The 57,368-nt window shown below is 69.1% G+C and carries 48 protein-coding genes (2 of these 48 only partly in view); 16 read left to right on the top strand and 32 right to left on the bottom strand.

From position 1 onward, the window contains the following. The 7 genes from malQ to H1Q64_RS10085 all read right to left on the bottom strand — a co-directional run. Positions 1-1,974, bottom strand: the 5' portion of a protein-coding gene (malQ, locus tag H1Q64_RS10115; RefSeq protein WP_237903386.1) for a 4-alpha-glucanotransferase. Its footprint begins 216 nt before the window's first position; 1,974 of the gene's 2,190 nt are visible here — the first part of the coding sequence; the start codon lies at positions 1,972-1,974; its stop codon lies off the left edge, out of view. Positions 1,975-2,196: 222 nt separating this feature from the next. Next, entirely contained in the window at positions 2,197-3,234 is a 1,038-nt protein-coding gene (locus H1Q64_RS10110; protein ID WP_237903385.1) for a response regulator, read from the bottom strand. Positions 3,235-3,321: 87 nt separating this feature from the next. Further along, complete coding sequence (glgX, locus tag H1Q64_RS10105) at positions 3,322-5,472, bottom strand: glycogen debranching protein GlgX (protein ID WP_237903384.1); 2,151 nt, start codon at positions 5,470-5,472, stop codon at positions 3,322-3,324. A 191-nt stretch (positions 5,473-5,663) separates the two neighbouring features. Next, the gene (gene glgB / locus H1Q64_RS10100) at positions 5,664-7,928 is read right to left on the bottom strand and encodes a 1,4-alpha-glucan branching protein GlgB (protein WP_237903383.1); all 2,265 of its coding nucleotides are present in this window, start codon (positions 7,926-7,928) and stop codon (positions 5,664-5,666) included. A gap of 107 nt (positions 7,929-8,035) precedes the next feature. Beyond that, entirely contained in the window at positions 8,036-11,359 is a 3,324-nt protein-coding gene (gene treS / locus H1Q64_RS10095; RefSeq protein ID WP_237903382.1) for a maltose alpha-D-glucosyltransferase, read from the bottom strand. Positions 11,360-11,538: 179 nt separating this feature from the next. Then, positions 11,539-11,973, bottom strand: coding sequence for a bacteriohemerythrin (locus tag H1Q64_RS10090; RefSeq protein ID WP_237903381.1), 435 nt, complete (start codon positions 11,971-11,973; stop codon positions 11,539-11,541). A 156-nt stretch (positions 11,974-12,129) separates the two neighbouring features. After that, complete coding sequence (locus tag H1Q64_RS10085) at positions 12,130-12,612, bottom strand: GNAT family N-acetyltransferase (protein ID WP_237903380.1); 483 nt, start codon at positions 12,610-12,612, stop codon at positions 12,130-12,132. A 120-nt stretch (positions 12,613-12,732) separates the two neighbouring features. Here H1Q64_RS10085 and cysQ point away from each other — a divergent pair, with 120 nt between their 5' ends. Beyond that, complete coding sequence (gene cysQ / locus H1Q64_RS10080) at positions 12,733-13,506, top strand: 3'(2'),5'-bisphosphate nucleotidase CysQ (protein WP_145626042.1); 774 nt, start codon at positions 12,733-12,735, stop codon at positions 13,504-13,506. Beyond that, positions 13,500-14,297, top strand: a complete 798-nt coding sequence (locus H1Q64_RS10075) for a ferritin-like domain-containing protein (RefSeq protein WP_237903379.1) — start codon at positions 13,500-13,502, stop codon at positions 14,295-14,297. The genes cysQ and H1Q64_RS10075 overlap by 7 nt, the downstream gene beginning before the upstream one ends. Before the next feature lie 207 nt (positions 14,298-14,504). On the opposite strand, the gene H1Q64_RS10070 is transcribed toward H1Q64_RS10075, so the two are convergent. The 5 genes from H1Q64_RS10070 to H1Q64_RS10050 form a co-directional block, all read right to left on the bottom strand. Continuing rightward, entirely contained in the window at positions 14,505-14,894 is a 390-nt protein-coding gene (locus H1Q64_RS10070; RefSeq protein ID WP_237903378.1) for a DUF6285 domain-containing protein, read from the bottom strand. Further along, positions 14,894-15,997, bottom strand: a complete 1,104-nt coding sequence (locus H1Q64_RS10065; RefSeq protein ID WP_237903377.1) for a phosphotransferase family protein — start codon at positions 15,995-15,997, stop codon at positions 14,894-14,896. Before H1Q64_RS10065 ends, H1Q64_RS10070 begins: the two co-directional genes overlap by 1 nt. 4 nt (positions 15,998-16,001) lie before the next feature. Beyond that, on the bottom strand, positions 16,002-17,198 hold the full coding sequence (locus H1Q64_RS10060) for an acyl-CoA dehydrogenase family protein (RefSeq protein ID WP_237903376.1): 1,197 nt from the start codon (positions 17,196-17,198) through the stop codon (positions 16,002-16,004). A gap of 31 nt (positions 17,199-17,229) precedes the next feature. Beyond that, a complete protein-coding gene (locus H1Q64_RS10055; RefSeq protein ID WP_237903375.1) occupies positions 17,230-17,991 on the bottom strand; it encodes an SDR family NAD(P)-dependent oxidoreductase in 762 nt (253 codons plus the stop codon). A gap of 139 nt (positions 17,992-18,130) precedes the next feature. After that, complete coding sequence (locus H1Q64_RS10050; protein ID WP_237903374.1) at positions 18,131-19,765, bottom strand: acyl-CoA synthetase; 1,635 nt, start codon at positions 19,763-19,765, stop codon at positions 18,131-18,133. 239 nt (positions 19,766-20,004) lie between these two features. Between H1Q64_RS10050 and H1Q64_RS10045 the strand changes: the two genes are divergently transcribed. Next, entirely contained in the window at positions 20,005-20,715 is a 711-nt protein-coding gene (locus tag H1Q64_RS10045) for a Crp/Fnr family transcriptional regulator (protein WP_014240588.1), read from the top strand. Between the two features lie 130 nt (positions 20,716-20,845). Here the strand turns inward: H1Q64_RS10045 and H1Q64_RS10040 are convergent, their stop codons facing one another. The 3 genes from H1Q64_RS10040 to H1Q64_RS10030 all read right to left on the bottom strand — a co-directional run bounded on the left by H1Q64_RS10040 (position 20,846) and on the right by H1Q64_RS10030 (position 26,641). After that, positions 20,846-23,437 carry an SUMF1/EgtB/PvdO family nonheme iron enzyme gene (locus tag H1Q64_RS10040; RefSeq protein ID WP_237903373.1) on the bottom strand — a complete coding sequence of 864 codons (2,592 nt, stop codon included), beginning with the start codon at positions 23,435-23,437 and terminating at the stop codon, positions 20,846-20,848. A 145-nt stretch (positions 23,438-23,582) separates the two neighbouring features. After that, on the bottom strand, positions 23,583-25,382 hold the full coding sequence (locus H1Q64_RS10035) for an adenylate/guanylate cyclase domain-containing protein (protein ID WP_237904935.1): 1,800 nt from the start codon (positions 25,380-25,382) through the stop codon (positions 23,583-23,585). An 86-nt stretch (positions 25,383-25,468) separates the two neighbouring features. Further along, entirely contained in the window at positions 25,469-26,641 is a 1,173-nt protein-coding gene (locus tag H1Q64_RS10030; RefSeq protein ID WP_237903372.1) for a DUF4384 domain-containing protein, read from the bottom strand. Positions 26,642-26,997: 356 nt separating this feature from the next. On the opposite strand from H1Q64_RS10030, the gene H1Q64_RS10025 reads away from it, so the two are divergent. Further along, entirely contained in the window at positions 26,998-27,222 is a 225-nt protein-coding gene (locus tag H1Q64_RS10025) for a DUF1150 family protein (protein ID WP_237903371.1), read from the top strand. A gap of 155 nt (positions 27,223-27,377) precedes the next feature. On the opposite strand, the gene H1Q64_RS10020 is transcribed toward H1Q64_RS10025, so the two are convergent. The 5 genes from H1Q64_RS10020 to H1Q64_RS10000 all read right to left on the bottom strand — a co-directional run bounded on the left by H1Q64_RS10020 (position 27,378) and on the right by H1Q64_RS10000 (position 31,428). After that, the gene (locus H1Q64_RS10020; protein ID WP_237903370.1) at positions 27,378-27,704 is read right to left on the bottom strand and encodes a hypothetical protein; all 327 of its coding nucleotides are present in this window, start codon (positions 27,702-27,704) and stop codon (positions 27,378-27,380) included. 24 nt (positions 27,705-27,728) lie between these two features. Next, a complete protein-coding gene (locus H1Q64_RS10015) occupies positions 27,729-28,598 on the bottom strand; it encodes an OmpA family protein (protein WP_237903369.1) in 870 nt (289 codons plus the stop codon). Between the two features lie 102 nt (positions 28,599-28,700). Further along, complete coding sequence (locus H1Q64_RS10010; RefSeq protein WP_237903368.1) at positions 28,701-30,266, bottom strand: DUF4384 domain-containing protein; 1,566 nt, start codon at positions 30,264-30,266, stop codon at positions 28,701-28,703. Positions 30,267-30,341: 75 nt separating this feature from the next. Continuing rightward, positions 30,342-30,920: a DUF4399 domain-containing protein gene (locus tag H1Q64_RS10005; protein ID WP_237903367.1), complete on the bottom strand. Its 579-nt coding sequence runs from the start codon at positions 30,918-30,920 to the stop codon at positions 30,342-30,344. Positions 30,921-30,978: 58 nt separating this feature from the next. Continuing rightward, positions 30,979-31,428 (bottom strand): DUF4399 domain-containing protein, encoded by a 450-nt coding sequence (locus H1Q64_RS10000; protein WP_237903366.1) that lies wholly within the window; start codon positions 31,426-31,428, stop codon positions 30,979-30,981. A gap of 245 nt (positions 31,429-31,673) precedes the next feature. Here H1Q64_RS10000 and H1Q64_RS09995 point away from each other — a divergent pair, with 245 nt between their 5' ends. Then, positions 31,674-33,140: a mechanosensitive ion channel family protein gene (locus H1Q64_RS09995; RefSeq protein ID WP_237903365.1), complete on the top strand. Its 1,467-nt coding sequence runs from the start codon at positions 31,674-31,676 to the stop codon at positions 33,138-33,140. Between the two features lies 1 nt (position 33,141). On the opposite strand, the gene H1Q64_RS09990 is transcribed toward H1Q64_RS09995, so the two are convergent. Together H1Q64_RS09990 and H1Q64_RS09985 are read right to left on the bottom strand one after the other, a co-directional pair. Further along, a complete protein-coding gene (locus tag H1Q64_RS09990; RefSeq protein WP_237903364.1) occupies positions 33,142-34,311 on the bottom strand; it encodes a DUF2336 domain-containing protein in 1,170 nt (389 codons plus the stop codon). Between the two features lie 31 nt (positions 34,312-34,342). Continuing rightward, positions 34,343-34,888, bottom strand: coding sequence for a MarR family winged helix-turn-helix transcriptional regulator (locus tag H1Q64_RS09985; protein ID WP_149163410.1), 546 nt, complete (start codon positions 34,886-34,888; stop codon positions 34,343-34,345). A gap of 283 nt (positions 34,889-35,171) precedes the next feature. On the opposite strand from H1Q64_RS09985, the gene H1Q64_RS09980 reads away from it, so the two are divergent. From H1Q64_RS09980 to pdeM, 7 genes are all read left to right on the top strand, one after another. Then, positions 35,172-36,137 carry an alpha/beta fold hydrolase gene (locus tag H1Q64_RS09980; RefSeq protein WP_237903363.1) on the top strand — a complete coding sequence of 322 codons (966 nt, stop codon included), beginning with the start codon at positions 35,172-35,174 and terminating at the stop codon, positions 36,135-36,137. Positions 36,138-36,293: 156 nt separating this feature from the next. Next, positions 36,294-36,623, top strand: a complete 330-nt coding sequence (locus H1Q64_RS09975; RefSeq protein WP_237903362.1) for a hypothetical protein — start codon at positions 36,294-36,296, stop codon at positions 36,621-36,623. A gap of 170 nt (positions 36,624-36,793) precedes the next feature. Then, positions 36,794-37,120, top strand: coding sequence for a hypothetical protein (locus H1Q64_RS09970; RefSeq protein ID WP_237903361.1), 327 nt, complete (start codon positions 36,794-36,796; stop codon positions 37,118-37,120). 2 nt (positions 37,121-37,122) lie between these two features. Continuing rightward, a complete protein-coding gene (locus H1Q64_RS09965) occupies positions 37,123-37,962 on the top strand; it encodes a class I SAM-dependent methyltransferase (protein ID WP_237903360.1) in 840 nt (279 codons plus the stop codon). A gap of 192 nt (positions 37,963-38,154) precedes the next feature. Next, a complete protein-coding gene (locus H1Q64_RS09960; protein ID WP_237903359.1) occupies positions 38,155-38,298 on the top strand; it encodes a hypothetical protein in 144 nt (47 codons plus the stop codon). Between the two features lie 184 nt (positions 38,299-38,482). Continuing rightward, positions 38,483-40,963 (top strand): ligase-associated DNA damage response DEXH box helicase, encoded by a 2,481-nt coding sequence (locus H1Q64_RS09955; protein ID WP_237903358.1) that lies wholly within the window; start codon positions 38,483-38,485, stop codon positions 40,961-40,963. Then, positions 40,963-41,652, top strand: coding sequence for a ligase-associated DNA damage response endonuclease PdeM (gene pdeM / locus H1Q64_RS09950; RefSeq protein WP_237903357.1), 690 nt, complete (start codon positions 40,963-40,965; stop codon positions 41,650-41,652). The genes H1Q64_RS09955 and pdeM overlap by 1 nt, the downstream gene beginning before the upstream one ends. A 104-nt stretch (positions 41,653-41,756) precedes the next feature. Here pdeM and H1Q64_RS09945 read toward each other — a convergent pair whose 3' ends face one another. Further along, the gene (locus H1Q64_RS09945; RefSeq protein ID WP_137138819.1) at positions 41,757-42,245 is read right to left on the bottom strand and encodes a fasciclin domain-containing protein; all 489 of its coding nucleotides are present in this window, start codon (positions 42,243-42,245) and stop codon (positions 41,757-41,759) included. 269 nt (positions 42,246-42,514) lie between these two features. Here H1Q64_RS09945 and H1Q64_RS09940 point away from each other — a divergent pair, with 269 nt between their 5' ends. The 4 genes from H1Q64_RS09940 to H1Q64_RS09925 all read left to right on the top strand — a co-directional run bounded on the left by H1Q64_RS09940 (position 42,515) and on the right by H1Q64_RS09925 (position 47,916). After that, complete coding sequence (locus tag H1Q64_RS09940) at positions 42,515-43,972, top strand: cryptochrome/photolyase family protein (protein WP_237903356.1); 1,458 nt, start codon at positions 42,515-42,517, stop codon at positions 43,970-43,972. Between the two features lie 137 nt (positions 43,973-44,109). Further along, positions 44,110-46,143: a PhoX family protein gene (locus H1Q64_RS09935; RefSeq protein WP_237903355.1), complete on the top strand. Its 2,034-nt coding sequence runs from the start codon at positions 44,110-44,112 to the stop codon at positions 46,141-46,143. A gap of 118 nt (positions 46,144-46,261) precedes the next feature. Beyond that, positions 46,262-46,768: a Fur family transcriptional regulator gene (locus H1Q64_RS09930; protein ID WP_119509559.1), complete on the top strand. Its 507-nt coding sequence runs from the start codon at positions 46,262-46,264 to the stop codon at positions 46,766-46,768. After that, positions 46,765-47,916, top strand: a complete 1,152-nt coding sequence (locus H1Q64_RS09925) for a CobW family GTP-binding protein (protein WP_419468804.1) — start codon at positions 46,765-46,767, stop codon at positions 47,914-47,916. Before H1Q64_RS09930 ends, H1Q64_RS09925 begins: the two co-directional genes overlap by 4 nt. Positions 47,917-48,026: 110 nt before the next feature. On the opposite strand, the gene H1Q64_RS09920 is transcribed toward H1Q64_RS09925, so the two are convergent. The 9 genes from H1Q64_RS09920 to pdxH form a co-directional block, all read right to left on the bottom strand. Continuing rightward, positions 48,027-49,610 carry a hypothetical protein gene (locus H1Q64_RS09920; protein WP_237903353.1) on the bottom strand — a complete coding sequence of 528 codons (1,584 nt, stop codon included), beginning with the start codon at positions 49,608-49,610 and terminating at the stop codon, positions 48,027-48,029. 10 nt (positions 49,611-49,620) lie between these two features. After that, entirely contained in the window at positions 49,621-50,637 is a 1,017-nt protein-coding gene (locus H1Q64_RS09915; RefSeq protein ID WP_237903352.1) for a glycosyltransferase, read from the bottom strand. A 150-nt stretch (positions 50,638-50,787) separates the two neighbouring features. After that, the gene (locus H1Q64_RS09910; protein ID WP_237904934.1) at positions 50,788-52,029 is read right to left on the bottom strand and encodes an SLC13 family permease; all 1,242 of its coding nucleotides are present in this window, start codon (positions 52,027-52,029) and stop codon (positions 50,788-50,790) included. Between the two features lie 111 nt (positions 52,030-52,140). Further along, a complete protein-coding gene (locus tag H1Q64_RS09905; RefSeq protein WP_237903351.1) occupies positions 52,141-52,965 on the bottom strand; it encodes an MBL fold metallo-hydrolase in 825 nt (274 codons plus the stop codon). A 192-nt stretch (positions 52,966-53,157) separates the two neighbouring features. Continuing rightward, positions 53,158-53,391, bottom strand: a complete 234-nt coding sequence (locus H1Q64_RS09900; protein WP_237903350.1) for a hypothetical protein — start codon at positions 53,389-53,391, stop codon at positions 53,158-53,160. Between the two features lie 99 nt (positions 53,392-53,490). After that, positions 53,491-54,525 carry a methyl-accepting chemotaxis protein gene (locus H1Q64_RS33820; protein WP_269145338.1) on the bottom strand — a complete coding sequence of 345 codons (1,035 nt, stop codon included), beginning with the start codon at positions 54,523-54,525 and terminating at the stop codon, positions 53,491-53,493. 197 nt (positions 54,526-54,722) lie between these two features. Then, positions 54,723-55,838: a methyl-accepting chemotaxis protein gene (locus tag H1Q64_RS09890; RefSeq protein WP_237904933.1), complete on the bottom strand. Its 1,116-nt coding sequence runs from the start codon at positions 55,836-55,838 to the stop codon at positions 54,723-54,725. 438 nt (positions 55,839-56,276) lie between these two features. Next, on the bottom strand, positions 56,277-57,212 hold the full coding sequence (locus H1Q64_RS09885) for a cation diffusion facilitator family transporter (protein ID WP_237903349.1): 936 nt from the start codon (positions 57,210-57,212) through the stop codon (positions 56,277-56,279). A 34-nt stretch (positions 57,213-57,246) separates the two neighbouring features. Then, positions 57,247-57,368, bottom strand: the 3' portion of a protein-coding gene (gene pdxH, locus H1Q64_RS09880; protein WP_237903348.1) for a pyridoxamine 5'-phosphate oxidase. It continues 490 nt past the right edge of the window; only the last 122 of its 612 coding nucleotides appear in the window; the start codon falls outside the window, past its right edge; it ends in the stop codon at positions 57,247-57,249.

The following is a 57,368-nucleotide window of genomic DNA, read 5'->3' as shown; positions in this document are numbered from 1 at the left end:
CAGCTCGCACGAGAAGGGTTGTGAGCCCTCGTTGTTCGGGTAGCTGGCCGGGCGCAACCCTTCCCGCTCCAGCGCCTGAAGCATCCACCAGCGGTCCACGCCACGGTCCCAGACGTCCTTGTTCCGCGCCGCCTCATCGGGATAGAGGTCCAGTTTGGCGCGCCAGTCGAGATCGCGGTTGGTCCAGAAACCCTTGAAGGTGGCGAGGTCGTGGGTGGTCACCGTGACCATGGCCCCCGCGGGATACTCCTGCGGCGCCTTGAACCCGCCGTCGGCGCTGCGCTCGAAATAGAGCACGCGGTAACTGAGGATGCCGGCCCGCTCCAGCGCCGGGCGGAAGCCCTCCGGCACGGTGCCGAGATCCTCGCCGATGACGATGCAGCCATTGCGTCGGCTTTCCAGCGCGATGATCCGCAGCAGGTCCTCGAACGGGTATTCGACATAGGCGCCGTCGCTGCCGTCCGCCGGAATCCAGAACAGGTGCTGCAAGGCCATCACATGGTCGATGCGCAGCGCCCCGGCGTGGCGCATGTTGGCGCGCAGCATGGCGATGAAGCTGCCGTAGGCCGATTCGCGCAGGCCCACCGGCGACAGCGGGGCGAGGCCCCAGTTCTGCCCCTTCATGTTGAACTGGTCCGGCGGCGCGCCGACGTTGGCCCCCTGCACCAGAATGTCCGACTCGCCCCAGGCCGCCGCACCACCGGGATGCGCCGCCACGGCGAGGTCGCGGTAGAAGCCAATGGGCAACCCGGCCCGGCGCCCGCACTCCGCCGCCGTGCCCAGCTGGCGGTCGGCCTCCCATTGCAGATACTCGAAGAACTCCACCCGCTCGGCCTGCTCGGCGGCGAAGGCCTGGACCTCGGGGCTGTCCGGCTTCTGGAAGGCGGGCGGCCAGCTCCGCCACATCCATTGGGACGGGTCCCGACGGTAGAAATGCTCGTGCAGCGCCTCGAACACGGCGTGACGGCGCAGCGGTTCGCCCATCTCGCGCCGGAATGCCTCGAAATCCTGCCGCCGCGCGTCGCTCTCGCCGAGTGCACGGAAGGTGGCGTGCAGCGCCTCCAGAACCGGCATTTTCAGGGCGGATACGGCGGGATAGTCCACCAGCTCCGTCGCCCGTGCGGCGGCCAGCCGCTGCCGGAATTCCTCCGACGCGACGAGGGCCTGCGCCTGCGGCGTGGCCGCCAGCTCGGGCACCCGCTCCACGTCGATGTAGAGGATGTTGAGGAAGGTCCGGCTGCTCGGCGAATAGGGGCCGATGTGGTTGGGGTCGGCCGGGAACAGCGCGTGCAGCGGGTTGAGCCCGACCAGCCCGGCGCCGAGCCCCGCCGCCGTCTCGGCGAAGCGACCGAGGTCGTCGAAGTCGCCGATGCCCCAGTCGTCGCCGCTCTTCAGCGCGTAGAGCTGAAGGCCGATGCCCCAGGTTCGCCCGCCGGGAACCACGTCCTCGACCGTCAGGCAGCGCTGCGGCGCGACGATCAGCACCGTGCCGCCCTCCAAAGTCCCGCCCACGCCCTGGGGACGGATCACCACCGACAGCCGGTGATAGCCAAGCGGCAGGGTCGGCGGCAGGCGTGTCGAGACCGTCCGCCGCTCGTAGGCCACGCCGTCGAGCACGCGCTGTTCGGCCAGCGGCAGGTTGCCGACGCGCAGCGACGCGCGGTGGGCGAGGCCGCCCTCCTCGGTCAACGTCCAGGTCAGCTGCGCGTCCTCCAGACCGGCCGGGACAGCCAGCGCGAGGCTGAGCGGCGCGCCCTCGTCGATCACCAGGACGGGGGGCAGCATGCGCCGCCACGACCGGTCCTCCACCGCATGCAGGCTCGCCGTCAGTTCCTCGCCGGTGCCGGCGGGATAGCCCATGGCGGCGGACAAAGCCCGCTTCGTCGCGTCGGAGGTCTCGCGCCGGTTGCCCCAGATGTCATGGTAGAAGGGCTCGATGCCAAGCCGTTCGGCAAGCCGGTCGAGATCACTCATTCAGGGGTCCCCGCGTTTATCGGTCGTGGCGTCTTGGTGGCGTCATTCTGGCCGCAACGGCCTGCGCGCGAGCATTGCGCGTCGGGCCAATTCCGTCCAGCCCCGAACATTCGAATTTTCACATTGACCGCAACGCTTTCGCGCACGGCGACGGGGCAAGGGTGACAACGCGCCGCAACCCGGGATGATCCGGCCTTCTTCAGCGGCTCACCATTTGCGGGATCACGAGCCGACCGCCTCTTTCGCGGCATCGCCATTCGCCGCGGGCACGACCGTGGCGGCCCGCGCGGCCTCCGCCTTGGCCTGCGCCATCTGCTCCAGGCGGGAGCGGTAGCCGGCCACGGCGACCGACACCTCTGCCATCATCGCATCGAGCGGACGGGCCGCATCCACCGCCTGCATCAGGTCGCGGGCGAGCGCGCGGACGCGCTCCAACTCTTCCGCCGCGACAGCACCCGATTCGGCCTGAAGGCGCAGGCGTTCCGCCATCATCTTCAGGGACTTGGCCACAGACTCCGCCGGCCCCGGCTCACCCAGATCGTCGAGGCGGCGCAGCAGGTCGTCGAGGAAAGCCGGGACGCGGGCCAGATGCTCCACCGCCATGCGCTCCGGCGGGCGGGCGGTCAGGCCGGGCGCGGCGAACTCGATCAGGAAGGCGACCTGCACGCTGATGCGCAGCAGCTTCTGCTCGTTGACGAAGTGGTTGGCTTCAGCCATGAGCTGCCGGGCGTTGATGTGCGCCCAGCGGTTGGTAGCCTTCAGCCGAAGCGTGTTCGGCGCGTCGAGCAGCGGCACCTGGGCGCCCTCGCGCGGCGACTTGCGCCGATCGGGGCCGGTGTAATCGGCGGTCACCACGAACTTCTTGCGCGATTCGATCAGGGCGGCCAGCCGCTCCTGCACCTGCTTGGGCGAAACCGGCTTCACCAGCAGATCGTCGGCCCCGGCGTTGGTGACGCGCATGACCAGAAGGGGCGTCGGCTGCCAGGTCGTGGCGACGATGCAGGCGTAGGGATTGCGGGTGTCCGGCTCGTTGCGCAGGCGGCGGATGAGGCGCAGCGCCTCCGCCTCCTCCCCGTCGATGTCCAGCAGGATCAGGTCGGGGGTGGCCGCCGCGGCCATGTCCGCCGCGTCCCGGACCGAGCCGTAGGTTTCCGCCCGCTTCATCCCCAGCCGCGCCAGAACCTCGCGCAGGACGCGCTGGGTGTTGGACTGCGTGTCGATGATGGCGGCATCAACCAGGGAATAGTCGTATTCGGGCATGCGTCGATTCCGCGGAAACCGGAGGTGGAAGGGCCACCCCAGGCCAGGACGTTAGCACAGGCGGAAAATGCCGCCTATTGACCCGCATCAACGACCGGGCGATTCGACCTGCACGAACACCAGCGCCGTCCGCCCGTCCACCGGCATCGTCCGCCCGGCGAGCTGCATCCGCCCGTCGCCGGCCCCGTCCGCCACGCGGGTGTCGAGCACGCTGCGCCAGCCGCGCGCGTCGGGAACCTCGGGCAGGGTGACATTGACCGTGTCGGTGTGAGCGTTCAGCACGATCAGCAGCACCCCGTCGTCCTGCGGCGCCCCGTCCACCCCGGTGTAGCTTCCGGCATGGCCGTTGAGCAGCAGCATGATGCAGCGCGCGTGGCTGTTGCGCCAATCCTCCGCCGACTTCTCCACCCCTTGCGGCGTGTACCAGACGATGTCCTTCAAACCGTCCGCGGAGGTCCGGCGGCCGTGCAGGAACACCGGACGGCGCAGCACCGGATGGGCCTTGCGCAGCGCGATCAGCCGCTTGACGAAGGCCAGCATCGGCCCGCCCTCGCCCTTCAGCCGCGCCCAGTCGAGCCAGGAGGTCTCGTTGTCCTGGCAATAGGCGTTGTTGTTGCCCTTCTGGCTGTGGCCGATCTCGTCACCGGCCAGCATCATCGGCGTGCCCTGCGACAGGAACAGGGTGGCCAGCAGATTGCGCTTCTGCTTGGCGCGGGCCTCGCGGATCGCCGGGTCGTCGGTCTCGCCCTCCACCCCGTGATTCCAGGAATGGTTGGCGGAATGGCCGTCGCGGTTGTCCTCGCCGTTGGCCCAATTGTGCTTGTCGTTGTAGGAGACGAGGTCGTGCAGGGTGAAGCCGTCGTGCGCCGTGACGAAGTTCACCGACGACCAGGGCCGCCGCCCGCGCTTCTCGAACAGGTCCGACGAGCCGGCGATGCGCCCCGCCAGTTCCGGCAGCATGCCGTCGTCGCCGCGCCAGTAGCGGCGCACTGTGTCGCGATAGCGGTCGTTCCACTCCGCCCAGCCCGGCGGGAAGTTGCCGACCTGATAGCCGCCGGGACCGACGTCCCACGGCTCGGCGATCAGCTTCACGTCGGCCAGCGCCGGGTCCTGCCGCACCGCGTCGAGGAAGCCCGAACCGGGGTCGAACCCATAGGGCTCCCGCGCCAGCACGGTGGCGAGGTCGAAGCGGAAGCCGTCGACATGCATCTCCGTCACCCAGTAGCGCAAGCTGTCCATGACCAGCTGGAGCACGCGCGGGTGGCTGAGATTCAGGGTGTTCCCGGTGCCGGTGTCGTTGATGTAGAAGCGCGGGTTGTCGGGGAGCAGCCGGTAGTAGCTGAGATTGTCGATGCCCTTGAAGGACAGGGTGGGGCCGAGATGGTTGCCCTCGCCCGTGTGGTTGTAGACCACGTCGAGGATGACCTCGATCCCCGCCTCGTGCAGGCGGGCGACCATGGTCTTGAACTCCGACAGCACGCCGGTGGTCATGTAGCGCGGCTCGGGCGCGAAGAAGCCGACGCTGTTGTAGCCCCAGTAGTTGCGCAGCCCCTGCCCGACCAGATGCCGGTCGTCGGCGAAGGACTGCACCGGCAGGAACTCCACCGAAGTGATGCCCAGCGCCTTCAAGTAGTCGATCACCGCGTGGGTGGACATGCCGGCGAAGGTGCCGCGCAGCGGGGCCGGCACCTCCGGATGGCGCATGGTGAAACCGCCGACATGAGTCTCGTAGATCACCGTGTCCGACCAGGGCACCGCCGGGTGGCGGTCGTGGCCCCAGGTAAAGGCGCGGTCGACCACCCGGCATTTCGGCATGCCGCGGGCGTTGTCGCGCCGGTCGAAGGACAGATCCTCGCGCGTCGAGCCGACGCGGTAGCCGTAATGGGCGTCCGACCAGCGGAACGGCCCGAACAGCGCCTTGGCGTAGGGGTCGAGCAGCAGCTTGTTCGGGTTGAAGCGGTGCCCCGCCAACGGCTCGTAAGGGCCATGGACGCGGTAGCCGTAGAGCAGGCCGGGCCGGGCCTCCGGCAGATAGCCGTGCCAGACCTCGTCGGTGTGCTCCGGCAGGACGACCCGCTCGACCTCGCGCTGGCCGGTCTGGTCGAACAGACACAGCTCGACCTTCTCGGCGTGCGCGGAGAACAGGGCGAAGTTGACCCCGAACCCGTCCCAATTCGCTCCGAGGGGATAGGGCTTGCCGGGCCAGACGGCGGTGCGCGTGGCGGTGGAGATGGACATTGGGGCAGACTCTCCACGGACACGAAGGTCGGGCGGAACCGCAAGCGGCTTGCGTCGGGCGCAGCAGGTGACTTGGCCGAAGCGGATAGCCACCTGCTGCAATAAAGGAGCGGCGTACCGGTCGCGTCAAGTGCGGAACGCCGCCGTCCTCTTGTCCCTACGGGGGAAAGCCCTTCGGTGGAAGCCCGCCCTTACCCCGCCTTGCGTTCCAGCACCAGCGTGCCCAGCGGCGGCAGGGTCAGGCTGATGGAGTGCGGGCGGCCATGCCACTCCGTCTCCTCGCTCGCCACGCCGCCGGCGTTGCCGACTCCGCTGCCGCCGTATTCCGGGGCGTCGGTGTTCAGCACCTCCTCGTAGCGGCCCGGCAGGGTGACGCCGACCCGGTAGCCGTCGCGCGGCAGCGGGGTGAAGTTGCAGACCACGACCACATGGTGCTCCGGGTCCTCCCCGCTCTTGCGCAGGAAGGCGAGGACGGAGTTGTCGCTGTCGTTGGCCTCGATCCATTCGAAGCCCGCCGGGTCGCAATCGGTCTGGTGCAGCGGCTTCAGCCCGCGGTACATGCCGTTCAGGTCGCGCACCAGTGCGTGTAGCCCATGGTGCAGCGGCTCCTCCAGCAGATGCCAGTCCAGGCTGCGCGCCTCGCTCCACTCGCGCCACTGGCCGAATTCGCCGCCCATGAACAGCAGCTTCTTGCCGGGATGGGCGAACATGAAGCCGTAATAGGCGCGCAGGTTGGCGAACTTCTGCCAATCGTCGCCCGGCATCTTGTTGATCAGCGAGCCCTTGCCGTGCACCACCTCGTCATGGCTGAGCGGCAGGACGAAGTTTTCCGAGAACTGGTAGATCAGGCCGAAGGTGAGCTGGTGGTGGTGGTAACGGCGGTGGATGGGGTCCTTCGCCATGTACTCCAGCGTGTCGTGCATCCAGCCCATGTTCCACTTGTAGCCGAAGCCCAGCCCGCCGAGATAGACGGGCCGCGACACCGCCGGCCAGGCCGTGGATTCCTCGGCCACCGTCATGATGCCTTGGTGGTGGCCGTAGGTCAGCTCGTTCATCCGCTTCAGGAAGGCGATGGATTCCAGGTTTTCGCGCCCGCCGAAGCGGTTGGGAACCCACTCGCCGGCCTTGCGGCTGTAGTCGAGGTAGAGCATGGAGGCCACGGCATCGACCCGCAGCCCGTCCAGCCGGTAATGCTCCAGCCAGAACAGCGCGTTGCCCAGCAGAAAGTTCTGCACCTCCGTCCGGCCGAAGTTGTAGATCAGCGTGTTCCAGTCCTGGTGGTAGCCCTGGCGCGGGTCGGCGTGCTCGTAGAGGTGCGTGCCGTCGAACCAGCCCAGCCCGTGCGGGTCGGTCGGGAAATGGCCGGGCACCCAATCGAGCAGCAGCCCGATCCCCGCCGCGTGGCAGGCGTCCACGAAATACTTGAAGTCCTCCGGCGTGCCGTGGCGACTGGTCGGCGCGTACATGCCGATCGGCTGGTAGCCCCAGGAGCCGTCGAAGGGATGCTCGGTGATCGGCAGCAATTCGATGTGGGTGAAGCCGAGATCCTTGACGTAGGGCACCAGCCGCTCGGCCAGTTCGCGGTAGGTGAGGAAGCGGTCGCCCTCCTCCGGCACCCGGGCCCAGGAGCCGAGATGGACCTCGTAGATGGAGATCGGCGCGGTCAGGTCGGCGCTGGCGGAGCGGGTCCGCTGCCACTCGGCATCCTGCCAGTCGTAGGACGGCAGGCCGTGCACGACGGAGGCGGTCTGGGGACGGAATTCCGCCTGGAAGGCGTAGGGATCGGACTTCAGCGGCAGCAGATCGCCGCCCGCCCCCTTGATCTCGAACTTGTAGCGCTGGCCGACGGTGGCGTGCGGCACGAAGATCTCCCACACGCCGGCTTCCGTCCGCTTGCGCATGGGCAGGCGCCGGCCGTCCCAGTCGCAGAAGTCGCCGACGACGCTGACCCGCCGGGCGTTGGGCGCCCAGACGGCGAAGGCCACGCCGGCCACCCCGTCGATCTCCCGCGGGTGGGCGCCCAGCCGCTCGAAGCTCTTGAGGTGCGTGCCCTCGGCCAGCAGATGGATGTCCAGCTCGCCCAGGACGGACCAGAAGCGGTATGCGTCCTCGAACTCCACCGTCGCCAGCGGGAACTGGACACGCAGGCGGTAGCGGAAGGGTTCCTTGCGGTCGGGCAGGACGGCGACGAAGAATCCCTCGTCATGGACCTTGTCGGCCTCGCCCGCCGGGTCGCCGGACGCGCTGTCGATCACCCAGAGCTTCTCCGCGCCGGGGATGAAGGCGCGGACCTCGACGGGCTGGTCCTTGCCGGTCTGGTGCATGCCCAGGATCGCGAAGGGATCGCCGTGGTCGGCGCGGACGATGGCCTCGATGCCGCCGCTCAACGGCGACACGGCCTTCGGCGACGCCTCCTGCGCCTTGGCACGGTTTCCCGTTCGGATGTCGTTCGGCATCGGCTGACTTTCCCCTTACCCTTGCTCGTTCCTGGGGTGTGAACATAGCGCCGGGGCGTTTGTCACACCACGCCCGCGGCGTCCTATGTCGCCCATTGGGTTTCGCCTCAGGATTCGCCGTCCAGAAGCCCCAGCACGCCCTTCACCGGAATGCCGATCCAGTTCGGCCGGTTGGCGGCCTCGTAGGCGATTTCGTACAGCGCCTTCTCCATCAGGAAGAGCGCCAGCAGGCGGCGGTCGGCGGCGGCCCCGTCCGGCGCGTCCGGGCAGGCCGCCATGGTGGCGCGGTAGGCCTCCAGGAAGCTCTGCACGCTGCGCCGCTCCCAATCGAGCGCCGCCTCCATCACCGCGCCTGCCTCCTCCAGCGCGCCCGTCTCGTCGATCCGGAACAGCGCCGCCCAGGTGGCGTAGTTGAAGGAGCGCAGCATCCCCGCCACGTCGCGCAGCGGGCTGTGCTTGGCCCGGCGCTCCTCCAGCGACTTCGCCGGCTCGCCCTCGAAATCGATGATGTACCAGTCGTTCTGGGCGCGCAGCACCTGCCCCAGGTGATAGTCGCCGTGGATGCGCGTCTTGTCGCCCTGCGGCGGCGTGTCGGCCAGTTCGGCCAGCCGGTTCATCACGTCAGTGCGGCGGGCGAGCAGGGATTCCGCCTGCTCCCGCACGGCGGGGGCCAGACGGTCCAGCGCGCCGGGCAGCGCGGCGAAGGCGGCCTCGGCCTGACGGCGGGCGGACTCGCCCCAGCCCTTCAGGTCGTCGGCGGTGACCGGTTCCGGATCAAAGGCGGCATCGCCGGTCCGCTTCGCCAGCGCGCAGTGGAGTTCCGCCGTGCGCTGGCCGAGCGTCGCCATCATGGCGGCGTGCATGCCGAAAGGTTCGCCCTCGGTCGGTTCCTCCGGATCGTGGGCGAGGCCGAGACGGATGTCGTCCAGCTCGCGCACCAGCGAATCGACGGTGCTGCTCCAGCCGTCGCCCTGGTTGCGGACATAGCCCTGGAGAACGAACAGCGCGGTCGGCGTGCCGTCCTCCGCCACATGCTCGACGGAGCCGAGCAGAGGCGGCGTGTTCTGGAAGCCCGCGACCTCGGTCAGGAAGCGTCCGACCTCCAGTTCCGGATGGGAACCGGGGGTCAGACGGCGGAACGCCTTCAGCACGGCCTGGCTACCGACCAGGATGGAGCTGTTGCTCTGCTCGACGCCCAGGCGGCGGATCTCCGTGTCGTCGTCCACCACGAGGTCGGCCATGCAGGCCGTGGGCGAGAAGCGCAGGTGCCCGTGCGACGCCGGGATCTCCCGCCCCTCGCGCAGGGCGGTCAGCAGGCTGCGGGTAAAGGCATCGGCCTGCATGGCGTCGTAGATGGCGCCGGTGCGCGGGCCGCGCCGGGCCTTGGCCAGCGTGAAGGGGAGCAGCGGCCAGCCGGTGTTGCCGGCGTTCTCCTCCCAGCTCATGGCCAGCGGCAGGAAGTAGGATTGCGTGCCGCCACCGGAAAGCTCGACCTCGGTGTGGAGCAGCATGAAGCCATCGCCCGGCCCGTTCAGCCGCGCGGACACCGGGACATGCGCGCGTTCGATCCGGCGGTCCTTGGCGGCGAACCAGCGCTGCTGCGGCAGATAGGCCTGCAGGATGTCGCGCGCCAGCTCGGCCTCCGCGCGCCCGCTGATCAGGCTCTTCCAGCCGTCGCGCATGACGATGGTCAGCAGGTCTGGCACCGGCTCCGGCATCGTCTCGTGCCAGGACGGCAGCGCCGCCTCGGCGGCCAGGGCGAACCAGTAGAAGCCGTAGGCGGGGATGGTCAGCAGATAGGGCAGATCACCGACCGGCGGGAACACCGTGCGGCCCAGCATCTCCACCGGCACGCGGCCGCGGAACTGCTTCAGGTCCAGCTCCACCGCCTGGGCGGAGCGGGACAGGTTGGCCACGCAGAGGATGACCTCGTCGCCCTCCTCCGTTGAATGGCAGCGCAGATAGGCCAGGACCTTGCGGTTGCCCGGATAGAGGAGCTGGAAGCTGCCGCGCCCGAACGCCTTGTGCTGCTGGCGGACGGCGATCAGCCGCTTCATCCAGTTCAGGAGCGACGACGGGCTGCGCTGCTGCGCTTCGACGTTGATGGCCTGGAAGCCGTAGATCGGGTCCTGGATCGCCGGCAGGTAGAGCCGGGCCGGATCGGCGCGGGAGAAGCCGCCGTTGCGGTCGGGAGACCACTGCATCGGCGTGCGCACGCCGTCGCGGTCGCCGAGATAGATGTTGTCGCCCATTCCGATCTCGTCGCCGTAATAGAGCACCGGCGTGCCCGGCATGGACAACAACAGGCTCTTCAGCAGCTCGATCTTGCGGCGGTCGTTCTGGAGCAACGGGGCGAGGCGCCGCCGGATGCCCAGGTTGATGCGCATGCGCCGGTCGGCGGCATAGAAGTCCCAAAGATAGTCCCGCTCCCGGTCGGTCACCATCTCCAGCGTCAGCTCGTCATGGTTGCGCAGGAAGATGGCCCACTGGCACTCGTCCGGGATGTCCGGCGTCTGGCGCATGATGTCGGCGATGGGGTGCCGGTCCTCCATGGCGACGGCCATGTAGATTCGCGGCATCAGCGGGAAGTGGAAGGCCATGTGGCATTCGTCGCCGCCCTTCTCCAGGTCGCCGAAATAGGGCAGCACGTCCTCCGGCCACTGGTTCGCTTCGGCCAGCAGCATGCGGTCGCCGTAGCCCTTGTCGATCTCCGTGCGGATCGCCTTCAGGACGTCGTGGGTTTCCGGCAGGTTCTCGTTGTTGGTGCCCTCGCGCTCCTTCAGGTAGGGCACGGCGTCGAGCCGCAGCCCGTCCACCCCCATGTCCAGCCAGAAGCGCATGACGTTCAGCACCTCCTGAAGGACTTTCGGGTTGTCGAAGTTCAGGTCGGGCTGGTGCGAATAGAAGCGGTGCCAGAAATAGGCCTGCGCCTCGGAATCCCAGGTCCAATTGGACTTTTCCGTGTCGCAGAAGATGATGCGGGTGCCCTGGTACTTCTGGTCGGTGTCGGACCAGACGTAGAAATTGCGGTGGTTCGATCCCGGCTTGGCCTGACGGGCGCGCTGGAACCATGGGTGCTGGTCGGAGGTGTGGTTGATGACCAGTTCCGTGATAACGCGCAGGCCGCGGTCATGGCACTCGCGCAGGAACCGCTTGAAGTCCTGGAGATTGCCGTAGGACGGGTTGACCGCCTTGTAATCGGCGATGTCGTAGCCGTCGTCGCGCAGCGGCGAGGGGTAGAAGGGCAGCAGCCACAGCGTGGTGACGCCAAGCTCCTGGATGTAGTCAAGCTTCTGCGTCAGTCCGGCGATGTCGCCGATGCCGTCGTTGTCGGCGTCGAAGAACGCCTTGACGTGAAGCTGATAGATGACCGCGTCCTTGTACCAGAGCGTGTCGTTCCGATCGATCCGGCCATTGTCCGAGTTCTTCATACCGCCCCGTCGCTCCGCTGGTCTGGTGGAGCGGGGCCGCCGCACGGGCGGGGAATCCCGCGCCCATCCGGCAGCCGCGCCACATCATAAACCAGTTAGAGTTGGGTCCGTTCCACGGCAAAGGCAACGTTGGACGCGAAACCTGCGATGGTGGACCACCATTGGAGGCGGTGCCGAACTCAGGCGGAGGCCCGCTTCCGCTTGGTGCCCGGGGTCAGGCTGCGGTAGACGCCCTGATCCTCTTCGATGAAGTGGGCGATCAGGCGGTGCTCGACCCAGTTGGTCAGTTCGTTGGGCGTGCAGAAGACGACGCCGTACGGCCCCTCGAACCGCAGGGCCAGCAGTTCTTCGGTGATCTGCCGGTGCAGCCGCTTGTGCTTCTCGACGCCGGCGCTCTTGGCGTCGATCCAGAACTGTTCCTCGTCGGAGAAATGCTCCTCCGTGTACTTCACCAGGGCGGCGAAGGCGTTCTGGATGATCTTGTAGCCCTGCCCCGCCGCAACCGCCATGTGCAACAGCCCAGCCAGTTCCAGAAGTGTCCGGTGCTGTTCGTCGATGGACTCGTTTCCGACCGTGTATTCGGACTTCCACGGGAAGCGGGCGGATGGCTGCATGGGGGGCCTGCCGGCGAACGGCTGTGCTGAAGGTGCGGGGAACGCCGCAACATAGCACCCCGAACCGCCCGCCGGGGTCGGACAACTTGCCGCAAATCGAGTCTCCGCCCGGCGCGATGGATACAATTTTCGGCAAATTACCACAAAGGCGCCGGATCAGCCTTTCACCGGCTTCGTCATGTAGGTCATGCTGCCGCCGTAGGAGGCCAGCTTGGCCACCAGCCCAGCCCCGCCGTCATGGGGCAGGAATCCTTGCGCGTCCCAGAAGGCCCGCGCGCCGGGGGTGGAGGTCAGGGCCAGCCAGCGAAACCCCTGCCGCGCTGCCAGCGTGTTTACGCGCTCCAGCACCGCCACGCCCAACCCCAGACCCCGCGCCGCGGGCAGCAGGGCGACGTCGTGCAGATAGAGGCAGTCCGGCATCTCCGGCAGCGCGCCGAGCGGCGAGTCGAGCGGCGGCGGAACACCCAGCCGCCCCGGATGCATGACGATGTAGCCGATGCCGAGTCCATCCGCCTCCGCTATGGCGCAGCCCTCAGGGTAGAGGGCCAGACGCTCGGCGAAGACGGCGCGGTCTTCCGGGTAATCGGGGTGCACGATCTCGGCGATGGCCATCACACGGTCCAAGTCCGTCGCTTCCATGGCGCGCCATCCCGCGTTCATCCGCATTCTCCCATCCTTCCCGCCCTTTCAAGCCTTCCAGCCCAGCATCCGGGCGCGCTATGGTGACCGTTCGCACACCAGCCGACCGGAGGACCACCCATGACCGACACCGCCGCGGCGAGCCTGCTGCCCAAGGTGCGGACCATCGCCCACGAAGCGGGTCAGGTGATCCTGCGCTTCTACAACGACGGCATCGACGCCGCCACAAAGGTCGACGGCAGTCCGGTCACCCAGGCCGATCTGGCCGCCGAGCATGTCATCACCCCGGCCCTGCACCACATTGCTCCCGGCATCCCGGTGGTGGCGGAGGAGGCCGTGGCCGCCGGGCACCGGCCGGACATTTCTGGCGGACGCTTCTGGCTGGTCGATCCGCTGGACGGAACCAAGGAATTCATCAGCCGCAACGGCGAGTTCACCGTCAACATCGCCCTGATCGAGGGCGGGCGTCCGGTTCTGGGCGTCGTCTACGCGCCGGCCACGGGCGATCTCTACGCCGCCTGCGGAGCGGGCACCGCCGTCCATTGGGTGGAAGGCCGCCATGACTATCCGATCCAGGTCCGCAAGCCGCCCCCCGACGGCCTGACCGTGGTCGCCAGCCGCTCCCACGGCAGCGGCAGCGAGCTGGAGAGCTTTCTGGCCGGCTATACGGTGAAAAACCGGGTGACCTGTGGCAGTTCCTTGAAGTTCTGCACGGTGGCGTCGGGCAAGGCCGACCTCTACCCCCGCTTCGGCCCGACCAGCGAATGGGACACCGCCGCCGGCCACGCCATCCTCGCCGCCGCCGGTGGGCGGGTGGAGCAGCCTGACGGTTCACCCTTCCTCTACGGCAAGGCCGACATCCTGAACCCCCATTTCGTTGCGTATGGATGGTGACGACTCTGTGTGATGCGGCCGTCGCGGTGCTGACCACCGCGGCGCCGCTGGAGAAGGTGCGCCTGACGCGGGACTACGCCGCGGCGTGGCGCGATGGCCTCATTACCGAGTTCGGCTCTCTGGCCCCGCCGGAGCGCCCCGCCCGTCCGGAGCGTCCGCCGCTGATGCTGCCCCGCGACATGCCCAAGCGCGGGCGCGGCGGCAGCGCGCAGAACCGCGTCGCCCTGCTTCACGCGCTGGCCCACATCGAGCTGAACGCCATCGACCTCGCCTGGGACATCGTGTGCCGCTTCGTCGGGGAAGGGATGCCGAAGGGCTTCACCGACGATTGGGTGCAGGTCGCCGACGACGAGGCCCGGCACTTCCAGATGCTGGAGGAGCGGCTGAACCAGCTCGGTGCCGGCTATGGCGAGTTGCCGGCCCATGACGGGCTGTGGCAGGCCGCGACCACCACCGCCCACGACCTCGCCGCCCGGCTGGCCGTGGTGCCGATGGTGCTGGAGGCGCGCGGGCTCGATGTGACCCCGGAAACCGTCCGCCGCCTGGCCGAGTTCGGCGACGCGGAGAGCGCTGCCCTGCTCCAGGTCATCCACGACGAGGAGATCACCCACGTCGCCGCCGGACGGCGCTGGTTCGGCCATCTCTGCGCCAAGCGCGGCGTGGACCCGGTGGAGACGTGGCAGGATCTGGTGAAGCGGTATTTCCGCGGCGGCCTGAAGAAGCCCTTCAACGTGACCAGCCGCCAAGCCGCCGACTTCGGCCCGGAATTCTACGAGCCGATCGCGGAGTGAAGCCCATATCCTTCGCTCCCCTCTCCCGCCCTGGGAGAGGAAGGGGGCCACGCGTGAGCGTGGGAGGGTGAGGGTGAGGGTGAGGGTGAGGGTGAGGGTGAGGGTGAGGGTGAGGGTACCAGCAAAGATCGGTGGATCAATCCTCGCACAACCCTCACCCGGCCCTTCGGGCCACCTTCTCCCGGGACGGGAGAGGGAATGCCTGATTTACCCCCGCAGCAGCTTCGGGTTGGCGATGCCCAGCCGGGCCTGGACGATCTCCTCCAGGCATTCCATCAGCACGTCCTGGCCGTCGTGATCGAAGTCGCCCGCGGCGATCTCGATGCACAGCCGGTGCTGAAGTGCCTCCACCCGCCGGCGCAGGTCGGCGCCGGACAGGCTGTCGTCGGCGTCCTCGCCGTAGAGCAGGGCCAGCGCCGCCAGCATGGCGTGGCCGGCCTCGTCCGCGCCGGCCAGTTCGCGCTGCACGATGCCGAGCGCGTTGGCGATCATCAGCGCCGTGTAGCGCTGTGCCGGTGGAATGTGGGGAAGCAGGTCGGTGCGGAAGGTCTCCGCGACGATGCTCAGCAATTCCTGGGCGTCGGGGCTGGTGCGCATCAGGCGACCCTTTCTTCGCCGGCATCGCCGGACGGTTCGGCACCGACCGCCGCCGGGGCGGAGGCCGTCAGCCCCAGCCCATGGATGTGGCGCAACAAGTCCAACTCGATCTCCGGCAGCATCCGCCCGGTCAAAGCCAGCTCCAGCGACGGCTCCTCGCCGGAAGTGTGGCGGCGCTCCTGCAGGACCGCGATGGCCGCCCAGCGCATGTAGGCGGCGGTTTCCCAATAGGCGACCGCCTGCGGGTCCACCCGGCGGCCCGACGTCTCCTCATAGCCGGCGTAGAAATCCTCCCGCCCGGCCAGCCCGCCCGCCTCGCGGTCGTGGCGCCCGAACCGCCAGGAGCGGGCGCAGAACCAGCCCAGGTCCTCCATGGGATCGCTGAATCCCGCAAACTCCCAGTCCAGGATGGCGGTCAGCCCGCCGTCCTTCACCAGATAGTTCCCGGTGCGGTAGTCGCGGTGGCACAGCACCAGATCGCCCGGCGGCGGCGCGTGAATCTCCAGCCAGCGCAGGCCCCAGGCCAGAACGGCGTCGCGCAGCGCCAGATCACCCAGCCAGTCTCGGTAGGTGTGGACGCAGTCGAGCGCCGGCGACGCGGCCGGAACCGGCAGGTCCTCCAGCCCCGGCGTGTCCGGCCCGGCCTTGTGCAGGCGGCCCAACTGCCGGCCAAGCTCGCGGGCGAGGCCGCGCTGCGGCTGGTCGGCCTTCACCACCTTGTGCCCGGCGCCGATGCCCTCGGCGCGGCGCATGATGTAGAAGTCGGCGCCGAGAACCGCCGGGTCGCCGCAGGCGGCGATGGGTTCCGGCGCCGCCACCCCGGCGCCGAAGGCAGCGCGCAGCGCGGCGAATTCCTGAGCCTTGGAGATGCTGGCCTTCATGCCGGACGCCACCGCCGCGCCACCCGGCTGGGCGCGCAGCACACAAGCGTGCCGCCCGGCCCGAGGCCCGCCGTCGATGTCCAGAGTCACCGCAAGGTTGAGCGAGATGGCTCCCCCGCCGAGGGTGCCTTCGTCGGCCACCGACACGCGCGTCGCGCCGGTCGCCCCGGCCAGCCACGATTCCAGCCGCGGCCGGCTTTCCCCGTCGATCAGTGCGCCCATCCCATCACCCCCAGGCCCAGAAGCCGTCGCCCTCGTCCATGTAGAATCGCGCCAGGACCATCTTGTGGACTTCCGACGCCCCGTCCACCAGCCGGGCCTGCCGGGCGTAGCGGTACATCCACTCCAGCGCCGTGTCCTTCGAATAGCCCCTGGCCCCGCAGAGCTGGATGGCCGTGTCCACCGCCTTGTGCAGCGTGTCGGCGACATGGACCTTGGCCATCGACACCTCCTTGCGGGCGAAATCGCCGCGGTCGAGCTGCCACGCCGCCTTCATGACCAGCAGCCGCCCGATTTCGATCTGCATGGCGACGTCGCCCATCATCCACTGCACGCCCTCGTGACCGGCGAGCGTGGTGCCGAAGCTCTCGCGCTCGCGCACATAGGCGGCGGCGATTTCCATGGCCCGCTTCGACAGGCCGGTCCAGCGCATGCAATGGGTCAGCCGCGCCGGGCCGAGGCGGATCTGCGTGGCCTTCAACCCGTCGCCGATGTTCATCAGGACGTTCTCGTCGGAGACCTCCAACCCGTCGAAGCGCAGCTCGCAATGGCCGCCATGCTCCTCCGGCCCCATGATCGGGATGCGGCGGACGATCTCCCAGCCGGGCTGGTCCTTGTCGAACAGGAAGGCGGTCAGCCCCTTGCGCGCGTCGTCGGAGGTGCGGGCGATCAGGATGAAATGCTGCGCCTCGCCCGCCCCGGTGATGAACCATTTGTGGCCGGAGATCACCCAGCGGTCGCCCTTCCGCTCCGCCCGCGTCTTCATCATCGAGGGGTCGGAGCCGCCGCCGGGATGCGGCTCGGTCATCACGAAGGCGGAGCGCACCGTCCCGTCGACGATGGGCTGGAGCCAGCGCTCCTTCTGCGCCTCGGTCGCCACCTTGTTGAGAAGCTGCATGTTGCCGTCGTCGGGGGCGGCGCAGTTGAAGCAGACCGGCCCGAAGATGGAGCGGTTCATCTCCTCGTAGGCCGCGGCCATGCCGACGATGCCCAGCCCCTGCCCGCCGCACGCCGTCGGCATCTGCGGCGCCCACAGCCCGGCGGACTTCACCTCCCCGCGCAGGCGCTCCAGCAGGGCGGGCGCGATGTTCTCGTGCGCGTCGTAGGAGGCCGGGTCCGCTTCCAGCGGCAGGATGCGCTCCTCCACGAAGGCGCGCACGCGGCGGCGGAACTCCTCGATCGGCGGGGGCAGGCTGAAATCCATCGGTTCGGGTCCTCTCCGTCGTTTTTCTTGATTACAAGGTGCTGACCAGATGCCCGCCGTCCACCGGCACCACCGCCCCGGTCATGTAGGCCGAGGCCTCGGAGCAGAGCAGCAGCAACGGCCCGTCGAGGTCCGAGAGCCTCCCCAGCCGCCGCTGCGGCACCCGCCGGATCAGCGCCTGCCCGGCGTCGGTCGCCAGGAAATCGCGGTTCAGGTCGGTTTCCATGTAGCCGGGCGCAAGCGCGTTGACGCGGATGCCGTAACGCGCCCATTCCAGGGCCAGCGCCTGGGTCATCTGCACCAGCCCGGCCTTCGACGCGGTGTAGGCCACGACATGGCCGGCCACCCGCAGCCCGAGGATGGAGGCGATGTTGACGATCGACCCGCCCCGCCCCTGCTCCCTCATCACGCGCGCCGTCTCCTGCGCGGTGAGGAAGGCGCCCTTCAGGTTGGTGTCGATGACGCGGTCCCACTCCTCCTCCGCGTAGTCCAGCGCGGGCTTGGCGACGGTGGCCCCAGCGTTGTTGACGAGGATGTCCAGCCCGCCGAGCGCGCTTGCCGCCTCCCGGACGCCGTCGCGGACGGAGGCGGCGTCGGTGACGTCCAGCGGCACGGCGACGGCCTGTCCGCCCGCCGCCTCGATCTCGGCGACGGCGGCGTCCAGGCTCTCGCGCCGCCGCGCGGCCAGAGCGACGCGGGCGCCTGCCGCGGCGAGTACACCCGCGAAGTGACGGCCCAGGCCGGCGGAGGCCCCGGTGACCAGGGCGGTGCGGTTGGTGAGGGAGAGGGTCATAGGGGTCCTGAGTTTATGAAGGTGGGGTTCGTGCGTCGGGCCCCCTCCCTAACCCTCCCCCGCTTCGCAGGGGAGGGAACGGCTCCTCCCCCTGCGCAGCGGGGGGAGGTTGGGAGGGGGGCCCGATGCGACCACTCCCTCACAACCCCCTCGCCTGCTCGCGCAACACGAACTTCTGGATCTTCCCGGTCGACGTCTTCGGCAGGGCTCCGAACACCACCGTCCGTGGCGCCTTGAAATGGGCGAGATGGTCGCGGCACCAGCCGATCACCTCGGCCTCCGTCACCCGTCCTTCCGATCCCGGTTTCAGCGTGACGAAGGCGCAGGGGGTCTCGCCCCATTTCGCATCCGGACGGGCGACGACGGCGGCCTCCATGACGTGGGGGTGCTTGTAGAGAACCTCCTCGACCTCCAGCGAGGCGATGTTCTCGCCGCCGGAGATGATGATGTCCTTGGCGCGGTCCTTGATCTCGACATAGCGGTCGGGGTGCAGCACGGCGAGGTCGCCGGTGTGCAGCCAGCTGTCGCGCAGCGCCTCGTCGGTCGCCGCCGGGTTCTTCAGGTAACCCTTCATCACCGTGTTGCCGCGCAGCGCCAGCTCGCCCAGCGTCTCGCCGTCGGCGGGCACCTCGCGGCCGGTGTCGGGGTCGAGCACGGCCTGCTCGGACATGGTGACGTTGGGCACGCCCTGGCGGGCCATCTTCACCGCCCGTTCCTCCAGCGGCAGGTCCGCCCAGCTCTCCTGCCATGCGCAGCCGGTGGAGGGGCCGTAGCATTCCGTCATGCCATAGAGATGGGTCAGGCGGAAGCCCATCCGTTCCATCCCCGCGATCACCGCGCTGGGCGGCGCCGCCCCGCCGGTCGCCACCTGCACCGGGCCATGGTCGAAGCCGCGCTTCACCGCGTCCGGCGCGTGGATCAGCATGGTCAGCACGACCGGCGCGCCGCAGAGATGGGTGACCTTCTCCTCGGCGATCAGGCGGAAGATCGCCGCCGGGTCGACAGTGCGCAGGCAGACATGGGTCGCCCCGACCGCCGTCACCGCCCAGGGGTAGGTCCAGCCGTTGCAGTGGAACATGGGCAACGTCCACAGATAGACGCTGTCGGGCCGCAGCCCGAAGGTGATGACGTTGCCAAGCGCGTTCAGATGGGCGCCGCGGTGATGGTACAGCACACCTTTGGGGTTGCCGGTGGTGCCGGAGGTGTAGTTGAGCGCGATGGACTCCCACTCGTCCTCGGGCGTGCGCCAGGGCGCCTCGGGATCGCCGGTCTTGAGGAAATCCTCATACTCCAGATCGCCCACCGGGTCGGCGTCCTGCGCCGCCGGGTCGTCAATCCACACCACCCGCGGCAGGGCCGCCATGCGCTCCAGCGCGGCGCGGGCCACCGCGGACAGGCCGCGGTCCACCAGGAACAGGCGGCTTTCCGCGTGCTCCAGGATGAAGGCGACGGCGGGCGCGTCGAGCCGCGTGTTGATGGCGTTCAGCACCGCCCCGGAGCCGGGAATGCCGAAATGCGCTTCCAGCATCGCCGGGGTGTTGAAGGCCAGGACCGACACCACCTCCCCCGGCCGGACGCCGGCCCGGCTCACCGCGGAAGCCAGCGCGCGGGCGCGGCGCTCCACCTCCGCCCAGTTCCGCCGCAAGGGGCCGTAGACCACGGCGGTCTTGTCCGGATAGACCATCGCGGAGCGGCGCAGGAAATCCAGCGGCGTCAGCGGCACATGGTTGGCCGTGCGCCTGGATAGGTCTGCGGACGGAGTGGTGGCGTCCACGCTCGTCTCCTTCCCTGTTCTGCGGTCCCTGAGTCAGGGCCGGCGCCTCATACCGGGCGCCTTGCTGACGATGGTAGTCACGAACCATTGGGCAGAACAAGATTCACCTTTGGTCGGTCCCTTCCCCTATGCCCGCAAGAACGTGGCAGGGACGGGCGAGCGCGTTACCGCCTCTGGCGCTGCGGTTGCAAGCCCTCCGCCCGCTACACTGTCTGGCATCGAGCCGTATGGGGGCGACCATGACGACGGTGCGGATCGCGTTCGACAAGGAACTGGTGCTGTCCGGGCATTTCCTGCTGAAGCATCTGGAGAAGCCGGAGTTGCAACGCCTCGCCGCCAGCGCCCGGCTGGCCTATTTCCGGCCCGGCGCGGTCATCTTCCAGAAGGGCGACCCTGGCGACAGCATGATGGCGGTCATCCGTGGGCGGGTGAAGATCTGCTCCCACTCCACCGACGGCAAGGAGTTGGTGCTGAACATCATCAACAAAGGCGGCCTGTTCGGCGAGATCGCCCTGCTCGACGGCGAGCCGCGGACCGCCGACGCCGTGGCGCTGGAGGAGACCGACCTCCTGGTGCTCGACCGCTCGAAGTTCGTGCCGCTGCTCAACGAGCGTCCGGCGGTCGCGCTCCAGCTCATCACCGTGCTGTGCAAGCGGCTGCGCCAGACCAGTGAGCATCTGGAGGACACGCTGTTCCTGGAGGCGTCGTCGCGCTTCGCCCGCGCGCTGATGCGGCTGGCCGATGTGTTCGGAAAGCCGGCACCGGGCGGGTTGAAGCTGGACATCAAGCTGTCGCAGCAGCAGCTTGGATGTTTGGTGGGCGTCTCGCGGGAGAGCATCAACAAACTGCTCGGCGAATGGCAGCGCAACGGCGTGATCGCCGTGGAATCCGGGCGGATCACCCTGCTCGACCGCGACGCGCTGGAGGAGATCGCCGAGGCGAATGGGTGAAGTATCGCGTCGGGCCCCCACCCCGGCCCTCCCCCGCTTCGCGGGAGAGGGTGCCTTCTGCGAAGCGTCATCCGTCCCCTCCCCTGCGCAGCGGGGGAGGGTTAGGGTGGGGGCCCGGCGCCACCACCCCTCAATTTAACTCCCTCAACACCCTCACCCCGTTGTTCAGGTATCTTACATCGGGATCGTAGAACAGCCGCGCCGTGTCGGTGATGTCAGCCAAGCCGCCCCGCCAGGACCCGCCGCGCAGCACGCGCTCCCGGCAGTTGGTGGACGTCCAGGCGCTGCCGTCCGTCGGCGCGCCCGCATAGTCGGCGTGCCAGCAGTCGGCCACCCACTCCGCCACACCGCCGTTCATGTCGTGCAAGCCGAAGGGGTTCGGCTTGTAGCTGCCGACCGAAGCCGGGGTGAGCCGCTCCTGCGCCCCGCCGCAGTCCTTGCAGTTGGCGAGCGTTCCCGTCTGACCGTCCCACCAATAGCGGCCCGTCGTACCGCCGCGCGCCGCGTATTCCCATTCGGCTTCGGACGGCAGGCGGTAGCGCTGGCCGGTCTTCTGGCTCAACCATTTTGCGTAGGCCTGGGCTTCCAGCCAGGAGACATTGTGGATCGGGGTGCTGTCGGTGGGCTTGGTCATGCGCGGCATGCCGCCGGTGCAGCCGCCACCCTCGACGCAAGCGCGCCACTCGGCCACCGTCACCTCGTAAGCGCCGAGCGCAAAGGGCTTGGCGATGGTGACCTTGTGCACCGGACGCTCCGAGCGGTCGCCCTGGTCGCTGCCCATGCTGAAGCTGCCGGGTGCGATCCGCACCATCACCGGACAGGCCGGGCAGTCCTGGAAGCTGGCCGACCGGCTGTGGTTGCGCACCGCGCTGTTCCCATTGCCATTCGGGGGCGCTGCGGCCACCTGCTCCGGCGCGGGCACGGGCTGCGGCGATGTCGGTGGGGGCGGTGCCGGTAGAGGCGGTGCCGCCGCCTCGACGACTGGAGCCGGGGCCGGGAGCGAAACCGGGGGCGGAGCCGATTGGACCGGTGGCGGCGGCCGAGCCGATGCGACCTCCGGCGGCTTGACGGCGGGGGCGAGCGCGCCCAGCTTTTCCCGCGCCGGCTTGGCGTAGGTGCCGCTCCCGAACAGGCGCAGGAAGGCCTCGAAGTCGGCGGGCTCACGACTGCCCTTGACCATCTGCCACAGCGATTCCTCAAGCGCCGGCGCGGCCGGGGCGGCGCCCGGCGGGGCGATCTCCAGCGTCACGGTGCCGGTGGCCTTGCCGCCCTTGCCGTCCTCCACCTGATAGGTGAAGGCACCGGCGGCCCCCGCCCGCTCCTGCTCCGGGTCGAAGGTCAGCCGGGTCAGCCCCTCGGCCGGCAGGCGGTCGCCGGGGCGGATCAGGGTGGCGCCGTCGCGCACCTTGCCGCGGTCGGGCACGGCGGTGACGGTGATGGTCAGCGGATCGCCGTCGGGGTCCGCCGGCGCCTCGATGGCCAGGCGATTCGGCAGGGCGCGGATGGTGCGCGCGCCGGCCACCACCGGCTCACGGTTGCTCGGCTTGATGGTGATCGCCACGCCGCCACGCGCCACGCCGCCCCGCCCGTCCATGATCGCGAAGTCGAAGCGCCCGGAATCCCCGACGACGGTCGCGTCCGGCTTGAAGCTGGTGGCGGCGAGTTGCTCCACGGTCAGGTAGTCGCCGATCAGCACGATACGGTCGCCGATGCGCACGCTGCCGCCGCGTGGCAGGCCGGAGATCTGGGCGAACAGCTGGTCGTCGTCGGGATCGGTCGGGCGCCCGATGCGCAGCGGCTCGGCGTCGGCGCGGTCGGACAGCTCCAGCGGGCGGATCTCGCCGAGCACCGGCGGCCGGTTCGGCGGGCGCGGGTTGAAGTAGAAGGGCGCCGCCCCAAGCGAACCGAAGATGTAAGGCTCCTGCCGCCCGTTGGTCGCCTGCCGCACGGTGTCGCGCACGTTGCGGAAGAACAGGCTCAGCTCCAGCCCCGGTGTCTGGAGGTGCTGGAGCAGCGCGTCGGTGTAGGGGCTGTGGTCGCCCTGCCCGTCCTCGGCCAGCTGGTCGGCGCGGGTGGCCATGGCGACCAGCGTGTCGCTGGGCGTGTCGTCGACGCGGGCGAAGCCGTAGTTGACCTGGATGCGGTTCTGCCCGGCCTGCTTCAGCCGATCCACGAAGGGGTTGTTGCGGCAGGAATCGAGCATCAGGATGCCCAGCTTGCGCGCCTGCGACAGCTCGCCCATCATCAGGTTCAGCGGCATGGCCTCGTAAACGAGGTCGCGCTCGCGCTCCAGCTTGGCGTCCGCCGGGACGATGTAGTTGTTGCCACCCACCTGGATGCCGTGCCCGGCGTAGAAGATCACCGCCACGTCGGCCTGCGAGGCGCGGATGCCGAAGTCGCGCAGCGCCCGCTCGAAGCCGCGGTTGTCCATATCGAACTTCTCGGCCACTTCGAACTGGAGCTTGCGCAGAGCCTCGGCGATGGCCTTGGCGTCGTTCACCGGGTTCTGGAGTTCGGGGGCGAATTCGTACTTGCCGATGCCGACGACCAGCGCGATGCGCTTCTCCGGGGACTGGGACGCCTGGGGCGGCGGAGATTGAGGCGGAGCGGATTGGGCGGACGCCCTCGGTGCCCAGCCGAGAAGCCCTAGCAACAGCAGGACGAGGGCGAGCGACCAGAGGTCCCTGCCCAAACGATGTTGCGTCGAGGGTCCGTCGAACATCGGCCGGCTCCATGGTGGGAAGGCGGTTGCACACCCCATACCCGGCACCCGTCGGCATAAAATTGCCAATTAGCCGATCTTAATATTTCGATTCCTGCGCACCAAGCGTTCATTCAGCCTAATCCCGAATACGGAGAATGGGTGATTACTCCCCAGCCTCCGCCGCGGGCCGCACCTCCTCCCCCTCCCGGTCGAGGACCAGCCAAGCGCGGACCGCCTTGCGCTTGCCCTTCAGCGCCATCTCCCCCACCGGCAGCCCGGCTACCATGCCCTGCACCGCCGTCCAGGTCGGTTCCCCGATGACAATCCGGCAATGGGGGGAGGAGCGCATGGCCACCGTCTTGCCCAGCGCCTCGAGCCGGGCCGCCGTATTGGCGGTGTCGCCGAGCAGCGAATATTCCATGTGCCGCAGCCCGCCCAGGCTGCCCGCCACCAGCGGACCGGTGTGGATGCCGACGCGGATGCCGATGGCCGGCAACCCCTCCGCCTGCCAGCGCTTGTTCAGCTCCCGAAGCTCCCGCCCCATCTGGATGGCGCAGCGCACGGCGCGCACGGCGTCGGCATCGATCTCCGCCTGGGTCGTGCGGGCGACGGGGGCGCCGAAGACCGCCAGGATGGCGTCGCCGATGAAGCGCAGAACGATCCCGTCATGGGCCGCCACCACCCGCACCATGGCGTCGAGATAGCCTTCCAGCCACAGGATCAGCGGCTCGGGCTCCAACGCCTCGCAGACGGTGGTGAAGCCCTCGATGTCGGAGAAGAAGACGGTGGCGGTCAGCTCCTGCGGGCGGGGGCGCCCGCCGGCCAGGAAGGTCGCGCGCTCCCGCCAGATCTCGTCGGCGACGGGCTGGGAGACGTGGTTGGCGAACAGCTGCATCAGGCTGCGGCGGTCGGTGCGCTCCTTCAGCGACAGATGCGCGGTCATCGCGGCGATGCCGCCCAGCCACGCCGCCGAGGGTGCCATCATCGCCACCAGCGGCCCGCCCTGGGCGAACAGCGCCAGCGCCGCCGCCCACAGCGCCAGCAGCCCGAGCAGGCTCGCCGGCACCAGAACCCACACCGGCCAGCCGGCCATTGCCAGCGCCACCCCCGCGGCGCTCAGCGCCAGCACCAGCGCGACCACCCAGGCGGTGGGCAGGTCGCGGCTGGTCCGGCCGTCGAGGATCTGGGCCAGCGCGTGGGCCTGGATCTCCACCCCCGGCGTGGACAGGCCGGCGACCGACAGCGGCGTGCGGTGCTGGTCGACCCCGACCAGGACGGTGCCGACCACGGCGATCCGCCCGGCCAGCCAGCCGCGCGGCAGCATCCCCACCATGTCCGCCGGATAGGTCGGGAAGGGCGGCGCGTCCGGCGACGGGCGGGCGTGCCAGTCGATGCGGAAGGGCTCCGCCGGGATCGTCGCCTCTCCGGCAGCCCCTCCGGCAAGCTGGGCCATCCGCGCCGGGAAGCTGGGCAGTCCGTCCGGACCGCGCGGCACATGCCAGCGCACCGTACCGTCCAGCCGGTCCTTGGCGAGGTTGGCGTGGCCGTGCGGAATGCCGTCGAGGAACCGCCCGAGATAACGGCGCTGCTCCTCCGTCAGCGCCGTGTCGCCGAGCGCCGTGATGGCGACCACCGGCACCTTTGCGCGCTGGATTCGCTGGCGCAACCGCTCGTCGAGTGCCGGCAGGGTCGGCTGGTCGAACAGGATGTCCAGCCCGATCGCCCGCACCCCCGCCGCCTCCAGCGTCCCCACCAGATCGGCGAGGAAGCCGCGGTCCACCGGCGACCGGCAGGCCAGCGTGGCAAACAGATCCTCTCCCAGCGTCACCAGCACGATGCCGGGATGCTGCGGGGCGGGCGGCGTGAAGTAGGCAATGGCGAGGTCGCGGAAGCTCTCATCGGCGGAGCGCAGGGGCGGCACCAAACGGGTCAGCCCCAGCGCCGCCGCCGACACGCCGACCACCGCGGCCAAGCCGACCAGTCCTTTGGCGAGCCACGAGGCTTTCGCCCAACTTGGCCTGCCCCCCGATGTCCCCAACGGCGGCGCCCTCACTCCACGCGCAGGATCACCTGCGCCATCACCAGTTCGGTCTGCTTCAGCGAGGCGAGTGTCCGCTCCAGCCGGGCCGCCGCCTCGTCGGACAGAGGCCGGAAGGCGTCCTGACGCCCTGGCAGGTCAGCGCCGAGATCGCGCCCGGCGGCGAAGCAGCGCACCTCCTGGTCGGCGGACAGGCTCCCCGACCGCTCCGCCGCGCGCAGCGGCACCGGCATGCGGTCGCCGGCCAGCGTCAGGGTGCGGTGCCCCTCCACCAGCGAGCTGGCCGACGGGCCCGGCGGGTAGATCGGTGTCAGCTGGCCGCGCGTGTTGCGCAGGTAGCAGTAAAGGTGCGCGTCCCGGTTCGTCTGGAGCACCAGCGTCACCGTCTCCCCGGACCGGTAGGTCGGGTAGAGGCCGCGGTCGGTGGCGAGATAGAGGTTCAGCGGCGCCATGCTGTCCCGCACCGGGTCCAGCAGAAACGCCGCCTGGGTGGCGCAGCCGGCACCGGCCAGCCGGACGGCCAGCTCCGCGCCCTGGCCCTCCGCACTGACCACGCGCAGGGTCAGGCTGTGGCGCACCCGCCCGTCCGGCCCGGCGACGGAGACGGCGGTGCCGTCGGTCATCGGAAGCTCGCGCGGCCAGGGCACCGTCGCCCCCTTGTCCCAGCGCAGCGTGGCGGTGGCGCCGCGATTTTCGTCACGCAGGGTGGCCGGGATCAGCGTCGGATCGGCGGGCTTGCGCAGCAGCACGGTGCCGCCGGACTTCACGCATTGGGTTCCGGCCCGGCCGGGGTCGAGGGTGAAGACCTGCTCCTCCCCCTTCTGCATCGGGGTTCCGACCGCGCGGGCGGCCCCCAGGTCGGTCTGGAAGAAGCGCTCCCCGCCGACGAGGCTGCCGACTCCGCCCCAACCCGAGGCGTCGGGCATGCGGTCGAGCGACCCGTCGAACGGCCCCTTGATCCGCAACATACGCCCGTTGGCGAACAGGAACATGGCGTTGGCGCCGTCCGGCACGGTGACCGCCGCGCCGTCGGGGACCAGTTGCCCCTGGGCGTAGCCGGGGGCGGTGGAGGCGACAACCACCGCCTGCTCCGCCGCCGCGCGGCCGGCGGTGAAGCCGACCGCTCCTACGGCGGCCAGCGTCAGGGCCGCCACCACGAGTCCGCTCAGGGTCCTGTGCGCCATGCTGGCCTCCACCGGCGGGGATCGCGGAATCATTGGGGTTTCCCGGACGCCTGTCCAGGCGGCGAAGGGGGAAGGCCGGGGCTGCGGACCCGGCCCAAAGAAGGGCGGACGCCGTGAACGGACGGGCATGGTCGGACCTCCGAAATGATGCGCACCGGCCAAAGCGCCGGCCTGTCGAGGCTAGACGGCGGAAGACGGCGGCCGCTGTGAGGCGCAGCACAAAGTTGCGCAGGAGTTGGGCACCCTCCGACGTACTGAGTGTGGCGGGCGCCACAGCGCGGCCCGGTCCAGCCCCCTAGAGTGCCGGGCAGGACCGGCGCCCCGTTGGTCCGCCCCAGCGCCCGAGGAGACCGACCATGACCGCCCGCCGCACCAAAGCCGACGCCGCCGATGGTTTCGATGACCGCTTCGCCCGTCATGGAATCCTGGAGGTCGCCTATCTGCGGTCGGTGGAGATCGATGGCCTGCCCGCCTACGCCGTGTATGCCGCGGACGGCAGCTGCCTGTGGCTGGACACCGACCGCGCGTCGGCGGGGGCGACGCTTCAGGAGCATGGAATGGAGCTGGTCAGCGTGCATTGAGAGCGGAGGTGATGGGGGCATTGCCCCCACCCTCCCCAGGTCGTGGGTCCCCTCCCTCCCCCGCTTCGCAGGGGAGGGATTTTTCGTGTCAGCAACACCAATTCCCTCCCTCGCCAAAGGCGGGGGAGGGTCAGGGAGGGGGCAAGGCACTCAACTCATTCCTTCGGGCTCAACAGGCACGACGTCCGGTTCCGCGTCACGATGGCGAGGCTGTTCTCCGGCTCGCCCGCCCGGCGGAAGCGCAACGCGTTCAGTTGGCTGGCGACGCTGAGCGACAGGACGTTCAGATCGCTCTCGTCGATGATCTTCTCGCCGTCCTGCCAGCACTGGATGCGCACGCGGCCCTTGGGCACCCCGACGTCGAGGCCGCCGGGCTGCACACCCGCGTCGCTGCTCTTCTTACGGACCACCGTCGCGTCGGCGCCCCCCCCGACGAGGGGGAGCGCCGCGATCGCCACCAGGAGAAGGAGTTTCCGGACCATGGCGCGCCCTCCCTTCCCGCTCGATCACTGGATGGGCCGGAACTCGACGCGCCGGTTGCGGCTGTCGGTCGGGTCGGGGGTCAGCGGCTGGCTCTTGCCCAGGCCGGCGATGGCGATGCGCTGCGGCTCGATGTGGTGGACGCGCACCAGATACTCGCCCACCGACACGGCCCGGCGCTCGGAGAGGGCGAGGTTGTACTGCTCGCTTCCCACGGCGTCGGTGTGCCCCTCGATGACGAGGCGGAGCTGCGGGTCCTGCGACATCAGCCCACCAACCGCGTCGACGTAGGAATAGAACTCCTTCGGAACGTCGGCGGAGTTGAAGGCGAAGTTGATGCGGAAGCCGAAACCGTTGGTCGGCCGGCTCTCCGCCGGGGTTTCCGGCGCGGAGAGGGTGGCCGGCTGCACGCCGTTGGAGCGGCGCGGGGCGGCCGGCGGCGGGGCGACGGGCGGGGCTGCGGCTTCCTGAACGGGCGCGCGCTTGGGCTTCGGCTGTGGCACCGGCTCCGGCTGCGCCACCGGGGCGGTCGGTTGGCTGTAGCTCGGCTGCGGGGCCGCCTGCTGTTGAGCGGGCGCGCCGTAGTTCACGCTGTCGGTCGGGCGCGGGCGGTTGGCGCTGTTCATGCCCCCGCCGATGATCTCGATGCTGCGGGTGCGGATCTTCGGCTGCTCGCTGCCGTCCGTCGGCGCCGGGCCGGGCTTCACCGCCTCGCGCAGCTCGTCCACGGTCGGCGGGCGCTCGAACATCATGACCCGGTTGCCGCCGGAGCCCTCGACGGTCTGCGCCCGCGCCGGGACGGCCATGCAGGCCAGGGCAATCATGGGCAGGGCCAGAGCGGGAAGCGCCACGCCGTTCAGCCGTCGGGCGATGGTCTTGGAGGTCGGTCGCGGCATCGCTGGTCTCCCATGATTCGGCGCCATGATCTGGCGTGATGTTCGGCTGCCCCCTTCTCTACTCCCGTCCCTGCCCCCGCGCTGTGAGCCGGCCCACAATCCCTATCGTTGTGCGGACACGGCGGGCAGAACCTGCACGGCCATCTGCCGGCTGCGCACGTTGGTCCCCTGGATGCTGCCGTAGGCGCCCACCACGTCCGCCAGCGTCGCGCCGGGGATGGGCTGAAGGTCTTCGGTCTTGTAGCGGTCAGCGATGCGGGTCCCGAGTTCGTCGGGCGAGACGACGCAGGCGATGGTCTCGGAGGCGCCGGGACGGTCCATGCGCAGGTTGAAGGGCTTCTGCGCCCCCGGCGGCACCTCGACCTGCTGGTTGGCCTGGACGAAGCTGTCGGGCTGGAAGCGGTTGGGGAAGATGCGGGCCACCGACCCGGCGGCGTCCTGGTAGTAGCAATAGACGAAGCCGTTGGCCGTCGGCTGCACCTTGACCACCAGAGCCTCCCCGGCACGGTAGCGCGGCTGCGGCCCGCGGTCGGAGCTGAGGACCAGATCGGGCGGCGCCCCGGCCGGCGCCGGGGTGGCGCGCGGCAGCCCCTCCCCGCCCGCGTTCGACACCGATTGCAGGCGCGGCGCCCCCGGCCCCTTCTGCCCGCTGGGCTGGGCGAGCATGCGCTGGTAGAGGTCGAAGTCGATGCGCCCCGTGGCGATCAGGTCGTTGTCCGCCTGATACCGGGAAATCGCGTCGCGGGTGCGTTCGTCGAGCTGGCCGCTGTCCGGACCGTCGTAATAGCCCTCGGCCAGCAGGACGCGCTGGACATAGGCGACGCGCTGCGACGGCGCCATCCCGTCGAACCAGTCGCGCGCCTGCCCCGCGAAGGCCGGGTTGGTCTGGTCGATGCCCAGGCACTGCCAGTAGGGGGTGCGGGTCATCTTGCCCAGCACCTCGATCGTGCTGAGTTCGATCAGGGTGCGGACCGCCTGATGCAGCCCTTCGGACTTGTTGAGCGAGACGTTGAAGGACAGGCCGGCCTTGCCGATCACCGCCCCGGCGTCCGCCCCTTTGCCCGACGAGATGATGGCGAGCGAATTGCTGGCCGACAGGCCGGGAATGATCTGGCGGGTCGCCAGCTCCCCGATGTTCAAATCCACCGAGATCACCGACATCACCTGATCGGCGGAAATGCCCAGGTCGAAGGTCGGCAGGGAGATGCCGGCGCTGGCCGCCTCGCTCACCACGTTGTCGTCGAGCTGGGTGATGGCGCCGCGCACGTAGTAGGACGGCGCGCGGAAGTTGGGCTGCACCCCGATCATCCAGTAGAGCGCGTTCACGTCGTCCAGCGTCGGTTCGAAATCGACGAAGCGGAAGGCGTTCGACCGCTCCGACATGCGCGACACGGCGGTGATCAGCATCTCCTTGGTGCCGCCGGCCACCCGGCCCGTGGCGTCGGGGATGCCGTTGGAGGTGATGAAGATGTCGCGCTTGCCATGGTTCCACATCAGCGTGTCCATGCAGCGCAGCGCCTCGCTGAAGTTGGATACGGTGCGCACGGGCGGGGTTTTCGGCTTCTGGACCACGGTCGCCTGTTCGCCCGAAGTGACGCAGGCCCCCATCAGCAGGAGCGATGCGACGGCCGCCGCTCTCGCGGCACCGGTGCGCCGGAGGAATCCCATGGTACCAAACCCCAAGGCCTCAAATCCCATGGCCTCACTCCCTGGACGTTCAGCGGACTGGATCAGCGGGCCAGATCAGCGGACCGACACGCGCGTGCTGTCGCCGCCCGGACGCACGGTGATGGTGATCTTCTTGGACAGGATCGGCGGGTCGTGCGGGATGTGCTCCGCGTCACCCATCAGAAGCTGGAGCGTGTGCCGCCCCGGCGGCAGCTCCAGGTAGGTTTCCGTCTGGCCCTTGCCGAAATGGATGTAGTTGCGGTTGTTGGGGATCGGCTCGTCCATCGGCGGTAGCTCGGCGTCGACCAGCAGGTGATGGTGGCCGGTGTTGTCCTTTCGCACGCCCGCCGGAGCGACGCCGAAGTTGCGCAGGCCGAACCACACCTTGAAGCGGCCCCTCACCACCTCGCCGTCGTTGGGCCAACCGACGTAGATATAGGCGTCCTTCGGCGCCGCCGTTCGTCCGGACTTCGCCGCATCGGGAGTCGAGGGCGTGCTTTCATGCTCGTGCCCCGGGCTGGCGGGCTGCGGCGTGTTGGTGGTGTCGGACAGCGGCTTGTCGAGCGGGTCGGCCTCCGGCGACGACTGCGCGGCCAGCGGCCCGGCGGCGAGCAGAACGGCCAGAAGGACCGGGACGGCGGCGCTGCGCATCATGACTTCCTCCCTGTCGCGCTCCCGTTGAGGGACGACGCCCGTTAAGGGACGATGCCCATCAGGGAACGATGATTGTGATCTTCTGCGACATGATCGGCGGGTCGTGCGGCACATGGTCCGCGTCGCCCAGGATCATCTGGAGCGTGTGCCGGCCCGGCGGCAGCTCCAGCCGCACCTCCGTCTGGCCGCCGCCGAAATGCAGCGACTGCTTGGTGTTCGGGATGGGTTCGTCGTAGGTGGCGAGGTCGCTGTCCACCAGCAGATGGTGGTGCCCGGTGTCCTCCTTGCGGATGCCAGCCGGGGCGATGCCCATGTTCTGCAAGCCCATGCGGACCCACAGCTTTCCGCCGGAGATGGTGGTGCCGTTGGACGGCCACATGATGTAGGCGCGGGCACCCTCCGGCGCCTTCTCCCGTCCATTCGTGCTTTGGGCGTTTGCGCTTTGGGCCGACGCCGCGCCCGGCAACAGGAGCAGCGCGGCCGCCACGATCATGGCGGCATGAGGCATGGACACCTCGCTCTTCTGGCTCTTCTCTTTGGGAGTTTCAATCTTATGCTTGGTGGGCGGACAATGTTCGCGGTTTTTCGGACCTCATCCTTTCTCTCCCCACCCTCCGAATATTAAGGAGCGAAGGTGTTCACCAACCACCCCACTTTGCGCGAAGGTCGGGGCCCCTTCGCCTATTCCTATTTTGGGCTTGACGGTTGCGCTCGCGGTGCGAAGGTCACGGGGCAGGAGGTTGCCGATCCCGCATGCCCGATTCATCCCGCCTCGCCCCGCTTCCCATCGGCCCCACCGGCGCGCCGTCGCGCCTCGGTTTCCGCCACCTGCTGGCCCCGGCGCTGCTGACACTCGGGGCGGCCGCTTTGGCCGGGCAGCGCCCCTGGCTGTCAGGCCACATCACCCCAATCGCCGGCGTTATGGTAGCGGACGCGCTGACCTCTCTGCTCGCCGTGGTGGCGTGGCTGGCGGCGGCGTGGCTGGGGTCGCGGGTCATCGACCTCGTGGTGGCGAGCCACCCCCGCGCCACACCGATGCCGCGCCTGCTGACCGACCTGCTGCGCGCTCTGCTCTACGGGCTGGCGGTGCTCGGCATCCTGGCCTTCGTGCTGGGGCAGCCGGTGACCGGGCTGGTCGCCACCTCCGGCGTGGTGATCGCGGTGCTAGGCTTCGCGCTGCGCAACATGATCGCCGACATCTTCTCCGGCATCGCGCTGAACGTCGAGCATCCCTACCGCATCGGCGACTGGGTGGAGCTGACCCCCGGCGTCACCGGGCGGGTGGACGAGATCAATTGGCGGGCCACCCGGCTGGTCACGCTGGACGGCACGGCGCTGGTGGTGCCGAACGGGCTGGCCGCGGGCAACCGCATCACCAACTACAGCCAGCCCGGCACCGGCTTCCGCGCCGGGGTTCCGGTGACCCTCGACGCCGAGGTGCCGGTGGCCCGCGCCAAGCGGATCATCCTGTCGGCCATCGTCTGCTGCGACGCCGTCCCCACCGAGCCGCGGCCCGACGTGGTGGTGGACTCGATCACGCTGAACGGCGTCACCTATCAGGCGCGCTTCTGGGTGGCGGATTATTCCCGGCTGGCCGCCACCCGCGACGCCGTGGCAACCACCATCCTGGATCATCTGGCCCGCGCCGGTCTGGAGCCGGCCAGCCCCAAGCAGGAGATGCGCCGCCGCAGCAACCGCCCTCCGCCTTGTTCGGCACTGGGGCTGGGGCGGGACCTGCTGTCCCATGTGGACCTGTTCGCCGCCTTCCGCCCTGACGAGATCGACGAACTGGCGTCCGGCATGCATCTGCGCCACGTCGCCGCCGGGGAGGCGGTGGTCCGCCAGGAGGAGACCGGGACCTCCCTCTTCCTGGTGGCCGAGGGCGCGCTGGACGTGCGCGGGGCCTTCGGGGGGCGGACGCTCCTGCTCGACCACATGGGGCCGGGGGACGTGTTCGGGGAAATGTCGCTGCTGACCGGCCAGCCGCGCAGCGCGTCGGTGATCGCCAACACCGACGCCGTGGTCTACGAGCTGGACAAGGAGGTGCTCGACCCCGTCCTGCGCCGCCGTCCGGAGCTGGCCGCCCGGCTGGCCGACCTGATGGGCCTTCGCCAACGCCGCAACGACGCGCACCGCCGCGCCAGCGCCCCCACCGCCGTGACCCAGACGACCACCGAGCATGACCTGCTGGCTCGGCTGAAGACCTTCTTCAGCCTGTGACTCAGCTGTTCAGCGGAGAGAAGGGCATCCCCGCCTGCTCCAGCGCCTTTTCGATCACCTCCGCCGAGGTCTGGTCGAACAGCTGCAGCAGCAGGTCGTCGATCTCCCGGTCCTGGCTGTTGCCGCAGGCGTCGAACAGGGTGGCGATGGCCTCCGTCTGGAAGCGCTCGCGCCCCTCGTCGCCGCCGCGGTAGTCCAACGCCTTCGCCACCGCGATGGCAACGCGGAAGGGCTTCAGCAGGGTGAAGGACAGGCCCGCCTTGGCGAACAGCCCCTTCAGCGCGTGTGGCCCGCCGTCCCAGGCGAGCTGACGGGCGTTCTCCGGCGGCAGGTTGGCGCGCACCGCGATCCCGGCGTCGAACAGCGCGATCTCTCCGGCGCACAGCGCGCGGAAGAGCAGCGGCGCCGACAGCCGCCCGCGGATCAGAAGATGCCGGGCGAGAAGCTCGACGTCCGCCTCGCGCGGGGTCAGCGGCTTCAGCAGGAGCAGGGTCGCCGCCTCCCGCGCCCGCTCCACCAGGACGCCGATCAGGCGGGGGTTGAGCCGGTGGCTGCGGATCAGCCGGTTGCGGATCTCCTCCGACACGAAGAGAATCAGTTTTTCCACCACCGCCGCCGACAGGTCGGGGCGCGCCGCCATGGCTTCGTTCACCGTGGCGACGCCGCCCCAGCGGTCCAGCACGCCGTGCAGGGACGGTTCCGGGATGACCGCCCCACGGTTGCGCAAAAGCTCGGTGATGACGATCACGTTGCCGTTGCGCACCAGCGCTTCGGACACCGCGGGCGAGACGGAGCGGCGCCCGGCGATGGCCAGCTCCTTCGCCGGGCGCCGTTCGCGCAGGATATCCAGGAGCAAGCCTTCGCTGAGCTTTTCCGCGTGGCGCAGGATGGGAAAGGCCACCCGGTCGACGTCGCGGGCCAGCTTCTCCGCCAGCCCCTCCGTCAGCAGGGAGGAGTTGTGGATCTGCCATGCCACCGCCTCGCGCACGGCCGTCACCGCGTCGGCGGCGAAGCGCTGCAGGATGTCCATGGCGAGCGCCCGCTCCGCCTCGGCGAGGTCCCCCGCCTCCAGGTCGCGCACCAGATGGGTCATGGTGTCGATGCGCGCCTGGGCGTCGGGCGCGGCCAGCAGGCGCTCGACATCCTTCTGGCTCAGGGACCGCTGTGACATGCGCTGGGTCTTCCGGAACGGACGCTCGGGATCAATACTCCGGCGTATCGTAGCGGATCAGATCGCTCCACGCCCGTTCCAATCGGCGCAACGTGCGGTATGTCGTCTCCAGATCGGCGGCTTCCTCGTCGCTGCGGATCAGCGCCTCGCCCCGCACGGCCTCCAAGCCGCGCAACGCCTCGCACAGCTTCAGGCCGCGCTCCGACAGGCGAAGCCGCGCCGTGCGCCGGTCGCGCTGCGAAGCGGAGCGGTCGACATAACCCGCCTCCACCAGATGCTTCAGGTTGTAGGAGGCGTTAGAGCCGAGATAGTAGCCGCGCTCCAGCAGGTCGCGCACCGACAGCTCCTCGCCGCCGATGTTGATCAGCATCAGGGCCTGACCGGGGCTGAGGTCGTCGATCCCGATCCGCGCCAGTTCCATCCGCAGCACGTCCAGGAAACGCCGGGTCATGCTCTCGATGATGCGGCCCAGGTCGGTGTAGACGGCGGGCAGGGACGCGCCCGCCGGGGCGGCGCTGTCCGGCGTGGCTCTCTCCGGCACGGCTGGGGTCGGCTGCTGCTTGGCGGCGGCGCTCATCGCGATACTCCCGCTTTGGAAAAAACCTTCATGGTATGGCGTCGATCCAATTCCGAACGGTGGACGGTTTCCCCGTCCTTCTGTCGCAAGAATGATAAGATTTTAGTTTAATTTGTGGAAACAATGTTGAGACATGGCGGCTCTGCACGCCGGAACCGCCCCATTCACCTCCTGTTGCCCCCCTGTCCCTGCGATCCGCCCCTGCAACCCGGAGGAGCCCGACCATGCCGCAGTCCACACGTCATCCCGCCACGCCGCAAGCGTGCACTCGGAGGGTCCGCTGATGCGCAGCGGCTTGGCTCTCGCGACCGGTTTGCTGGCCGGCCTGTGGCTGGACACCCGCCGCCGCACCAACCGGGCGGAACAGGAGCACCCGCCGACCGGTCATTTCATGAGCGTCGGCGGCACCCGCCTGCACTATCTCGACCACGGGCCGAAGGGTGGTACGGCGCCCCCCGTGGTGTTCCTGCACGGCAACGGCACCACCGCCGACGACTGGGCGCTGAGCCTTCTGGACGAGGCAGCCCGGCATAGGCGCTGCGTCTGCTTCGACCGGCCCGGCCACGGCTACAGCGAGGCGACGCCGCGGCGCGACGCCGGCCCCGCCGCCCAGGCTGCGCTGCTGCGCGCCGCCACCCGCAAGCTGGGGCTGGAGCGTCCCATCGTCGTCGGCCATTCGCTGGCCGGGGCGGTGGCGTTGGCCTGGGCGCTGGATTTCCCGGAGGAGGTCGGCGGTCTGGTCATCCTGTCGGCCTTCACCCACCCGACCCCGCGCCCCGACTTTCTTCCCCTCCTGGGACCGGCCATTCCGGCGGCCGGACCGCTGCTCAGCCACACCGTCCTGCCGCCGCTGGACCGGCTGATCCTGCCGGCGCTGATGCGCCGCATCTTCGAACCCAACCCCGTGCCGCCCAGCTACAACGAACTGCCTCCCGACCTTCTGCTGCGCCCGACGCAGCTGGAGGCGGCGGCCGCCCAGCTGGCCGCGCTGATCCCCGGCGTGGCGGCGATGGCGCCGCGCTATTCCGAGATCCGCTGCCCGACGGCGGTCGTCGCGGGACGCGAGGACCGCATCGTCGATCCCCACGCCCACGCGGTGCAGCTGCACAACGCGGTGGCCGGATCGACGCTGCATCTGCTGGCGGAAACCGGGCACATGCCGCAGCACGCCCGCCCGGACGCGGTGATGGCCGCCATCGAGCGGGTGGAGCGGGCCATGACCAGCACGTCGGCTCACGCGGAGGCATGAGTCGACTCTCCTGATTCGGCGACCGGGGATTGCGACTCGAAAAAAGCGACTCGTGGCGACTCGGGTGAGGGATGGTTAACAGTTTGGTTACGATCCGAGCGCTAACCTTTGGCCATATCGCACACTTTCAGCGCCTCAAGGATTACGCCGATGTCCATGGCCGCCGACGTTGACACCATCGAACGCACGTCCATCGTCGCCTACACCCTCCTCAACGAGCTGCACGACGTGCTGGCTCTGCCCAAGGCGCCCGATGACGTGACGCTCGGCATTCTGATGGGGCTGTCCATGTTCATGGACGACAAGGTCGGCCCGATGCGCTCCAAGCGCCTGATGTCGGAGGCGCCGACCATCGTCCTGAAGACCGACGCCCACGTCACGTCGGACCAGATGCAGCGGATCATGCCGGTCCTGCGCGCCTTCGGCGACCACCTGAAGGACATGCGCGCCAAGGCCGCCCGCCCGGTCGACGACACCGTCGCCTGACCGCAGAGCGCTATCCCGGTTTCACGAAAGGCCCGGCCGGCAACGGCTGGGCCTTTTGCCGTTCCGGTGCCCGGCTTGACCCGCCCGGCAATTCATCGGATGCTGAAACCATTGGTTCACCGGAGGGTCGCCGCCGGTGGTCCGGACGCAACGCAGGGGCGGCTTCGGCCATGGAACTGCCAACGGGGAATTGGATCTGGGCTCTGGCCATCGCCGCCCTTCTGACGGGCGCGACGGTCAGCGTCATCGTGCTCGCCGCCGTCGGCTCGATCCGCCGCAGCGTCAACGAGGGCGGCGCCCGGCAGTCCCAGCAGATCCGCCGGCTGGCCGAGAACGTCGCCGCCCTGAACGCCCAACAGCAGGCCGCCGAGGAGCGCGTCCAAGCCCTGACCGAGGCGAACCGCAAGCTGGCGGAGGAGGTCGCGGCGCTGAACGAGCGGCTGCGCGACGCGGACTCTGCCCCCCGCATCACCGGCACCGCAAGGCTTCTCCACTGACCATGCCCGACTTGTCCACCTGCCCCATCGACGGCGCCGCCGAGCGCGCCCGCTGGACCGCCAGCGCCGACGCCTGGGACCGCTGGGCCGACCCGATGGCCGATCTGGCCGACAAGCTGAACCAGCCCCTGCTGGACGCCGCCGGGGTGACGGCGGGGGACCGGGTGCTGGACCTCGCCTCCGGTGCCGGCGAACCGGCGCTGAGCGCTGCCCTCCGAACAGGTCCGGACGGGCTGGTGGTGGGCAGCGACCTTGTGCCCGGCATGATGGCCGGCGCCCGACGCCGCGCCGCGGGGATCGCTGACGGGCTGCGCCCGGCCTTCGCCGCCGCCGACATGACCGCCCTGCCCTTCGCCGCGGCGAGCTTCGAGCGGGTGACCTGCCGCTTCGGCATCATGTTTGTCCCCGACGTGGCGGCGGCCCTGGCCGAACTGCGGCGCGTGCTGCACCCCGGCGGGCGGGCGGCCTTCATGGTCTGGGGACCGCGCGCCGGCAACGCCCTGTTCGACACGGTGGGCGAGGCCGTTGCCGCCCGTCTGGGCGAGGACCGCAGCCTGGACCCGCTGTTCCGCTTCGCCGCCCCCGGCCTTCTGGCGGAGGCCATGCGCGCCGCCGGCTTCACCACGGTGAGCGAGACCGACATCACCCCGGTCCGCAAGGCCCCCCAGGGCCAGCCCTTCTGGCGCGCCACGCTGGAGATGAGCTTCGGCCACCGCCTGCACGCCCTCACTGCCGGGCAGCGCGCCGACCTGGACGCCGAGGTGACCCGCCGCTTCGACGCGCAGGCTCAGGGCGGTACGATCCCCCTGCCCATCCACGTCCGCATCGTCACCGGCGCCTAATTTCCCTCCCCTGCGAAGCTCTCGCGCAAACCAAGGGTTTGCGCTGACGCGGCAGGCGGACCTTCGGTCCGCCGAGAGCGGGGGAGGGTCAGGGTGGGGGCAAGGCTCCGCGCCCCGACGAAGCGCCCAAGTGCCGCAGCCACTCCACCGAGCCACATTCCCGGTTGAAACCGCGCCCACGCATTCCTTTGGATGCTGCGTGCCGGCGGGCCCTACCCGTCCGGCATCCGAGAGGAGGTGATGCGCTTGAAAAAGTACCTGAAGTGGTTCCAACGCTTCTGGTCCCGGATGAAGTTCGAGTTCGAAGCCGGCCTCAACCAGGACCGCGATCGCTAAGGAACCAATGGGCGGGGTCGGGAAACCGGCTCCGCCTTCAGGGCACCGAAGGCGCATCACCTCCTTGCCTCCCAAAATACTACAGCCCCGAAAGCCGTCAACGGGACGCAAAAGCGCTCCTGTTCTTGCTCCGTTCGATTCGCGACACTATTCTTTCCGGTCTCAGCCAATCACCCGGTCCTTCATGCCCGATCTCCCCTCCCCCCTCCTCCCCGCCAACGTCCAGGGCTGGTTCCGGTCGCGGGACTGGGCGCCGCACCCACACCAGCTCGCCATGGTCGAGGCAGCCGCGGCCGGGGACAGCGCCCTGCTGATCGCGCCGACCGGCGGCGGCAAGACGCTGGCCGGCTTCCTGCCCTCGCTGATCGATCTGGCGGAGCGCCCGCGGGAGGGGCTTCACACGCTCTACATCTCGCCGCTGAAGGCGCTCGCGGTGGACATCCAGCGCAATCTGGAGGAGCCCGTCGCCGAGATGCGGCTGCCCATCCGCACCGAGACCCGCACCGGCGACACGCCCGAATCCAAGCGGCGGCGGCAGCGGGCCAACCCGCCGCACATCCTGATGACCACGCCGGAAAGTCTGGCGCTGATGATCGCCTACGCCGACGCGGCGACGATCTTCCGGCACCTGCGCTGCGTCATCATCGACGAGTTGCATGCCCTCGCCGGGACCAAGCGCGGCGACCTGCTGGCGCTGGGGCTGGCGCGGCTGTCCCGACTGGCGCCGCAGGCCCGGCGGGTCGGGTTGTCGGCCACGGTGGCGGAGCCGGCGCAGCTGCTCGCCTGGCTGTCCAGGACCGGACACGCGGATGGCGGCGATGTGCGGCTGGTCACCGGCCGGGCCGGCGCCTCCGCCGAGGTGGAGATCCTGACGACGCGCGAGCGGCTGCCCTGGTCCGGCCGCATGGCCATGCACGCGCTGAAGGAGGTGTACCAGCGCATCCGCGCCCACCGCACCACGCTGGTCTTCGTCAACACCCGCGCCCAGGCGGAGCTGATCTTCCAGGAACTCTGGCGCCTCAACGACGACACCCTGCCCATCGCGCTCCACCACGGCTCGCTGGCGGCGGAGCAGCGGCGCAAGGTCGAGGCCGCCATGGCGGCAGGCAAGCTGCGGGCGGTGGTGGCGACCTCCTCGCTCGACCTCGGCATCGACTGGGCGGCGGTTGATCTGGTGGTGCAGATCGGCGCTCCGAAGGGGGCGAGCCGGCTGGTCCAACGCATTGGCCGCGCCAACCACCGGCTGGACGAGCCGAGCCGCGCCCTGCTCATCCCCGCCAACCGGTTCGAGGTGCTGGAATGCCGCGCCGCGCTCGACGCCGTGGCGGCCATGAGTCTGGACGGCGAGCGGCCCCGCCCCGGCGGGCTGGACGTGCTGGCCCAGCACATGCTCGGCATGGCCTGCGCCGAGCCGTTCCGGCCCGACGACCTCTACGACGAGGTGGTCCGCGCCGCCCCTTACGCCGGGCTGGCGCGGGACGAGTTCGACGACGTGCTCGACTTCGTGGCGACCGGCGGCTACGCGCTCGGCAATTACGAGCGCTTCCACCGGCTCAAGCTGCGCGAGGACGGGCGCATGGCGGTGGCCGGGCCGGCGGTGGCGCGGCAGTACCGCATGAACGTCGGGACCATCACTCAGGAGGCCATGCTGCGCGTCCGCCTGAGCCGCGGCCCGGTGCTGGGCGAGGTGGAGGAGCATTTCATCCAGGGCCTCACCCCCGGCGACACCTTCGTCTTCGCCGGGCAACTCCTGAAGTTCCTCGGCATCCGCGAGATGGAGGCGCAGGTCGCCAAGGGCGGCACCGGGGAGCCGAAGGTCCCGGCCTACGCCGGCGGGCGGCTGCCGCTGACCACGGCGCTGGCCGACCGGGTGCGCGCCATGCTGGCCGACCCGGCGCAGTGGCCCGGCCTGCCGGAGGACGTGCAGGAATGGCTGCGGCTCCAGCGCTGGCGCTCCGTCCTGCCGGCGCGCGACGGTCTGCTGGTGGAGAGCTTCCCCAAGGCGGGCAAGCGCTTCCTCGTCGTCTACGCCTTCGAGGGGCGGAACGCGCACCAGACGCTGGGGATGCTGCTGACCCGCCGGATGGAGCGGATGGGCTGCGGCCCGCTCGGCTTCGTCGCCACCGATTATGTGCTGGCCGTCTGGTCACTGCGCACGCCCAAGGACATGGATGGGCTGTTCGACCAGGACATGCTGGGCGACGATCTGGAAGCCTGGATGGACGAGTCTTCCATGCTGCGGCGGACCTTCCGCAACGTGGCGCTGATCACCGGGGTCATCGACCGCCGCCATCCTGGGCAGGAAAAGTCGGGGCGGCAGGTCACCTTCTCCTCCGACCTGATCTACGACGTTCTGCGCAAGCACGACCCCGGCCATGTGCTGCTGCGCGCCACCCGCGCCGACGCGGCGGGTGGGCTGACCGACGTGCGGCGCCTGTCGGATTTCCTGATTCGGGTGAAGGGCCGTATCACCCACAAGGACCTCGACCGCATTTCCCCCCTCGCCGTGCCGGTCATTCTGGAGATCGGGCGGGAACGGGTGGACGGCTCCGCCACCGACGAGCTTCTGGAGCAGGCCGCCGCCGATCTGGTGGCCGAGGCGATGCCGGAGCTGGATTCGCCCCGTGATGCACCCCGTGATGAGCAGGGCCGGCTGACGTTGTGATGAGCATGGACACGACGATGACCCTGCGGGGCGCCGCGCTGGCCCCCGATCCCTCCGGCGCGCTGGTCTGGCCGGCGGAACGGACGCTGGTGGTCGCCGACCTGCATCTGGAGAAGGGCTCCGCCTTCGCAGCGCGCGGGCGGATGCTGCCGCCCTACGACACGCGGGCGACGCTCGGCCGGCTGGCGGATCTGGTGGAGCGGCTGGCCCCGGAGCGGGTGATCTGCCTGGGCGACAGCTTCCACGACCGCCGGGCGGCGAGCCGCATGGAGGCGGGGGACGTGGCGCGGCTGCGCGACCTGACCGGGCGGGTGGCGGACTGGCTGTGGGTCACCGGCAACCACGATCCGGAACCGCCGGAGGGGTTCGGCGGGCGCATCCTGGACGAGCTGACGCTCGGCCCTCTGACCTTCCGGCACGAGGCGGTGCCCGGCGCGGTGGGCGAACTGTCGGGACACCTGCACCCGGTGGCCGCCGTCGTCGTACCAGGCCGGCGGGTGCGGGAGCGCTGCTTCGCCTTCGACGGGGGCAAGCTGATCCTGCCGGCCTTCGGCGCCTTCGCGGGCGGGCTGAACGTGCTGGACCCGGCGGTGTCCGGCCTGCTGGCGGCGCGGTTCGAGGTGCATCTGCTGGCCCGCGGCAAGGTCCACCGCTTCCCGCGCAGCCGCCTGTCTCCGGATAAGGCGTAAAAAGAAAAAGCCCGGAGAGTCGGGGGAACTCTCCGGGCGAGTGGTCCTGCCGGAACCGGCGGTGAAACGTCCGGCAGGAGGGACCTCAATGAAAAAGCAGAACGTCAGTTCGGCATCATGACCGTATCGATCACGTGGATGACGCCGTTGGACGCCATGATGTCGGGCTTCACGACCTTCGCGTTGTCCACCATCACGCCGCCCTTCGTCGCGTCGATGTCCACGGTGGTGCCCTGCACGGTCTTCGGCGATGCCGTCTTGCCGGCGATATCGGCCGAAGTCACCTTGCCCGACACCACATGATAGGTGAGTACGGAGCGGAGCTTCTCGCGGTTCTCCGGCTTCAAAAGATTTTCGACGGTGCCGGCGGGCAGCTTGGCGAAGGCCTCGTCGGTCGGGGCGAAGACGGTGAAGGGACCGCTTCCCTTCAGCGTGTCCGCCAGCCCGGCGGCCTGGACGGCCTGGACCAGCGTCTTGAACTGGCCCGCCGTGACGGCGGTGTCCACGATGTCCGCCGCCTTCGCAGCGACGGTGGCGAAGGACAGCGGCAGGGCGACGGTGGCGGCGGTCAGCAGCCGCGACAGGCGGGACATGTCATTTCCTCCATGTGGATGGCGTCTCGTTCCTCCCCCGACCGTGGAACCGGCGCCGTCGGCCGCCGTGCCTCCGGCTCCACGTCGTGGCAGCGAAGGCGGAAATAGCGGCGCAAAAACCTCGGTCAATAGGATTTCCCCAGGAAAAATTTTTGCCGTCGCGGTGATCCGGAGCAATCGGCACCGCGTAGCAAGAGCCATTGTCCGTGGTCATTGGCTGCGGCGTTTTGGCATGCCCGTTCTTCTGTCCATTTCCTTAAAGTTGGCCGATGACGACCGATCAATCCCCCATCCTCGTCTGGTTCCGCAACGATCTTCGCCTTGCCGACAACCCGGCGCTCAGCGCCGCGGCGGAGGATGGGGCGCCGGTCATCCCGGTCTACATCCGTGAGACGGACGCCCACGACCCCTGGCTTCCCGGCGCCGCCTCCCGCTGGTGGCTGCATGGCAGTCTGGAGCGGCTGGGCAAGGCGCTGGCCAAGCTCGGTTCGCCCCTGGTGTTGCGCAGCGGCGACCCCGCCGCCGTGCTGGCGGCGCTGGCGGAAGAGACCGGCGCCGACACCGTGCTGTGCAACCGCCGCGCCGGCCCGACCGCCATCGCCCGCGACCGCCGGGTCGGCGAGCGGCTGAGCGCCCGCGGCGTGACGGTGCACCCCCACAACGCCGCCCTGCTCTACGAGCCGGGGACCATCCGCACCAAGTCTGACACGCCCTTCCGGGTGTTCACGCCCTTCTGGAAGGCGCTGCTGTCGATGCCGGAACCGCCGCGCCCCACCCGCGCGCCGGGCAAGCTGACGCCGCCGGCCAAGCCGGTGTCCAGCGAGTCGCTGAAGGACTGGGGCCTGCTGCCCAGCGCGCCCGATTGGGCCGGCGGCCTGCGCGAGCGCTGGGAGCCCGGCGAGGAGGCGGCGCAGGAGCGGTTGGCCGATTTCCTGGACGGGCCGGTCGCCGCTTACCCGACCGAGCGCGACCGCCCCGACCATGACGGGACCTCCGCGATGTCGCCGCACCTCGCCTTCGGGGAGATCGGGCCGCGGCAGATCTGGCACGCCACGCGCCACGCCGCCGACCAGCGGCATGAGTTGGCCGCGGGTGCCGAGGCCTTCCTGCGGGAACTCGGCTGGCGGGAGTTCAACCATCATCTGCTGCGCGAGGAGCCGGGCATTCCGGACACGCCGCTGGATGCGCGCTTCGCCCGTTTTCCCTGGCGGACGGACAAGGCGGGCCTGCGCGCGTGGCAGCGCGGGCGCACCGGCTATCCCATCGTGGACGCAGGCATGCGGCAGCTCTGGCAGACCGGCTGGATGCACAACCGCGTGCGCATGATCGTCGGCTCCTTTCTCATCAAGGACCTGCTGATTCCCTGGCAGGAGGGTGAGGCGTGGTTCTGGGACACGCTGGTCGATGCCGACATCGCCAACAACGCCGGCAACTGGCAATGGGTGGCCGGCTGCGGCGCCGACGCGGCTCCATTCTTCCGTGTCTTCAACCCGATCCTCCAGGGCGAGAAGTTCGACCCGGAGGGCGCCTACGTCCGGCGCTATGTGCCGGAACTGGAAAAGCTGCCCAACCGCTGGATTCACAAGCCCTGGGAGGCGCCGGACGAGGCGCAGCGGCAGGCGGGGGTGACGCTCGGCAAGGACTACCCTCGGCCGATCGTCGACCACGGCACCGCCCGCGACCGCGCGCTGGCCGCCTTCCAGGAGATCAAGAAAGCCGGCGATTGATCGACGCGGTGTCATGAAATCCAACCGTGTGTTTTCATTCCGCCTTCATGGGAGTGCAAAGAAACCGTCACAGGCCGCCGGTAAGGTGCGCCCGCCCCTACCCAAAATAAATTTGCGGAAAGAGACGAGGCACACCGATGGACATCCATGACCTGCCCCAGAAGGGCACCAAGTATCTGACCTTCGAGGGCCGCGAGGACATCGGCTCCAACCCGTCCGAAAACCCGACCATGGGCGACGTCATCAACGCGCGCCTCGGCCGCCGCGACATGGTGCGCGGCATGCTGACCGGTGCTGCGGTCAGCGCCCTGATCGGCCCGGCCGCCCTGCTCTCCCCAACCCGCGAGGCTGAAGCCGCCGTGACCGACGCCCCGCGCCCGGCCAAGGCCAGTTTCTCCTTCCAGGAGGTGGCGCATGGTGTCGACGCCGACCATCACGTCGCCGCCGGCTACAACGCCGACATCCTGATCCGCTGGGGCGACCCGGTGGTCCCCGGCGCGCCGGCCTTCGATCCGATGAACCAGACGGCCGAGGCGCAGTCGAAGCAGTTCGGCTACAACAACGACTTCGTCGGCTACGCCCCGCTGCCGCTCGGCTCGCAGTCGCCGGACCGCGCCCTGCTCTGCGTGAACCACGAATACACCGACGAGGAGGTCATGTTCCCCGGCGTCGGCGTGGAGCAGCAGAAGGACAAGTTCGCCCGCATGACTAGGACGCTGGTGGACATCGAGATGGCGGCCCACGGCGGCACCGTCGTCGAGATCCGCAAGGTCAAGGGCAAGTGGGTGACCGAGCCGAACTCCAAGTACAACCGCCGCATCACCGGCGAGACGGCCTGCGCCATCACCGGCCCGGCCGCCGGCCACGCCCTGATGAAGACCAGTTACGACCCGGCAGGCACGATGGTCCGCGGCATGCTGAACAATTGTTCCGGCGGCATGACGCCCTGGGGCACCTGGCTGTCGGCGGAAGAGAACTTCAACGGCTACTTCTGGGGCAAGGTCGAGGACACCAACCCGAACGCCAAGGTGCTGAAACGCTACGGCTTTCCCGGCGAATGGTACAACTGGGGCGTTTATCACGACCGCTTCGACATCGCCAAGGAGCCGAACGAGTCCAACCGCTTCGGCTGGATTGTCGAGATCGACCCCTACGACCCGACCTCGACCCCGAAGAAGCGCACGGCGCTCGGCCGCTTCAAGCATGAGGCCTGCCAGATCGCGCTGGGCAGGGACGGCACCGTGGTCGCCTACACCGGCGACGACGAGCGGTTCGACTATGTCTACAAGTTCGTCGCGGCAAAGAAGTTCGATCCGAAGAACCGCGCCGCCAACATGGACATCCTGGAGACCGGGACGCTCTATGTGGCGAAGTTCAAGGCCGACGCCTCGGTCGAATGGCTGCCGCTGGTCCACGGCCAGGGCCCGCTGACCGCCGAGAAGGGCTTCCCCGACCAAGCCACCGTCCTGATCAACGCCCGCCTCGCCGCCGACGCGCTGGGCGCCACCAAGATGGACCGCCCGGAGGACATCGAGGTGAACCCGGTGACCGGCAAGGTCTACGTCATGCTCACCAACAACTCCCGCCGCAAGCCGGAGCAGGTGGACGCGACCAACCCGCGCGCCGAGAACAACTGGGGCCACATCGTCGAGATCCTGCCGGAAGGCGGCAACCACGCCTCGACAAAGGGCGAATGGACGATCCTGGTCCGCGGCGGCAACCCGGCGGACGGGAAGGTCGGCGCGCAGTTCCACGCCGACACCTCGGCCAACGGGTGGTTCTCCTGTCCGGACAACGCGGCGGTGGACCATCGTGGCCGTCTGTGGGTCACCACCGACCAGGGTGAGAACTGGAAGAAGGCGTCGGGCACCGCCGACGGCGTCTGGGCCGTGGAAACCGAAGGCAACCTGCGCGGCCTGTCCAAGATGTTCTACCGCGTGCCGGTGGGTGCGGAGATGTGCGGCCCCTGCTTCACCACCGACGACAGGACCCTGTTCGTCGCCGTGCAGCACCCGGCCACCGACGGCGTGGACCAGTGGGAAGGCTTCAAGGGCAAGCTCTCCTCCTTCGAGGACCCGGCGACCCGCTGGCCCGACTTCAAGCCCAACATGCCGCCGCGTCCGTCGGTGGTCGCCATCACCAAGAAGGACGGCGGCGTGATCGGTCTCTGACCGTACGCCTGACCGTCCCATAATCCAGCGACACGCCTTGAAAGGGTGGCCTCCGCGTCCGGGGCCGCCCTTCTTCTTTGTCTGGTGTCGGTGTCCGGCGATGTAATAAGATAACGCCATGACCACCGATCCTCATTCCACCGCCGGCCCGGCCTCCCGCCATGGGCACGACCACGCGCATTGCATCGCCGACGCGCTGACGCGCGCCGACGCCCTGTGTGCGGAGCGCGGCGCCCGGCTGACCGCGCTTCGCCGGCAGGTGCTGGAGCTGGTCTGGAACAGCCACAAGCCGCGCGGCGCCTATGCCATCCTGGAGGACCTCAGCCAGCGCGAGGGCAAGGCCACCGCCCCGCTGACCGTCTACCGCGCGCTGGAGTTCCTGGTGGAGCACGGGCTGGTCCACCGCATCGAATCGCTGAACGCCTACATCGGCTGCGCGGCGCCGGGGGCCGTCCATTCCGGACAGTTCCTGGTGTGCGAGACCTGCGGCAACGCCGTGGAGATCGACGACCCGCGCATCCGCGCCGCCATTGGCACCATCGCCGCCGAGCATGGTTTCCAGGTCAGCCGCCCCACCGTCGAGGTGCGCGGCACATGCACCGACTGCCAGGAGAAGACCCCGTGACCGCCGCACCCACCCCCGCCGCCCCGCCGGCGCCCCGCCTGCCCGTCTCGGTGCTGACCGGCTTCCTCGGCAGCGGCAAGACCACGTTGCTGCAACGGCTCCTGCATCATCCCGGCATGGCCCGCACCGCCGTGGTCATCAACGAGTTCGGGGAGGTCGGGCTGGACCACCTCTTGGTCGCCAAGGCGTCGGAGAACATGGTGCTGATGGACAGCGGCTGCCTGTGCTGCACCATCCGCGGCGATCTCGTCGACACACTGCGCGATCTGTTCCTGAAGCGCGTGCGCGGCGACATCCCAGAGTTCGACCGGGTGGTGGTGGAGACGACGGGCCTCGCCGACCCGGCCCCGATCATCCACACGCTGATGAGCGACCCGCTGCTGGCCGCCCGCTTCCGCCTGGACGGCGTCATCAGCACGGTGGACGCGGTGCATGGCGCCAGCCAACTCGACCGCCAGCCGGAGAGCGTGAAGCAGGCCGCCGTCGCCGACCGCATCGTGCTGACCAAGACCGACCTCGCCACGCCGCACACGACGCTCGCTTTGTGCCAGCGCCTGTCGGCGATCAACCCGGCGGCCCCGCAGATCCCCGCCGCCTTCGGCGAGGTGGACCCGAAGCAATTGTTCGATGCCGGCCTCTACAACCCCGACACCAAGAGCCCCGACGTGGCGCGCTGGCTCCGCGAGGAGGCGTACCGCGACGAGCAGGCCCATCATCATGATCACGGGCATGACCATGATCATGACCACCATCACCACGACCACGACCATGGCGACACCTGCGGCCCCGACTGCGGGCACGATCACCACCATCACGACGCCAACCGGCACGACGACCACATCCGCGCCTTCTGCATGGTTGTGGACGAGCCGATCCCGTGGAACAACTTCGTCGACTTCATGGAGGCCCTGATCGCCACCGGCGGGGAGAACCTGCTGCGCATCAAGGGGTTGCTGAACGTGAAGGAAAGCCCGCTGCCGGTCGTCGTCCACGGCGTGCAGCACATGTTCCACCCGCCGGTCCAGCTCCAGGAATGGCCCGGCGAGGATCACCGCTCGAAGATCGTCTTCATCACCCGCGACATCGGCGAGGCGGTGATCCAGCCGATGTTCGATCAGTTCGTTTGGGGAGCAGAGGGGGCAGCCTGAGGGCACTCCTTGCCCCCACCCCGGCCCTCCCCCGCTTCCGCAGGGGAGGGAGAAACAGTCCCCTCCCCTGCAAAGCGGGGGAGGGTTAGGGTGGGGGCAACCGCACCCGCTCACTTCACTTTGTAAAGCTGGAAGTATCGCCCTTCCTGCACCAGCGTCAGATGCTCCGGCACCGGGTTGGCGCGGCCCGGCTCGCTGAACAGCACATAGACGTAACCGAAGCGCCGGGGCCAGTCGGCCCAGTAATGGTTGTCGCGCAAACCCGGCTGGCGCACCGCGTCGGCGACGTAACCGATGCGCGGCATGTAGGTGAAATCACCGTCCAGGTCGGCATAGTCCGGCTTCAGCAACAGCACCTGCTTGCCCGGATGGGTGAAGGCGATGGGCACGAGGCTGGAGCGCTCCATCAGCGCCAGCACCGGCGCGTGGTGCAGGCCGAAGGACAGGGCGCGGTCGTCGGTGAACTGGGTGGCGCGGAAGATCGACTTGTGCAGCGTCTCGTCGGCGTAGGTGGCGAGCACCGTGCTGCCCGGCTCGATCCGCTGCAGGGACTGGCGCACCTCCTCCAGCAGCGGGTCCACCCTGGCGAGCCCCACCCCGGCGTCGGCGCTGCGCAGCAGCGACAGCGCGACCACCACCGACAGGAAAGCCGCCCGCATGGTCGAGGTCGCCAACTCCCAGCGCACAAAGCCCAGCGCGACGAAGGCGATGCCGATGGGCAGGCGGCTGTCGGCGAACCAGGAGCCGAACAGGACCAGCGGCATCGCCGCATAGACCACCAGCCCCAAGCCGATGGTGATGGCGCCGACCGGATGCAGCCGCAGCGCCCCGCTCCACAGCCCCCAGGCGATGCCCAGCCCGACGGCGATTCCCGTCACATAGCCGACCGTGTCGGCGTAGCCGCCGAACAGGAAGTCGAAACCCATCAGCTTCGCCGTGCCGACCCACAGCACCGCGTCGGCGAAGCCCGACGACGGGCTCATCAGCAGAAGCGGCGGCACGATCAGAAACGGCAGTCCGAAGGCCAGCGCGTCCGGCAGTGCCCGCCGCGGCTCGCGCCAGCCGCCGCTCCGCCACAGCCGCCAGCCCTCGAAGGCGAGCAGCGTCAGGCCATAAAGTCCGAGCGCGAACAGGTGCGAGATGAACAGCAGCAGCACGATGCCGAGCGAGGCCAGCCCGCGCTGCCAGGGTGCGCGCTCCCGCATGACGATCCAGCCGGCGATTCCCCACAGCGCCAGCCCCAGCCCGAACAGGTAATTGAACAGGCCCATGTAGGTGGACAGCGTGTAGAGGAACAGCCCGGCGGCCAGCGGCCCCAGTTCCACCCGGCCCCAGACGGCGCGGTAGAGCGCGATGGAGCCGGTGACCAGCACCAGATAGCTGGCGGTGACGAACAGCCGGCTCGCCGTGTGCACCCCGATCAGCTTTGCCAGCGGCGGCACGACGATATCCATCACCAGATTGGGGATGATCGCCCAGCGCACCATGTAGAATTGCGCCAGCGCCGGGTCCTGGTCCAGATGGGCCAGGGCGTACATGCGGGTGACGTGGTTGACGTAGTCGCCCAGCGCCGGAATCTCGAACATCCAGACGGGGATCGAGGCCGCCACCAGGATCAGCAGGGCGGTGGGCCAGACATACGCGGCCTCGGCGCGCGACGCCGCCCGACCGTCGAGGGTGTAATCCCTGAACATGCGGCCCCCCTCAGACGCTTTTCGGGAAGGACTGGGGCGGAGCGGCGGGGGCGGCCGCCGTGGGCGACGCCTGCAGGTCCTGCGGATAGCGGTTCTGCAGGCCGGCCCGGTAATGGGTCCAGAAGCCGCGCAGCCCCTTCACGTCGGCGCGCCGGTGCAGCAGATAGTAGAGCGTGTATTTGACCATCATGCGGGCGATGGACTTGCGCTCGTAGGTGGCGTGGATGTAGCCCATGTTGCGGAAGAAATAGGGGGCGCGGTTCTCCGGCATCTCCTCCACTGTGCCCAAGAAACCGCCGGCCAGCGGGCGCTGGGTGCGGCGGTTGCGCGGGTGGACGTGCAGGGCGTGCACCGCCGTCCCGTCGCGCAGCCCGGCCCGGCGAGCGCGCAGCGTGAACTCCCACTCGTCGCCCCAGATGAACATCTCGCGCTTGATGTTGCCGATCCGCTCGAACACGCGGCGGCGCAACAGGGTCCCGTTGAACAGAGCGATGGTGCCCGGCACGATGCCATCCTGCGCCGCGGCGGTGAAGGCGTCGGCCTTGGTGAAGCCCTGCATGGTGAAGGCGAGATCGCCGCGGTCCTCCGCCGCGACCACGGTCGGCCCGACGAGGTCGAGGTCGTGCCGCTCGCCCTGGCGCAGCAGTTCGGCCAGCGCGCCGGGCGCCGGGATGCCGTCGTCGTCGGTGCTCCAGATCCAGCGGGCGCCCAGTTCCAGCGCCGTGGCGAAGGCGGTGTGGTAGGCGCCGGCGGAGCCGATGTTGGGCTGCCGGACCACCAGAAGCTCCGGCATCACCGCCCGCTGCTCGGCCAGCCATTCCGCGGTGCCGTCGCTGGAGCCGTTGTCCACCACGACGATGCGGTCGGGCCGCGGCTCCTGCGCATGGATGGCCGCCAGACAGGTCTTCAGCAGGGCCAGACGGTTGTGGGTGACCACCACCGCGACGACCGGCGTCTCCCAGGGCGTATCCCGAGGCCGTTCCTGGGCTCCGGTGTCCAGCGTCCGGGGCGTCTGGGCTTCTGACATGCGGTTTCCGTCCTTCGTCTGAGCTTGAGGCATTTGCGCCTTGGGGCCATGCCTCGAAGAGGCCACCCCAAGTTTTTTGCTTTGCGAAGAGAGGGCAATGCCCCGGACGGAGAGGGGCGGCACCATTCGCATAGCCCATAAGGAGAAAAATCAGCTCAGACGCATCCAGCCGGTGCCCCACAACCACAGAACGGCGAATCCCATCGACAAAAGGGTCATCGGAATGCCGCAACGGGCGTGTTCCAGGAAGCCGAGCCGGACGCCGGACGCCGCCGCCCGCTCCACCACGATGATGTTGGCGAGGCTGCCGGGGATCAGCAGGTTGCCGGCCAGCGTGGACAGGATCGCCAGCCCGTAGAGCGCCCCCTCCGGCGGCGACGGCCAGGCGGCGAGCAGCAGGATCACCGCCGGCACGTTGCCGATGCTGTTGCTGGCGGCCAGGGCAAGCGGGGTCATCACCGCCAGCCGGTCGGGCAGCCAGCCGGCGGCCTCCAGCCCCGACACGAACTCCGCGGGCAGGCCGGTCAGCTTCAGCGCGTGGTTGATGGCGAACAGCGCGGCGAACAGCACCAGCAGGTGCCAGTCCACCATGCCCAGCATGCCGCGCGAGGCCAGCCGCCGGCTGATCAGCATCGCCCCGGCGACCAGCAGCACGCCGATCTCGTGCGGCAGGTCGGTGGTGAACAGGCCGAGAAGCACCAGGGTCGCCACCACCGCCTTGCCGAGCTGCGCCCGGTCGAGCGTCACCGGCTCGGCCCCGCCCTGCCCGGCCGCGCCATCCTCCGGCTCGCCGAAGCGGCCCCGCCAGGCGAGCCACACCACGGCGTAGACCACCACGAGGCCGACCAGCGCCGGCACGCCGCAGACCGCCAGGAAGCGCCAGAAATCCAGGTGGCCCATCTGGCCGATCAGGATGTTCTGCGGGTTGCCGATCACCGTCGCAGCCGAGCCGGCGTTCGCCGCGCCGGCCAGACCGATCAGGTAGGGACGCGGGTCCAGCCGGCGGCCCAGCAGACCGACGCAGAGCATCGGCGTCATGGCGAAGACCACCACGTCGTTGGCGAGGACCGCCGACAGGCCGCCGCCCACCGCCACCGTCACCGCCAGCAGCCGGGCCGGAGAACGCGCCGCCTGTGCCACCCGCAGGGCGCACCAGTCGTAGAAGCCGCTGGCCGCGTACTGGGCGGACAGCACCATCAGCCCGAACAGGATGAACAGGGTCGGGAAGTCGATCGCTTCCGTCACCTGCCCCGATTCCAGTGCCCCGATGGCCAGCAGAAGAATGGCCGCGACCAGGGCGATGCCGGTGCGGTCGATGCGCAGGCCGGGAAAGCGCCCCAGCGCCATGCCGACATAGGTAAGGACGAACAGCGCGACGACCGTCAGCGTCATGGGCGGGACGGTCAAGGGAAAGGCGGACATGGATGAGGGGTTCGCTGCGCGGTGGGGGAAGCCCCTCTATAACGGCCCGGATGGGGTCAGGCCATAGGCGCCAAGCCAGGGTCAGGCCAGCGTGACGGTCATCCCTTCCCGTGCGGCGAAGCAGTCCGGGAACACCGCCTGGGCGGCCGCTTCGATGGCGGTCATGGCAGCGTCGTCATGGTCGGGGTCGTGATGGAACAGCACCAGCCGCTTGACCCCGGCGGCCTGCGCCAGCCGGACGCCCTCGGTCCAGGTGGAGTGGCCCCAGCCGATGCGGTTCTGCCACTCCTCGTCCGTGTAGGTGCTGTCGTAGAGCACGAGGTCGGCGCCGTCGATCAGGTCCAGAATGTTGCGGTCGGGATGGCCCGGCACATGCTCGGTGTCGGTCACATAGGCGAAGGACTTGCCCAGATGCTCGATGCGGTAGCCGGTGGCGCCGTCCGGATGGTTCAGCCGCGCCGTGCGGACCTGCACCCCTTCGCCCAGCGCGAACTGGTCGCCGGCCGTGATCTCGTCGAACACGATGTTGCTTCCCATGGTGCGCATCGGCACCGGGAACAGGGGGCGCTCCATCTGCCGCGCCATGGCCGCTTCGATGCCCGGATTGCCTTTCAGATGGCCGGAGACGATGCGCAGATGGAAGCCCTTGCTGTAGGCCGGGGCGAAGAAGGGAAAGCCGCAGATGTGGTCGAGATGGGTGTGGCTCATCAGCAGCGTCGCCTCGGCGGCACCCTCCTTCAGCAGGCGCTTTCCGAGCATGCGGATGCCGGTGCCGGCGTCGATCACGATGCGCTGGTCTCCCGCCTGCACCTCCACGCAACTCGTGTTGCCGCCGAAGCCCATATGGGACGGCAGCGGGCAAGGGACCGTGCCCCGAACCCCCCAGAAGGTCACCGAAAAGCCCATACCGACCTCGAGACACCGATCTCCGGATCACCACGCCACACCAAGCCTGCGGGCGGGAACCGTTAAGACGGCATTTTAGCATGGTTTTCGGTTTACGCGGTGACGACCGTCACAGCCCGACCGGTTCCAAAGAGGGAGCACGCCCCCTTCCGGATTGGACCGAGCCGATGACCTGGGTCAGCCGAAGGATCGTCAGCTGGTCCACAGGATGCTTTCGATGAGGCGTTCACAGGACCGGCGGTGATAGCAGCCGGTGCAGCCGGTGTCGGGGCAGTCCAGCCCGGCTTTCAGAACGGTCAGCCCATCCACCAGCCGGACTTTGGTGGCCTGATCGACGACGTCCGCTACAAGCACGTCGCGGATCGCCTCCGCGACGAGGTCGTCTTCCTGTTCCGGTACGGTCACGATTTGCCTGAGAGCCTGCATGCGAAACACCTTTCCGTGCTTCAACTGCACCACAGGGGTGTTTCGCCAACATTTCAGGCGGGACGTTCAAAAGAATCGAATTGCTGCAATACGACACGCCTATTTGCACGAACTGACCGAACTCTGGACGATCACACCGAACCAGCCGAGCCCCTTGTAGGTTTCATAGCCGGGAGTCACGGCGAAACCCACCACGCGCCCCTGCTCGTCGGAGTAGCTGCCGTGCCCGTGGCCTCCGGTGCGCAAGGCGAAGCTCTCCGTCAGAACACCCCTGCGGTCGGACGCGGCGATCACACGGTGACGGCTGTCCACCAGAAGGCAACGCGTCCGCGAGCGCTCCTCGTCGGTCAGGCGGACGGAGTCGACCACGCCCTGGGATTGATTCTGCCAATCGAAGAAGATCCCCAGCACGCCGATGACGGGGCCGTTCTCCTCCCCGCCGGCCCGGATGGCCGTCGCATAGGTGGCGACGGTCGCACGGTCCAATATATCGCTGGTGCCGATGTCGGCCACCGCGAACTCGGTGCCGCTGCGGGTCGCCATGGCCTCGCGGAACCAGGATTCAGACGCCACCGAACTGCCCACGGCGCGGCGGTAGCGGTCGGGCCGTCCGGTCGCCAGAACCACGCCCCTGGCATCGACGACGCAGAGGTCGAGATAGACGGTGTAGGCACCCAGGATGACGCCCAGCCGTTGCGCCGCGTGGCGCCGGTTGGCCTCCGACGGTTCAGCCGCGCACTCCACCACGGCGCTGTCGGTGGCCCACCACCGCACATCGCAGGACCGCTCGTACAAATTGCGGTCCATGATGTCGATCATGTTGAGCGCCAGATCGGCCAGACGCCCGCCGCGCAATTGCGAGACCAGGCGATTGCCGAGCGTGTGCAACTCGTCGGTCTGCACCGCCATCTGGGCTCGCAGTTCCCCACCGATGCCGGTGATCCGCTCGGAGATGGCCTTCACCTCCTGGGCCACCACGGCGAAGCCGCGTCCGGCCTCCCCGGCGCGCATCGCCTCGATCAGGGCGTTGAGCGCCAGGATCTTGGTCGTGTTCGTAACGGCCTGGATCTCATCCATCTTGCGCGTGGCAAGATCGGACACCGCGCGCGACAACGCCACGATACGCTCGGGCATGAACATCACCTCCAAGGATTATCGGTGACGACTCCCCCAAGGACGACCGAACAGCCACTCGTCGGCTCGCTCAATCATCCGCTACCCACCCGAGCGGCATTGAATCGACGCAATAATAAATCCGCAACACGGAATGCCAACCGGAATTGCGCCGTCCCCTGCGGCGCAATGTCATCCCCCCGTATGCGGATACCGGTTCAGACCTTGTAGGCCAGACGCAGCCCGCCCCAATGGCGCCCGCGCACCGTGATCGGGGCGGACACGTCCTTCATCAGGGCGTATTGACCGCCCCCCATGTCGCGCCGGTAGGTCTGAAGAAGGAACGGCTTCATGTTGCGCCCCGCGGCCAGACCGACCCGGTCGTTGAAGATGCGGCGGTTGCGGCAGTTGGCCGCGTTCCACGTCGGGTCGGCACTCTGGGGCTGGCTGAACCGGCGGTTGTGGGTCGGCAGATAGCCGTTGGAGTCGACCGCCACGCAGAAGACGATGCGTTCGCTTTGCCCGAGCAGCGAGTCGAGCACCCTCGGCAGCACGCGGTCGCAGAACTCCGTGAAGCGGGTCATGTGCTGCTGCGGGTTGGAGCCGGGGATGGGCTGGTAATTGCTGTCGAACAGGTCGCCTTCGCGAACCTCCCCGCGCGCCATCGCATCCTCGAAATCGGCGGAGATACGCGACGCGGCGTCGCAAACCAGCCGGATGAACGGCGTGTCCACTGTCTCCACGTCCAGCTCGGCGGTGATGCCGATCAGCCGCTCGCTCATGCCGACCAGCGTGTTCACGCGGTCGCGCGCCTGGGCCAGATTGTCGCTGGACAGCTGCACGCCGACCGCGAGGTCGTCGATCTCGTGCTGCAACTCCTCGCAGTTGGCGCCGATCTCGGAGGAGGCCGAGTCGATCTTGTCGGTCTCGCCGTTCAGTTCCGACATGGCCCGGCCGACGGTCTCGATGACAGCGCCGATGGCGGTGGTGCCTTCGCTGACCGCGCGGGCCTTGCCGGCGCTGGACGCGCTTTCGGCCATCAGGCGCTGCGCTTGGTCGTTGAGATACTTCAGCGTGGCGTCGATCTCCGTCGTCGCCTCGCTGGTCTTCTTGGACAGGGCCTTCACCTCGTTCGCCACCACGGCGAAGCCGCGCCCGGCCTCGCCTGCGCGGGCCGCCTCAATGGTGGCGTTGAGCGCCAGCAGGTTGGTCTGCTTGGCGATGACGAAGATTTCCTTGGCAACCCGACCCACGCGGTCGAGCGCCTCCTGAAGGCCGGCGATCTGGCCCTCGATACCCCCCACCGCGGCGACGAGGGCATGGATGTCGTCCATGGAACGCTGCACCCGGTCGTGGGAGGATTCGACCTCCTGCCGGGCCTGCTCGGTCACGGAACGCGCCACGGTCGCGGCGGCGGAGATGCGCTGCGTGCTCTCCGACATCTTGTTCCCGGTGCCGCGCAACTGCGCGAAAACGTTGGCCTGATGGCCGAGGCGGCCGTTGACCTCCTCCACATGGCCCGCGATGTCCGCGATCTCGATGCCGAGATTGCCCGCTTCGGTGGCAATGTCCGCGATCAGATGAGAGCGGCCGCCGAACGCACTGTCCATTTTCCCGCCATCCGTTTCACAAGAATGCGCAGAGCGCTAAAATCCAATGCAATTATTACCGAACCCTTACAATTGCGCAACGGAGGAAGGGTCATTCTAAAAGGCAATATGCTCAATTATTGCGCGCCGGTAACCCGATCGCAACCGAAGGCGGAGAAAGCGTCAATCCGCATCGTCCTCGACGACGCGTCCGTCGGCGATGCGATGGTCCAGCCGCTCGTCCTGCAATCCGGCAGGTTCCTGGTGAATCAGGACCTCGGCACCAGGGAAGGCTTCCTTCAGGCGGTGCTCCACCCGGTCGGTGATGTCATGCGCCCTGGCAACCGACAGCGACGGGTCGAGTTCCAGATGAAGCTCGATGAAGGCGCCGACGCCGGAGCTGCGGGTGCGCAGGTCGTGCATCCCCGCGACATCCGGTTGCGCAATCACCAGCGCCGCGATGCGCTCCCGCTCCTCCGCTGGCAGTTCCCGATCCATCAGGACGTTCAGCGCCTCCCTGGCGACCTTGCGGGCGCCGAAGAGCAGATAGGCGGCGATGCCCAGACCGAACAGCGGATCGAAGGCGCTGATGCCCGTCCATCCCGTCAGCAGGATCGCCAGGATGACCGCCGCGTTCATCAGCAGGTCACCGGAGTAATGCAGCCGGTCCGCCCCCACCGCGACCGAGCCGGTGGCCGTCACCACATGGCGCTGGAAGGTGATCAGGCCGGCGGTCAGCAGGATCGACAGCAGCATCACGGCAATGCCCACCGCCCCCTCGCCCACCGGCTGCGGGGTGATGAGACGGCGCACCGCCTCGATGGTCAGGAACAGGGCGGAGCCGCCGATGAAGGCGGCCTGGGCCAGCGCGGCCAGCGCCTCCGCCTTGCCGTGGCCGAAGCGGTGCGCTTCGTCCGGCGGGCGCAGCGCCGTCCGCACCCCCAGCAACGTCACCACCGACGCCAGCATGTCCGTGCTGGAATCGATCAGCGACGACAGGATGCTGACCGAGTCGGTGGCCAGGTAGGCCGCCAGCTTCGCCAGGATCAGCGTGAGCGACACCGATACGCTGGCGTAGGTGGCGTACCGGCGCAGCCGGTGCGAACGCGCTTCGCTCATGAGCGTCTTCTTATGTGATGACGGCATCGGTCCTTTACGGGAAAAGACGGTCCGTCGTCCAGCGCGCCGGCTCCTGCGCCGCCGGGTCGCCCTCGCGCAGGTACAACGTCCGCTCGTGCAGGCGGAAGGGGCGGTCCTGCCAGAACTCGATTCGCC

The sequence above is a fragment of the Azospirillum brasilense genome (assembly GCF_022023855.1).
Classification (GTDB): Bacteria; Pseudomonadota; Alphaproteobacteria; order Azospirillales; family Azospirillaceae; genus Azospirillum; species Azospirillum brasilense_F.
Note: the sequence above shows the minus strand (reverse complement) of the source record. Positions and strands in the feature narration are given on the sequence as shown.

Coding starts and splice junctions, on each gene's coding strand:
- H1Q64_RS10110 (WP_237903385.1), bottom strand. CDS start 3,234: ATGCCCGAATACGACTATTCCCTGGTTGATGCCGCCATCATCGACACG.
- glgX (WP_237903384.1), bottom strand. CDS start 5,472: ATGTCCATCTCCACCGCCACGCGCACCGCCGTCTGGCCCGGCAAGCCC.
- glgB (WP_237903383.1), bottom strand. CDS start 7,928: ATGCCGAACGACATCCGAACGGGAAACCGTGCCAAGGCGCAGGAGGCG.
- treS (WP_237903382.1), bottom strand. CDS start 11,359: ATGAAGAACTCGGACAATGGCCGGATCGATCGGAACGACACGCTCTGG.
- H1Q64_RS10090 (WP_237903381.1), bottom strand. CDS start 11,973: ATGCAGCCATCCGCCCGCTTCCCGTGGAAGTCCGAATACACGGTCGGA.
- H1Q64_RS10085 (WP_237903380.1), bottom strand. CDS start 12,612: ATGGAAGCGACGGACTTGGACCGTGTGATGGCCATCGCCGAGATCGTG.
- cysQ (WP_145626042.1), top strand. CDS start 12,733: ATGACCGACACCGCCGCGGCGAGCCTGCTGCCCAAGGTGCGGACCATC.
- H1Q64_RS10075 (WP_237903379.1), top strand. CDS start 13,500: ATGGTGACGACTCTGTGTGATGCGGCCGTCGCGGTGCTGACCACCGCG.
- H1Q64_RS10070 (WP_237903378.1), bottom strand. CDS start 14,894: ATGCGCACCAGCCCCGACGCCCAGGAATTGCTGAGCATCGTCGCGGAG.
- H1Q64_RS10065 (WP_237903377.1), bottom strand. CDS start 15,997: ATGGGCGCACTGATCGACGGGGAAAGCCGGCCGCGGCTGGAATCGTGG.
- H1Q64_RS10060 (WP_237903376.1), bottom strand. CDS start 17,198: ATGGATTTCAGCCTGCCCCCGCCGATCGAGGAGTTCCGCCGCCGCGTG.
- H1Q64_RS10055 (WP_237903375.1), bottom strand. CDS start 17,991: ATGACCCTCTCCCTCACCAACCGCACCGCCCTGGTCACCGGGGCCTCC.
- H1Q64_RS10045 (WP_014240588.1), top strand. CDS start 20,005: ATGACGACGGTGCGGATCGCGTTCGACAAGGAACTGGTGCTGTCCGGG.
- H1Q64_RS10040 (WP_237903373.1), bottom strand. CDS start 23,437: ATGTTCGACGGACCCTCGACGCAACATCGTTTGGGCAGGGACCTCTGG.
- H1Q64_RS10030 (WP_237903372.1), bottom strand. CDS start 26,641: ATGGCGCACAGGACCCTGAGCGGACTCGTGGTGGCGGCCCTGACGCTG.
- H1Q64_RS10025 (WP_237903371.1), top strand. CDS start 26,998: ATGACCGCCCGCCGCACCAAAGCCGACGCCGCCGATGGTTTCGATGAC.
- H1Q64_RS10020 (WP_237903370.1), bottom strand. CDS start 27,704: ATGGTCCGGAAACTCCTTCTCCTGGTGGCGATCGCGGCGCTCCCCCTC.
- H1Q64_RS10015 (WP_237903369.1), bottom strand. CDS start 28,598: ATGCCGCGACCGACCTCCAAGACCATCGCCCGACGGCTGAACGGCGTG.
- H1Q64_RS10010 (WP_237903368.1), bottom strand. CDS start 30,266: ATGGGATTCCTCCGGCGCACCGGTGCCGCGAGAGCGGCGGCCGTCGCA.
- H1Q64_RS10005 (WP_237903367.1), bottom strand. CDS start 30,920: ATGATGCGCAGCGCCGCCGTCCCGGTCCTTCTGGCCGTTCTGCTCGCC.
- H1Q64_RS10000 (WP_237903366.1), bottom strand. CDS start 31,428: ATGCCTCATGCCGCCATGATCGTGGCGGCCGCGCTGCTCCTGTTGCCG.
- H1Q64_RS09995 (WP_237903365.1), top strand. CDS start 31,674: ATGCCCGATTCATCCCGCCTCGCCCCGCTTCCCATCGGCCCCACCGGC.
- H1Q64_RS09990 (WP_237903364.1), bottom strand. CDS start 34,311: ATGTCACAGCGGTCCCTGAGCCAGAAGGATGTCGAGCGCCTGCTGGCC.
- H1Q64_RS09985 (WP_149163410.1), bottom strand. CDS start 34,888: ATGAGCGCCGCCGCCAAGCAGCAGCCGACCCCAGCCGTGCCGGAGAGA.
- H1Q64_RS09980 (WP_237903363.1), top strand. CDS start 35,172: ATGCGCAGCGGCTTGGCTCTCGCGACCGGTTTGCTGGCCGGCCTGTGG.
- H1Q64_RS09975 (WP_237903362.1), top strand. CDS start 36,294: ATGGCCGCCGACGTTGACACCATCGAACGCACGTCCATCGTCGCCTAC.
- H1Q64_RS09970 (WP_237903361.1), top strand. CDS start 36,794: ATGGAACTGCCAACGGGGAATTGGATCTGGGCTCTGGCCATCGCCGCC.
- H1Q64_RS09965 (WP_237903360.1), top strand. CDS start 37,123: ATGCCCGACTTGTCCACCTGCCCCATCGACGGCGCCGCCGAGCGCGCC.
- H1Q64_RS09960 (WP_237903359.1), top strand. CDS start 38,155: ATGCTGCGTGCCGGCGGGCCCTACCCGTCCGGCATCCGAGAGGAGGTG.
- H1Q64_RS09955 (WP_237903358.1), top strand. CDS start 38,483: ATGCCCGATCTCCCCTCCCCCCTCCTCCCCGCCAACGTCCAGGGCTGG.
- pdeM (WP_237903357.1), top strand. CDS start 40,963: ATGAGCATGGACACGACGATGACCCTGCGGGGCGCCGCGCTGGCCCCC.
- H1Q64_RS09945 (WP_137138819.1), bottom strand. CDS start 42,245: ATGTCCCGCCTGTCGCGGCTGCTGACCGCCGCCACCGTCGCCCTGCCG.
- H1Q64_RS09940 (WP_237903356.1), top strand. CDS start 42,515: ATGACGACCGATCAATCCCCCATCCTCGTCTGGTTCCGCAACGATCTT.
- H1Q64_RS09935 (WP_237903355.1), top strand. CDS start 44,110: ATGGACATCCATGACCTGCCCCAGAAGGGCACCAAGTATCTGACCTTC.
- H1Q64_RS09930 (WP_119509559.1), top strand. CDS start 46,262: ATGACCACCGATCCTCATTCCACCGCCGGCCCGGCCTCCCGCCATGGG.
- H1Q64_RS09920 (WP_237903353.1), bottom strand. CDS start 49,610: ATGTTCAGGGATTACACCCTCGACGGTCGGGCGGCGTCGCGCGCCGAG.
- H1Q64_RS09915 (WP_237903352.1), bottom strand. CDS start 50,637: ATGTCAGAAGCCCAGACGCCCCGGACGCTGGACACCGGAGCCCAGGAA.
- H1Q64_RS09910 (WP_237904934.1), bottom strand. CDS start 52,029: ATGACGCTGACGGTCGTCGCGCTGTTCGTCCTTACCTATGTCGGCATG.
- H1Q64_RS09905 (WP_237903351.1), bottom strand. CDS start 52,965: ATGGGCTTTTCGGTGACCTTCTGGGGGGTTCGGGGCACGGTCCCTTGC.
- H1Q64_RS09900 (WP_237903350.1), bottom strand. CDS start 53,391: ATGCAGGCTCTCAGGCAAATCGTGACCGTACCGGAACAGGAAGACGAC.
- H1Q64_RS33820 (WP_269145338.1), bottom strand. CDS start 54,525: ATGCCCGAGCGTATCGTGGCGTTGTCGCGCGCGGTGTCCGATCTTGCC.
- H1Q64_RS09890 (WP_237904933.1), bottom strand. CDS start 55,838: ATGGACGACATCCATGCCCTCGTCGCCGCGGTGGGGGGTATCGAGGGC.
- H1Q64_RS09885 (WP_237903349.1), bottom strand. CDS start 57,212: ATGAGCGAAGCGCGTTCGCACCGGCTGCGCCGGTACGCCACCTACGCC.